Origin of the sequence: Ferrovibrio sp. (assembly GCF_036381655.1) — a bacterium.
Classification (GTDB): Bacteria; Pseudomonadota; Alphaproteobacteria; order Ferrovibrionales; family Ferrovibrionaceae; genus Ferrovibrio.
Map to the genome: position 1 here is coordinate 1 of NZ_DASVCJ010000069.1, position 57,185 is coordinate 57,185.

Sequence of the window (57,185 nt, forward strand, 5' to 3'; positions counted from 1 at the left end):
TTGTTTAAAGCGCGGCTGTGGCAGCAAATCTACAACCACAAAATTGACGATTATGCGGCCGAATCCATCGCTTACATTTATCGCGATAGCAGAATGATAAAAACGTGGTCAAACGAGATTGTGCAAGATCGCGGCGCCGAAATTTCGGCGAGCAAGTTCGACTCACTTGTTATTCGCGTCATGATCGCACAGGCAAAAGCGAAAGGTTGGACCCGCATCGAGATCGCGGGCGGCGACGCGACAATCGCGAAATATTTCGAGGATGCAGGTTTCGAAATCGCGAAGGTCGAAGAAGCGGCTAAGCCCGCGTCAAGCGAGACTCCGCCGCTGCTTGAGTTTGCGATGACGCCTGCTGAACAGATGCGACGGCGGCAGGAGCGCGAGCGTGAAAAACGAAAATTCGAGGCGGAAGAACGGCGCCGGCAGGCGATGATGCCAAAGCCCAGGAGGTTTTAATATGAACAAGGAAGAACTCGCAGCGCAGGCTGCGGCGCAGCTTAAGAAAGCCAAAGAGAGGCTGCTGGAAATAGAAAGAAAGTACGATTTTCTGGGCTTCATAGACGGCGAAAAAGAGATTGAAAAGGAGAGCAGGCGCAGGCGAGCGCGTGAGCATGTTGAAAATTATGAATTGTGGCGAAAAAGAAAGGCAAACGAGCGCTAAAAAGTAGCGCCTCGGCCGGCGGCGCTTGCGTGATTTGAGCGCCTCGCCGCCGCCCGGGGCTTTGGTATTGAACTTTTGAGAGCAGCGAATAAATGAATAAGGCCCCAGCGCGGCAAACGCTGGGGCCTCTTAAATCTCGCGGGGTTTCCGGCCGGCCGCGAGCGATGTCAAAAATATAGCTTGACACCGTGGAAAGGCAAGGCCGGAAGAGAAGGTTTCCGGCCCTAATGTCTCTACAAATTCTCGACAACCTCGCAAGCTTGAACCGGCTGCCACGCCGCATGCTTGTGCATGACCCCGCGACCGCGTCGGGAGCGTGGCGCACGTCGATAAAACGGGCGCGCGAGTTGGATGTTGAGCGCGTCGCGTTTAATACTGGCACGTTTATTAACTGCCTGACTATCGATCTCGACGGCGAGGCCGCAGAAGAGCACCGCTGGGAAGACCTTGGGCTTCCGCCGACAATCTCAGTTCAGAACCTTGCCGGGAGCCGATCCCGCCGGCCCGGGCGCCATGATTCTTATTTTTTGGAAACGCCAGTCTTTAGCGGCGCGGCCGCGACCAAGCCCCTGAAGTATGCGCGCCTTGTGCGGCGCGCATTGACAGCGGCCCTCGGGGGCGATCCCCATTATTCGAATTTATTGACGAAAAGCCCTTGGCACTCGCGCCACAAACTGACGACGCCGCATAATTGGACGGGCGGCGCACAAGGCTTTCTATACACTTTGGATTATATTGCCAGCGCGATTGATCTCGACTATTGGGCCGACCGCTTCAAACATGATGACGCACGGCGCGGCGTCATGCCTCGACTCGATGATTCGGCGCGCAATGTTTCGCTCTTTGACGCAGCCCGGCATTTCGCATACTCGATGCCCCAGTTTAATTCAGCAGCGCTCACGGCTTTCATCGACGAACAGAATATGCTGTTCATCGAGCCATTAAAGATTAGCGAAACGCGCAGTATCGCGCGAAGCATCGAAAAATGGATGAAGCACACTTACGCAGCGCGCGGCGAGCGCAATATAGAAAAGCAGGCAGAGCGCGGCAAAATCAGCGGCGGAATTCGCCGCGCCGATGCCCGGGGCCCAGAATACCTCGCTCGCCACCAGGCGGGCGAAAGCTGGCAGCAGATCGCCGATAGCGTCGGCAAGACCCGCGAAGCGGTTAAACAGGCCGCCCGCCGCGCCGCCGGATGGGCATCCTGACCTGGCAGTGGGGGGGGGTACGGGAACCATCAGATAGTAGAGCAGCCGTATTAGTTAGTAGAGCAGCTGTATTCCGCAAACGGCGATTTTTTTGAAATCGAAAGGGCACTTTTCAACCCTCAGGGGCACCGCCCCGGGGCTGCCGCCCCGGACCCCGCCGACAGGGGCTTGGGGGCGGCGCAAATGGCAGCAGACACCGCCAGCGCGCAACGAATGCCCCGCGCGAAGGCCGAAAATTTGCCCGCCCAGGGCCTCCGGGCGGCCCGACCATACAGAATGGCGGCCAGCAGATGAAAGCTTCCTGCGGCTTTAAAAACCGCCTTTAAAATTGTTTCGCGCCTCGGGAACTGGTACACAAATGGCCGGCCGGCAGTACACGCCGGCTCAAAGCGTCCGGAAAATATTCATACTTTTCAACCGTTTGTTGCATCGCGAGTGATGCCCCTTGGTTTCCCGGCGGGCTCACCACTTCACTTCCCTATTCCGACCGCCTGCCAGCAGGCGGGCGACGCAGCGCCGCACGCCATCCTGCCAGGGCGGCAGGACCAGGTTGTAAACCTGCCAGATTTTCGCGGTGTCGAGCACCGAATTGGTTGGGCGTTTTGCCGGCGTCGGATAGTCCGCCGTCGTGATCGCCTGTACCGGCACGCTGCGAACGCCGCATTGCGCGGCCACCGTCATGATTTCCCTGGCAAAGCCGCACCAAGTGGCGCTGCCGGCGCCGGCCAGATGGAAGATGTCGGTCAGCGCCGCATTGGCAGGCTCCGCCACCAGGCGGGTGGTCATCGCGAGAATGGCGGAGGCGAGGTCGGGGGCGTAGGTCGGCGAGCCATGCTGGTCATCGACAACGCGCAAGCCATCGCGCTCGCGGGCCAAACGCAGCATGGTCTTGACGAAGTTGTTGCCGAAGGGGCTATGCACCCAGGCGGTCCGCAGCACGACGGCCCGCGCGCCGCTGGCCAGCACGGCCTGCTCGCCCTCCCATTTCGAACGACCGTATACCCCCTGCGGATTACAGTCGTCGCCCTCGCGCCAGGCGCCGGGCTTGCATCCATCGAAAACATAGTCGGTGGAAACGTGAATCAGCGGCAGGTGCTGGCGGTAGCAGGCTTCCGCAACAGCGGCCGCGCCGTCCCGGTTTACGCGGAAAGCCATATCCGGTTCGCTCTCCGCCCTGTCGACGGCTGTATAGGCGGCCGCGTTGACGACAATGTCAGCCTTTACCGACGCCAGGGCAGCCTTGACCGTGTCCGGACTGGACAGATCGAGTTGCGGACGCCCGAGCAACATCACCTCGCTCGGCGCGGCCTCCAGCAGGGAATGCGCCAACTGGCCAGTTGCACTGCCGATGACGGCGATGCGCGGCATCGCCGTTCAGACCTCGTCGCGCTTGCCGCCATTGCCAACGACAAGCGGCGGCAGCGGGAAATACGGCGGTAGGACCCGAGCCTCGCTGAGCAGGGGCGCCCGTTGGTCTCTCGGCGCAATGACCGGCTCTCCCCTTACCTGCCAGTCGATGCCGATCGCCGGATCGTCCCAGCGGATGACGTGCTCGCAATTCGGATCGTAAGGCGCCGTGCACTGATAGAGAAAATCGGCGCTGTCGCTCAGCACGGCAAAGCCATGCGCGAAGCCCGGCGGAATCCAAAGCTGGCGATGGTTGTCGCCGGACAGGATCGTTCCGGTCCACTTGCCGAATGTGGGCGAGCCTTTGCGGATATCGACCGCGACATCGAAGACCTCGCCGGCCAAGGCGGTGACCAATTTGCCCTGACCGTGCGGTTCCTGATAATGCAATCCCCGGATGACATTCCTGCGCGAGCGGGAAAAATTGGCCTGCACGGAGGGAACACCCAGGCCGTGATTGAGATAGCGCGGCGCGTTCCACAGCTCCTTGATGAAGCCGCGATCGTCAGAGAAATGGCGCATCTCGATGATGAAGACATCCGGCAGATCGGTCGCGAAAATGCGCATAGTCAGCTCCGCTCCCCGTATTCTTTCAGGATACGATGGAGATACTGGCCGTAGCCGTTCTTGGTGCCATAGGCATCGGCAATCCTGCGCACCTGATCGACCCCGATAAAGCCGGACCGCCAGGCGATTTCCTCGGGTGCCGCGATCTTCAGGCCCTGGCGCTTCTCGACCGTGGCGATGAAATTGCAGGCATCCAGCAGGCTGTCCGGGGTGCCGGTATCCAGCCAGGCAAAGCCGCGGCCGAACAATTCGACCTTCAACTGGCCCCGTTGCAGATAGACATTGTTGAGGTCCGTGATTTCCAGCTCGCCGCGCTTGGATGGCTTTAGCGTTGCTGCGATGTCGCAGACATCCCGGTCGTAAAAATAGAGCCCCGTCACCGCCCAGTTGCTCGGCGCCGGATTCGGCTTTTCGATGATGGCGCGTACGGATTTGTCGGGGTTGAGATCGAGCACGCCGTAACGTTCCGGATCGGCCACCCAATAGCCGAATACCACCGCGCCTTTCTCGCTGGCAGCGGCACGGCGCAAGACATCCCCGAATCCCTCGCCGTAGAAGATGTTATCGCCCAGCACGAGAGCACAGGCCTCGCCATCGATGAATTGACGACCGATGATGAAGGCTTCGGCAATACCCCTGGGTTCGAGCTGGACGGCGTAGGTGATCGCCAGGCCCCACTGACCACCATCGCCCAGCAGATTGCGGAAAGCGACCTGATCGCGCGGCGTGGTGATCACCATGATCTCGCGGATGCCGGCCAGCATCAGCGTGGCTAGCGGATAATAGATCATCGGCTTGTCGTAGATGGGCAGGAGCTGCTTGCTGGTGACTGCCGTCGCCGGGTGCAGCCGGGTGCCGGCTCCGCCGGCCAGAATGATGCCTTTCATGCGATCCTCGCCTTCATCTATCGCACCGTTCTCGATTACCGGCCAAGATCGTTAACGAATCATAACGACCTCGCCGCCTACCGCCAGTTCCGGGGGAGCCGGAAAGCCACCTGGGCGACCCCGTAAGCCAAGGCTCCGCAGATCGCGGCCAGGGCAAAGACACGGCCGTGCCGCAACAGAGGCCCTGGCGTCACGGCAATGGCTCGATATCGCCCAGGGCCTGATCGCGGTGGAAAGCCCCGGCAAAAGACCCCAGCCGCCCCTCGGCGATCGCCTGCCGCATGCCCCGCATCAGATCCTGGTAATACGTCAGGTTATGGGCGGTCATCAGCATGGCCCCAAGGATCTCGTCCGACCGCACCAGATGATGCAGGTAGGCCCGGCTGTAGTTGCGGCAAGCCGGACAACGGCAATGCTCGTCCAGCGGCCGCGGATCCTCGGCATGGCGGGCATTGCGGATATTGACGCTGCCGCGGCGCGTGAAGGCCTGGCCGGTACGGCCCGACCGTGTCGGCAGGACGCAGTCGAACATGTCGATGCCGCGCTGCACGGCCCCGACGAGATCGGATGGTTTGCCCACCCCCATCAGATAACGCGGCCGATCCTGCGGCAGGTGCGGCACAGTCACATCGAGGGTAGCGAACATCTCTTCCTGCGTTTCGCCCACGGCCAGGCCGCCCACGGCATAGCCATCGAAACCGATCCCGACCAGCCCGTTGGCCGACTGCTCACGCAGTCCCGCATTGGTGCCGCCTTGGACGATGCCGAACAGGCCGTAGCCGGCACGCGGCTTAAAGGCCTGCTTGCTGCGTTCAGCCCAGCGCAAGCTCAGCCGCATGGCCTGATCCATGCGCAGTTCGCTGGCCGGCAGCTTGATGCATTCATCGAGCTGCATGGTGATGGTCGCATCCAGCAGATGCTGGATTTCGATCGACCGTTCCGGCGTCAATTCATAGCGCGCACCGTCGATATGCGACTGGAATGCAACCCCCTGCTCGGTCACCTTGTTGAGCTGCGCCAGCGACATTACCTGAAAGCCGCCCGAATCGGTCAGGATCGGCCCTGGCCAATTCATGAAGGCGTGCAGGCCGCCCAGTTTGGCGATCCGTTCCGCCGTCGGCCGCAGCATCAGGTGATAAGTATTCCCCAGGATGATCTGCGCTCCGGTTTCCGCAACCCATTCCGGCGCCATGGCCTTGACTGTGGCGGCAGTGCCGACCGGCATGAAAGTCGGCGTATCGATCACACCATGGGCGGTTTCCAGCCGCCCGAGGCGGGCAGCGCCATCCTGCTTGTGAAGGGTATAGCGAAGCGTCATGTCTCGACCAATCAGCGGAGCAACAGGCTTGTATCGCCGTAGGAATAGAACCGGAAGCCTTTCTCCACGGCATGGCGGTAAATGGCCCGTTGCGCTTCCACCCCGACGAAGGCGGCCACCAGCATCACCAGGGTCGATTTCGGCAAATGGAAATTCGTGATCAGGCCATCGGCAACATGAAAGTTGAAGCCGGGGGTGATGAAGATATCCGTCTCTCCCCGGAAGGGCTGCACTTCGCCAGTCCGGGCCGCTGTTTCCAGGAGGCGCAACGACGTCGTGCCGACCGCGATGATCCTCCCCCCGGCTGCCTTGGCGGCCCGGATTGCCTCCACGGTCGCCGGCGATACCTCGCCCCATTCGGCGTGCATCCGATGCTCTTCGATTCTGTCGGCCTTGACCGGCACGAAGGTGCCCGCCCCGACATGCAAGGTCACCCGCGCCAGCCCCACGCCGATCCCTTTTAGACGGCGGACCAGCTCCGGCGTGAAATGCAGGCCCGCCGTGGGCGCCGCGACAGCGCCAAGCTTCTCGGCGAAGACGGTCTGATAATCGAGTCGATCCCGCTCATCGGCGGCACGGCGTGCCGTGATATAGGGAGGCAACGGCATGGCCCCGACCTTTTCCAGAGCCGCCAACAGTTCGGCATCATCGCGATCGAAGGCCAGAACCAAGCGCTCGCCGGCACGATCGATCATCTCGGCATCTATATCGCCATCGAAGCGGATATGATCGCCAATTTTCAGGCGCCGGGCCGGCTTCGCCATGGCGGTCCAGCGCCGTCGCCCTTCGGACTTCAGCAGCAAGGCTTCGATGCGAACCTCCGCCGGTCCGCGCCGCCGGCAGCCATAGAGTTTGGCGGGAATGACTTTGGTGTCGTTGAAAATCAGCAGATCGTTAGGCTGCAGCAACAGCGGCAGGTCGCGCACGACCCATTCCTTTGGATCGATACCCTTCGGCGTGTAATGCAGCAGCCGTGCCGCCTCCCGCGGTACCGCTGGTCGATCGGCAATCAGGGCCGGCGGGAGGTCGAAGTCAAAATCGGCAACCAGCATGGCTTCCCCCTCCCGGGGGGCAGCAACGTCACGCCGCGTCGGCAGCGACGCGCATGGAGACGATCTGGTCGGGATTGCTGACCGCGCCATTGCGGGCCTGGTCGCCACGCTTGATGGCATCGACATGCTCCATGCCATCGACCACCTCGCCCCAGACGGTGTATTGGCCGTCAAGGAAGCGCGCATCCCCGAAGCAGATGAAGAACTGGCTATCGGCGCTGTCCGGATGCTGTGCCCGCGCCATCGAGCAGGTACCGCGCACATGCGGCGCATCGGAGAATTCCGCCTTCAATCTCTGGCCCGAACCGCCGGTGCCGTCACCACGCGGATCGCCGGTCTGCGCCATGAAGCCGTCGATTACGCGATGGAAGACGATGCCGTCATAAAAGCCTTCGCGCACCAGCTTCTTGATCCGCTTGACATGGTCGGGAGCCAGGTCCGGTCGCAGCGCGATGGTGACGCGGCCATCCTTCAAATCAAGATAGAGGGTGTTTTCCAGATCGGCCGCCATAGTCACCTCCACATCACTTGATATCTGCAGCAACGCGCATACGGATGATCTTGTCCGGATCATCGACGGCGCCGCTGCCCGGAGCCCCCTTCTTGATCAGGTCGACATATTCCATGCCGCTCACCACCTGGCCCCAGACGGTGTATTTTCCATCCAAGAACGGCGCATCGGCGAAGCAGATAAAGAACTGGCTATCGGCGCTGTTCGGATCGTTGGTGCGCGCCATCGAGACCGTGCCGCGCTTATGCGGCTCACGGCTGAATTCGGCCTTCAGCTTCTGCCCCGAACCGCCTGTGCCGGTGCCGGTCGGATCGCCGGTCTGCGCCATGAAGCCGCGAATTACACGGTGGAAGACGATGCCATCGTAGAAGCCCTGGCGCACCAGCTCCTTGATCCGCCTGACATGATTGGGGGCGAGATCGGGCCGCATGACTATCACCACAGGCCCGTCTTTCAACTCCAGAACCAGGGTATTTTCCGGATCCTTGATCTGCGATTTGAGTTCCGCCAGGGACGGCGACGCCGCAAAAGCACCGGTCGGCCAGCCGAAGCACGATGCAATACCCAGCACAAGGGCAAAAGCCACAAAATATCGGCGGAGCATTCTCGACAGAATCCTATGGTTGGTTACTGAAATCCAGCTGGCCGGGCGATGCCTCAGCCGCCCGCCTTGATACCGGCGGCGCGGCTGCGCAGACGCTCGGCCACCCGTGGGGAAACGAAGGGGCTGATGTCCCCCCCCAGGATGGCGATCTCCTTGACCAGCCGGGAGGCGATGAACTGATGGTTATCGGAAGCCATCAGAAACACCGTTTCAATCTCAGGATTCAGCCGGGCATTCATGCCCACCATCTGGAATTCGTATTCGAAGTCGGACACCGCGCGCAGGCCGCGGATGATCATCGAAGCGCCGACTTCCATGGCGAAATGCATCAGCAGGTTCGAAAACGGCTTGACCTCGAACTGCGTCGCACCAGGCATCAGGGGGCCAATCTCTTCGCGCACCATCTCGACGCGCTCCTCCATCGAGAAGAGCGGTCCCTTTCCGGCATTCACGGCAACGCCGACCACCAGTTTGTCGACCAGCTTACCGGCCCGCTTGATGATGTCGTAATGGCCCTTGGTTACAGGATCGAAAGTGCCGGGATACAGACCGATCCGCTGCTTGGTCATCACTCCTCCCCAGAGTCCTCCGCGTCATCCGCGGCTTGGCCGTTGTCTTGAGCGGGGCCACTTTCCGGCAAATGCGCCACGGAAGCAACCTTCTCGCCATCACTCAGCTTGAAGATGATGACGCCCTGGGTATTGCGACCTGCGATGCGAATATCGTCCACCGGGCAACGGATCACCTGGCCGCCATCGGTCACCAGCATGATCTGATCGTCATGCTCGACCGGCGAGGCCGAGACCACCTTGCCGTTCTTGGTCGTGGTTTCGATATTGATGATGCCCGAGCCGCCGCGGCTGGTGATGCGATATCCGTAAGCCGAACTGCGCTTGCCGAAGCCCTTCTCGGTAACAGTCAGGATGAACTGCTCGGCCGCCTGTAGCGCGGTGAAACGGTCCGGCGATATATCGGACGGAAGCTCGACGCCGGTTTCGCCGGCGCGGATGCGCTCCTGCGCCGCCTCGTAACGGAAATAAGCCTCACGCTCCTCCGGGCTGACCTCGATATGACGCAGCACCGACATCGAGATCACACGATCGCCCTGGGCCAGCTTCATGCCGCGCACGCCTGTCGAGGACCGGCTCTGGAAAGTACGTACGTCAGTGACCGGAAAGCGGACGCATTTGCCGTCATAGGAGGCCAGCAGAATGTCATCCTGATCCGAGCAGGGCATCACGGAAACCAGGCTGTCATCAGCATCCTCGCCCTCGAACTTCATGGCGATCTTGCCGTTGACATTGATGTTGGCGAAGTCCGACAGCGCATTGCGGCGCACGTAGCCCTTGGCCGTGGCGAACATGACCTGCAGCTCGCCCCATTTGGTCTCATCCTCAGGCAATGGCAGCACCGTGGTGATCTTCTCGCCTTCCGACAACGGCAGCAGATTGACGAAAGCCTTGCCCCGCGATTGCGGCGTACCCTCCGGCAAACGGTAAACCTTCAGCCGGTAGACGCGGCCGATATTGGAGAAGAACAGCACCGGCTGATGCGTGTTGGCGACGAATACCCCGGTGACGAAATCCTCGTCCTTGGTGCTCATTCCGGTGCGGCCTTTGCCGCCCCGCTTCTGCAGCCGATAGGTCGACAGCGGAGTCCGCTTGACGTAGCCGGAGAAGGACACGGTCACCACCATGTCTTCACGCTGGATCAGCGCCTCGTCGTCCTGCTCGAATTCCAGATCGACGATCTCGGTCCGGCGCGGAGTGGCGAACCGTTCGCGCACGGCGACCAGCTCGCTGCGCAGGATACCCAGCAGCTTCTCGCGGCTGCCGAGGATCGACAGATACTCGTTGATCTGATCGGCCAACTGCTTCATCTCGTCGCCGATCTCGTCACGGCCAAGTGCCGTCAAGCGATGCAGACGCAAATCGAGGATGGCGCGGGCCTGCGTCTCGGAGAGTTTGTACTTGCCGTCCACCACCCGATGGCTGGGATCGTCGATCAGCGTGATCATGTCGGCGACATCCTCGGCCGGCCAATCACGCTCCATCAACTGCTCGCGCGCCGTCTGCGGGTTGGGGGCGGCGCGGATCAAGGCAATAATCTCATCGATATTGGCGACCGCGATGGCGAGACCAACCAGTACATGGGCACGGTCGCGTGCCTTGCCCAGCAGGTAACGCGTCCGGCGCGCGATCACCTCTTCGCGGAAATTCACGAAAGCGGCGATCAGCTGCTGGATGTTGAGCAGCTCCGGCTTGCCGCCATTGAGCGCCAGCATGTTGACGCCGAACGAGGTCTGCAACGGCGTGTAGCGGTAAAGCTGGTTCAGCACCACCTCCGCCATTGCGTCGCGCTTGATCTCGACCACAACGCGCACGCCGTCTCGGTCGGATTCATCGCGCAGATCGGAAATGCCTTCGATCCGCTTCGAGCGAACGGCTTCCGCCATTTTCTCGATCATCGCCGCCTTGTTCACCTGGTACGGAATTTCGGTGATGATGATCGCTTCGCGTTCCTTACGGATCTCTTCGATATGGACGCGGCCACGCATGACTACCGAGCCACGGCCCGTCCACATCGCGGCCTTGGCGCCGGTGCGGCCGAGGATCATGCCGCCGGTCGGAAAATCCGGGGCCGGCAACAGCTCCAGCAACTCCTCCAGCGTGACATTGGGATTGTCGATATAGGCGCAGCAGGCGTCGATCACCTCACCGAGATTATGTGGCGGGATATTCGTCGCCATGCCGACGGCGATGCCGTTCGCGCCATTGACCAGAAGGTTCGGGAACTGCGCCGGCAGGACGATCGGTTCCTGCGTGCTGTCGTCATAGTTGGATTGGAAATCGACCGTATCCTTGTCGATATCCTCCAGCATGGTCTCTGCCGCCTTGTCGAGGCGGATCTCGGTGTAACGCATGGCCGCCGGCGGATCGCCGTCCATCGAGCCGAAATTGCCCTGGCCGTCCAGCAGCGGCAGGCGCATCGAGAAAGGCTGCGCCATGCGTACCATGGCGTCGTAAATCGCCTGATCGCCATGCGGGTGATATTTACCCATCACATCGCCGACCACGCGCGCCGATTTACGATAGGGCTTGTCGGAGCCGTAGCCGTTTTCATGCATCGAGTAGAGGATACGGCGATGTACCGGCTTGAGGCCGTCGCGTGCATCGGGCAGAGCACGCGATACGATTACGCTCATGGCGTAACCGAGGTAGGAACGCTGCATCTCCTCTTCGATGGAGACCGGCTGAATGTCGTGCGGAAGCGTCGGCTGATCGGTCACGAAACGGGTGTCCAGGATGGCTTGTTACGGGCAAAATCGGGCGCCTGAGCGGCCCCCCTGAGGACCCTGGAATCAGGCCCCGAAAACTACCATGTCGCGGGTTGCTGCGGCAACGCCGGGCGCCCAGCCAAAAGAAGCAAAGTCAGGGGTCAAAAATACCGGATTTCAGCCAATTCCACTGGTCTTCCCCACTGGCCACCACCAGTGGACTGCCCCAGGGCCTGTCGGCCGCCCGATAGAGCTTTCCGTCGAGCCTGCGCGCCACCCCGCCGGCCTCGGAAATCAGCAGGCAGCCGGCGGCATGGTCCCAAGGCATGGCGCGGTTGTAGACGGCATAATGAATGTGGCCTTCGGCAATGGCCATGTATTCCTGGCCGGCACAGCGCAAGATCAGCACGCCGGAGGTATTGTCGATCCGATGGGCGATACGGGCGGCGAACTCGCGATCCCCGTAGCGGATATTCGGCGCACCCGACAGGTGCGCCAGCGAAGGCGGCTTCGGAGTGACGAGCTTCCGCATGTTGCCATCCGCTTCGCGCAGCCAAGCTCCCTCGCCTTTTTTCGCCATATAGGTCATGCGCCGCACGGGATCGTGGATCCACGCGGCAACAGCATCGCCATCGTGAACCAAAGCCACCATCACGGCGAAAAGCGCATTGCCGACCGCGAAATTGGCCGTGCCGTCGATAGGATCAATCACCCATGCATGGCCGGAGCGCTGCAGCGCCTCCAGGATTCCGGCGTCGCTGCTTACGGCCTCCTCGCCCACCACCGCCGAGCCGGGCAACAAGGCATGCAGCCGCGGGGCCAGATAGGCTTCCGACTCCTTGTCGGCGACGGTGACCAGGTCGTGCGGCCCCGTCTTGATATCGATATCGCCGATATTCAACTGGCGGAACCGCGGCAGGATTGTCGTCTCGGCCGCACCTTCGATCAGCAGCCGAACTGCATCCATGTCGATCCGGGGAAAGGTCACGCGTGCTTCCTGTCCTGACGTTTCAGCCATTTCCCGGCTTCGGCCTGCGACATAGCCACCGAGAGCCTGAGATGCCCATTTTCTTCGTGCATATCGATGACCTCGCCATGACGATGCAGCCAGGCAAGGGCGGCGCCATCGCCGGCGTCCAGCGTGACATCCAGTTCAACCCGGTCGCGGCCAAGCATGGCCTCGATCCGTTGCAGCAAAACAGGGCACCCGGAGCCGTCCAGCGCAGAAATGACAACGGCACTGTCATGCCGTGACGCCTGGTTCTGCAAAGTGGTTAACTCGGAAACAGGGAGGAGATCGGCCTTGTTCCAGGCCTCCAGAACCCGATGGCCGCTCTCGTCATCGATGCCCAGCGAGGCCAATACGTCGTAAACATCCTTGGCCTGAGCGTCGCGATCGGGGTGCGACATATCGCGTACATGCAGGATGAGATCGGCCGCGATCACCTCTTCCAGGGTGGCGCGGAAGGCCGCGACGAGGTGGGTTGGCAACTCGGAGATGAAGCCGACCGTATCGCTGAGGATGATCCGCCGCCCGGACGGCAGCCGGACCACACGCATGGTCGGATCAAGCGTTGCGAATAATAGATCCTTGGCGAAAACTTCCGACGCCGTCAGCCGGTTGAACAATGTCGATTTGCCGGCATTGGTGTAGCCAACCAGAGCCACCACCGGATACGGCACCTTCTGGCGCGCCCGGCGGTGCAGCGAACGGGTATTCACCACATGCTCCAACTCAGCCTTGATCCGCGCGATACGCTCGCCGATCAGGCGGCGGTCGATTTCCAACTGGCTTTCGCCGGGACCGCCGAGAAAGCCGAAGCCGCCGCGCTGCCGTTCCAAGTGGGTCCACGACCGCACCAGGCGTGATCGCTGATAGGTCAGGTGGGCAAGCTCGACCTGCAGCCGGCCCTCTTTGGTTCGGGCCCGGTCGCCGAAGATTTCGAGGATCAGGCCGGTGCGATCGATCACCTTGGCCTTCAGGGCCCGTTCGAGGTTGCGCTGCTGTACCGGCGTGACCGCGGCATCGACGATGACGACATCGACCGGATGCTCGGCAATGAAATGCGCCAGCTCTTCCACCTTGCCAGACCCGATCAGGGTCGATGGCCGCCAGGCCGAAACCCAGATCAATTCCGCGTGTACAACCTCCAGATCAATGGCCTTGGCAAGCCCGGTGGCTTCCTCAAGACGAGCCTCCGGGCGCCGCCGCTGGTCGGCGGGGGCCGCCTTGAGGGTCGATTTGATGACCGGATGCAAGACGAGCGCCCGTCTGGTGCGCTCGTCTTCCCTGATTTCGGATTCAGACATTACAGAAAAACAATCGATGCCTCCGCGCTTGGCGCGGCATCAGGCCGGATTATCCCTGCTCGCCTTGCGCGCCGGACTGACCCTGGGCCGCGGCCGGATCGAACAGCTGGATCGGGCCGGAGGGCATCACCGTCGAAATCGCATGCTTGTAGACGAGCTGCATGTGACCATCCCGACGCAACAGCACGGAGAAGTTATCGAACCAGCTGATGATGCCTTGCAACTTGACGCCGTTCACCAGAAACACGGTGACCGGGGTCTTGGTTTTGCGGATGTGATTGAGGAAGACGTCCTGGACGTTTTGAGGCTTTTCTGCGGCCATGTTTCTTGGACCTTTCTTATCTTATCTTGTTGTTTTCTTTTGTTTTTTCGGACTAAGCCGAAGCTGCCGGGGCGGCGGCCGCTGCCCCTCGCAACGCCATTAAATCATTAAAGCGCGAAAGTGGCAAAACAATGGCGCCCGCATTGGCCCTTAGGCCGACCGCCTCGCCTTCAGGGGCGAAGGAACGGCGCCTGCCAGTCGGGATGGCCGGTGGCATGCGTCGCTGCATGGGCTTCATAAGCCGCACGCAACGCGGTGGCAACCGTGCCAGGGCCACCATTGCCGACCGGCTGCCCGTCCAGCATGACGATCGGCATGGCAAAGGAGGTGGTCGAGGTCACGAAGACTTCCTTGGCCGCTTTCGCCTCCTGCACGGAAAACGGGCGCTCCTCCACCCGCAGCCCTTCCCGGCGCGCCAGTTCCAGGATCGCGCTGCGCGTGATGCCGCCCAGAATCGACCGGCTGAGCGCCCGGGTGACGAGGACATTGTCCTTGGTCACGATCCAGGCATTCGACGAGCTGCCTTCCGTGATGTTGCCGTCGCGGTCGACCAGCAATGCCTCATAGGCGCCGGCTTCCTTGGCCGCCTGCTTGGCCAAAGCGGCAGGTAGCAAGCCCACCGACTTAATGTCACAGCGTCCCCAACGGATGTCCGGTTGCGTCACGGCGGCAACGCCCTTGCGTGCATTGGCAGCGGCTTTGAGCAGATCCACATTCCGTGCGATTGCGACCACAGTCGGCCGGGCATTCTCAGGAAAGGCGAATTCCCGCTTCGCCGCGCCGCGGGTGACCTGCAGATAGAGGCTGCCGTTCACAACGCGATTTCGACGGATCGTCTCGGCCATTACGGCCAGCAATGCGCCCCGGCTCATTGGCGAGGCAATACGCAACTCGTTCAAGCTGCGGTCAAGCCGATCCAGGTGCCCGATAGCGTCCACCAAACGGCCACTGGCGACGGCGATGACCTCATAAACGCCGTCGGCAAATTGAAACCCGCGGTCCTCAACATGCACCGCCGCCTTTGCGTAAGGCATGTAGCGGCCATTGACATAGGCGATGCGCGACATCCCGATCCTTCCATTCTTGCGCGGCGGCTTTAGAAGAACTCTAGCCGAACCGCAAACAGCTTCTCGACTTTCTTGACCGCGTCCTTGCGGACGAAAAGGATGATGCGATCGCGCGCCTCGATCTCGCTGTCGCCACGCGCGATCATCACCTGATCGCCGCGGATAATCGCACCGATCATCAATCCGTCCGGCAAGTCGAGCTCGCGCAGCGGCTGCCCGACCAAGGCGCTTGTCTCTACCGCTTCCGCTTCCATCACCTCAGCGGCGCCATCGCGAAGGCTATAAACGCCGCGAATGCGGCCCCGACGGACATGCTGAAGGATGGATGAAATGGTTGTGGAACGAGGATTCACAACGACATCGACGCCCAGCGAACCGATCAGGTTTTCGTAAGCAGGATTGTTGACCAGAGTAACAGCACGTTGGCAGCCGGCGCGCTTGGCCAGCAAGGAGGTGAGGATGTTGACCTCGTCGTCATTGGTCAGCGCAATGATCGCCTCGGAGGCGCCAACCTTGGCCTCATTGAGGATTTCGATATCCAGCGAATCGCCATTGAGGACGACGCCGTTCCTGATCTGGCCGGCGATATATTCCGCCCGCTCCTTGTTGGCTTCGATCATCTTGAGGAGCACCGAAGGCTGCGCAGCTTCGATTTCGCGCGCCAGGAACAGTCCGATATTGCCGCCACCGCACAGGACGATGCGGCGAGCCTCCTTCTCCTCATGGCCGAACAGCCGCATGCCGCGCTGCACGTGATCGGCCATGGCGATGAAGTAAATTTCGTCATTGACTTCCAGATGATCGTCAGCATCGGGCACCATCATCCGACCGTCGCGGCTGATGCCGCAGACGTTGACGGCGAGATCGGGAAACAGCTCGGTCAATTGGCGCAGCGGCGTATTCAGTACCGGGCATTCCTCGGTCAACCGCACGCCGATCAGCCGCAGACGGTCTTCGGCGAAGGGAATCATCTCGAATGCCCCGGGCGTCATGATGCGGCGATGAATCGCGCGCGCCACCTCGATTTCCGGCGAAATGATGTAGTCAATGGAAATGTGATTCTCGTTAAATAAGTCGGACCATTCCGGCCTGAGATAACTCTGTGCGCGGACACGAGCGATCTTGGTCGGAACATTGAACAGCGCGCGCGCCACCTCGCATGCGATCATGTTGACTTCATCAGCGAAAGTGACGGCGATCAACATGTCGGAATCGGCGGCACCCGCCTGCTCCAGCACATCGGGATGCGAGGCATGGCCGACAATGCCGCGCAAATCATAGCTCTCGGCCGCCTTGTGGGCGCGTTCGGGCGAGATGTCGATCATGGTGACTTCGTTGCCCTCGGCCGCCAATTGCCGCGCAATCGTCGTGCCGACAAGGCCGGCGCCGCAGACGATGACTTTCATGGCAAACTCCCAGACACCTCAGGCCGCGCCATTGCGGTCCAGGTTGACGACGCCCAAAGCCTTCAATTTGCGATGCAGCGCTGAACGCTCCATGCCGATGAAACTTGCGGTGCGGGACACATTGCCGCCGAACCGTGTAATCTGCGCCAAAAGGTATTCACGCTCGAACATCTCGCGCGCCTCGCGCAGCGGCAGCGCCATTACCTCAGTCGTGGTTTCCGGACGCAAGGCCACGGGCGGCGTCGCGCCCAAATCCGCGGGCAGCATATCAGCGTGAATTGCGCCCTTCTGGTCGGACGGCATCATGATCAGCAGCCGGGCGATCGCGTTGCGCAGTTCGCGCACATTGCCCGGCCACTCGGCCGATTGCAAAGCAAGCAAGGCGTCTTCGGCAAGCTCGCGTTCGGGAACGCCCTGCCGCTGCGCTTCCGTCTTGGCAAAATGCTTCGCCAGCAAGGGAATATCCTCACGCCGGTCGCGCAGGGCTGGGACTTTGAGCGGCACGACATTGAGCCGATGGAACAGATCCTGCCGGAACAGGCCCTGCCCCACCCGCGCCGCGAGGTCATGCGTCGTTCCGGACACGATGCGGACATCCACCTGAACCTTGGTGCGGCCGCCGATCCGCTCGAAGCTCTGTTCGGTCAGGACGCGCAGCAGCTTCGCCTGGGTCTCCGGCGGCATCTCGGCAATCTCGTCCAGAAACAACGTGCCGCCATGCGCCTCCTCGAGCACGCCGATCTTGTGATGACGCTGCCCGTTCACCGCTTCCTCGATACCGAACAGCTCCTGCTCCAGCCGCTCGGGCGTCATGGCCGCAACGTTGAGCGTCACGCAAGGCCCACCGGCCCGGCGCGAACGCTGATGCAGCAAACGGGCGACCAACTCCTTGCCGGCACCCGCCGGTCCGGCAATCAGGACACGGCTATTGGTGGGCGCCACCCGCTCGATGGTCTGCCGCAGCGCCGTCATGGCCGGCGACTGCCCGATCAAATCCGCACCGCTGTCAGAGCGCTGACGCAGGTCCTGATTCTCGCGTTTCAGCCTGGCCTGTTCCAGCGCTCGCTCGACAACCAGCAGCAGACGGTCGCTCTTGAACGGCTTCTCGATGTAATCGTAAGCGCCACGCTTGATGGCTGCGACTGCCGTTTCGATATTGCCGTGGCCGGAAATCATGATGACCGGCACATTGGCATGATCACGGATGATGCGATCGAGAATTTGCAGGCCGTCCAGATGGCTGCCCTGCAGCCAGATATCGAGAATCACCGCATTCGGACGACGCGATTCGATTTCCCGCAACGCCGCCTCGGAATCGGCTGCCAGGCGCGTTTCATAGCCTTCGTCCTGCAGGATGCCGGCAACCAGGTTGCGAATATCGGCCTCATCGTCGACGATGAGAATGTCACGCGCCATGACTGCCTGAACCCAGCTTCCGCAAAATTATGTTCTGGTTAGAGAATTCCGCCTTGCCTTCCTGTACGGCTTCGCGGCCGCTTTCCGCGGCCGCTCCCGGCGCTGAGGGAAGGCGAATGCGGGCCAACGTACCATTTTTCAGCGCCGGATCAAACGCCGCGGCGTCGGTCAGGGTGATGGTTCCGCCATGCTCTTCGATAATTTTTTTCACGATGGCCAGGCCCAGGCCCGTCCCCTTGGTGCGCGTCGTAACGTACGGCTCGAAAAGCCGGTCCCGATTCTCCAGCGGAAGCCCCCGGCCGTTATCGAGAACGAGGACTTCACCCCCGTTTTCGACCTCCCGAACCTCCACCGTGACTTGTCCCTGCGGCAACGGCTCAGAATCCGGCTTGGCCCGCCCATCGATCGCGTCGATGGCATTCTGCAGGATATTGGTCAGAACCTGAGCGATCTGGCGAGCATCGCAATTCAAATGCAGCGGCGCAGACGGCAGTTTGCTTTCAAACCGAACATCCTGGCGCGCGACCTGCTGCAGGAATACGGCCTGCCGCACAAGCTGCACGAGATCTTCTTCTCGGTAGACTGGCCGCGGCATGCGGGCAAAGGCCGAGAACTCGTCGACCATCCGGCCGATATCGCTGACCTGACGGATTATGGTGTCGGTGCATTGCGCGAATATCTCAGGGTCGGTCTGCACCTCTTTCATATACTTGCGTTTGAGCCGCTCGGCGGAGAGCTGAATCGGCGTCAGCGGGTTGCGTATCTCATGCGCGATGCGGCGTGCGATATCCGCCCAGGCAGCATTGCGCTGCGCCGCAACCAGTTCGGTGACATCGTCGAAAGTCACCACATAGCCAAGCAACTCATTGTCGGCTGCTTCGCGAGCGATACGAACCAGTAATGTGCGATTGCTGCCGCCACGCTGCATCAGTACTTGGCCACGCTCTACCGTGTTCGTGGTACCCTGGCTGACCAAAGTGAACAGGTCTGCCATCTCGGGCGCGACCTCGACGAAAGGCCGCCCGACGATATGATCGAAATCCCGCTGCAGCATGGTCAGCGCCGATGGATTCGGCAGCGTCACGAGACCATGCGGATCGACACCGATCACGCCTGCGCTGACACCGGCGAGCACGGTTTCGGTGAATCGCCGCCGTTCGTCGAGCTGGCGGTTGGCGGTGATCAGCTCGACCTGCTGGGCCGCCAACTGTCCCGTCATGCGGTTGAAGGTCCGGCCCAGAGTTGCGATCTCGTCGCCATCGGCACGCTCGGTAACCCGTACAGTCAGATCGCCACCGCGAATCTTCTCGGCAGCGGCCACCACTTCGCCGATCGGCGTCACCATGCGATTGGCGATCAGCAAACCGAACCAAATGGCGGCGAACAGCAGCAGCAGCGAGATGAGCATGAACAAAACGGCGAAATTAATCTCCAGAGCCGAGCGGGCCTGTTCCAGCCGGTTGTACTGCGCTGCTGCCGAACGCGCATGTTCAACCTCACCAAGAATCTTTGGATCGACGAAGCGGCCGACATAGAGATAGGCATCGAGATAGCCGTCCAGCCGCACCAGCGCCCGGACACGATCATCTGTTTCGGTGGTCACGATGACCACCTGCCCGGCATTGGCTTCCTGAAGCATGCGTGTCGGGATTCGGTCGAACTCCATCAGCAGGCTGAGTTCGTTGCGCGCCAGAATCTCGCCGGTGGAAGTAAAGACAATCGCCTCGCCAAGACTGCGCAACCGTGCCAACTGGCGAACCGCCTGCTGGAAAGCATAAGGATTGCGCGCCAGGCTCGGTGCCTCACGATTGAGATCGGCTGCCATGGCCAGCACATCGGCCTGAATGGTCTTGCGATGCTCCTGAACATAAGCTTCTGCAACCGCCACCGAAGCCTTCACTGCGGCATTCACCCGGTCGCTGAACCAAGTCTGCAGGCCCAGATTAAAGAACAGGACGGCAAAGACGGTCATGAGCACGGTCGGCAGTGCCGTGACGGCGGCAAACAGCATGACCATCCGGGCATGCAGCCGCGAGCCGGCCGCGCCGCGCCGGCGCTGCATCCATAGCATCACCAAACGGCGGGCAACCAGGGAGGTCAGGCTCAGCAGGATGACCAGATCGGTCAGCAGCAGGACCTGGACCTCGCGCGGCGTGAGGTCCTGATTGGCACCGGGGGTCATCGCCAGATAGGTCAAGGTCCCGGCAATCAGCGCCGCTATCGCAAGCGAAATCTCTAGGTGACGGATCAATTTATGACGACGGAACCACTCCGCCGCCCGTTGCAGGATGCGGCCGGTCGGACTTGCCGATGCTGGCATCGTGTCGTCGGTCATGATTCGTATGGAAGCGGCCGGACCATGGATCAATCATAGCCCAGCGGACCGGCCGAAGCACCCGTCGGGCGGGGCTACTTCAGCCCCCGGATCACCTGGATATTGTGGTCCTTAATCTTCTTCCGAAGCGTGTTGCGGTTCAGCCCCAGCATATGGGCGGCCTTGATCTGGTTGCCCCGAGTCGCCGCCAGGCTGAGCGAAATCAGCGGGATTTCCAGCTCGCGCAGCATCCGGTCATACACGCCGGGCGGCGGCAAATCGTCTCCCTGGGCAGCAAAATACTTGGTCAGGTGCCGCTCGATCGCTCCGGTCAGGGTTTCCTCCTCGCTCGGCTCGGCGGCCCGCGGCGCCTGGGGCGGCTCGGCCAACTCGTTCTCGATCACTTCAACGCCGATCACGTCGTCGGCATACAGGGCCGCCAGACGCCGTACTAAATTCTCCAGCTCGCGGACATTGCCCGGCCAGCGGTAGCGGCGCAGGCGTTCCATCGCCTCGGGCGAAACGGTCTTGAGCGGCAACCCCTGCCCGGCCGCCTGGCCGAGAAAATGCCGGACCAGATCGGGAATATCGTCACTGCGTTCGCGCAGCGGCGGCAGGCGGAGCGGAACGACATTCAAGCGATAGAACAAGTCTTCCCGGAACAATCCCTGATTTACCGCCTGGCGCAGGTCGCGGTTGGTGGCGGCGACGATACGCACATCGGTGCGGATCGGCGTGCGGCCGCCTACAGTGGTGTATTCCCCCTGCTGAAGCACGCGCAAAAGGCGGGTCTGCGCCTCGATCGGCATATCGCCGATCTCGTCGAGAAACAGAGTGCCGCCCTCAGCCTGCTCGAAACGACCGGCATAGCGATTGGCAGCGCCGGTGAAAGCGCCCTTCTCGTGGCCGAACAACTCGGACTCGATCAATTCCCGGGGAATCGCCGCCATGTTAATCGCCACAAACGGCCCGTTACGGCGCTTGCCGTAGTCGTGAAGGGCGCGCGCCACCAGTTCCTTGCCGGTGCCCGATTCGCCGTAGATCAGCACTGTCAGGTCCGTTCCCATCAGGCGGGCCATGATGCGGTAGATCTCCTGCATCGCCGGCGAACGGCCGATCAGCGGCAGCTTCTCTTCGTCGCTTCCAGCCTGTGCCGCCTCGGACGGCATTGCCTTCGGTTGGCTTAAGGCGCGTTCGACAACGCGCAGCAGCTCTTTGAGATCGAAAGGCTTCGGCAGGTAGTCATACGCGCCGCGTTCGGCCGCCTTCACGGCAGTCAACAACGTCTTCTGCGCGCTCATGACGATGATCGGCAAATCCGGGCGGATCCGCTTCATCCGCGGCAGAAGGTCGAGGCCATTCTCGTCCGGCATCACCACATCCGTGATGATCAGGTCGCCTTCGCCCTCCGACGCCCAGCGCCACAGGGTTGCTGCATTGCCAGTCGAGCGCACCTGATAGCCAACCCGCCCAAGCGCCTGATCCAGAACCGTCCGGATGGAGCGATCGTCGTCGGCAACGAGAATAGTGCCCTTGTCATTCATCGAGCTCTCCAGAATCTTCCGCCGTCGGCGTATGCACCGGCAGGCGGGCGCTAAACACGGTACGGCGCGGACGGCTGTCGCACTCGATCACGCCGCCATGATCGCCAATGATCTTGGCGACCAGTGCAAGACCCAAGCCGGAGCCGGCAACCTTGGTTGTCACAAAGGGATCAAACAGATACGGACGGATGTCCTCCGGGACACCCGGGCCGTTATCCTGCACGGAAACCTCCAGCGGCAGATGCAGCCGGTCCTTCGAACCGCGCACCGCCAGGCGCACCCCATGGCGATATGCGGTGGTCAGGACGATCTCTCCGCTCGGATCGTCGCCGATTGCTTCTGCCGCATTTTTCACCAGATTGAGGAAGACTTGCACCAACTGATCGCGGTTGCCGAAAACCGGCGGCAAGGACGGATCGTAGCGCTCGGCAAAGCGCAGGTGCTTGGCGAAACCGGCCTGCGCCACCTTGCGCACATGCTCCAGCACCTGATGGATATTGACCGGCCCGCGTTCGATCGGCCGCTTGTCCGAGAACACCTCCATCCGGTCGACCAGTGCACAGATGCGGTCAGTCTCGTCGCAGATCAGGCGGGTCAGTTCCCGATCGGCTTGCGTGGCATTCAATTCGAGCAGTTGCGCGGCGCCGCGGATGCCGCTGAGCGGGTTCTTGACTTCGTGCGCCAGGACGGCGGCCATGCCGGTGACCGAGCGGGCGGCCCCTCGATATGTCAACGCACGATCGATTTTGGCGGCCATGCTGCGTTCATCGAGACGGACAATCGCAAGATGCGGCGATTCCGGCACGGGAGAGATCTGCACATCAACCAATCGCTCGCCGAGCCGCGGCGTACCGAGATCGACGTCGTATTCGGAAACGCTGTAACGCTCGCGGAACACTTGGTTCGCCAATTGCAGGACGGGGCTGCCGAACGGTACGATATCGCGCAAATTCTGCCGGCACAGCACAGACGCGCCTGAGGCAAAGAATTGTTCCGCAGCCGGGTTGGCATAAGAGATTTCGCCATGCCGGCCGATCACCAGGATGGGATTGGGTATGGCGCCCAGCACCTGGGTTGCGTCGATTGACTGCAACTCGGCGCTCCGTTCGACCTGCACCATCAGGCGGCCGCTCTTTCCAGTTGCGGCGCATAGAAATCGCGCACGGCCAGCCGCGCCTCGTCCGGAGTCTCGATCTGCATAATGCGCGTGCGGAATTCAGCCGAGCCAGGCAGGCCCTTCGAGTACCACGCCACATGCTTGCGGGCGATCTTCAGGCCGGTCTGCACGCCGTAATGCGACAGCATGGCATCATAATGCTCCAGTACCGTCCCCTGCTGCTCAGCCAGAGGCGGGTCCGCGATGCGCCGGCCGGTCTTGAGGAATTCGATCACCTGGCGCAGGAACCACGGCCGGCCATAAGCGCCGCGGCCAATCATCACGCCATCCGCGCCGGACTGCTCCAGTGCCTCCTTCGCCTCCTCCAGCGTGGTGATGTCGCCGTTGACTATGACCGGAATGGAAACGGCTTCCTTGACCTTGCGCACGAATTTCCAGTCGGCGCGGCCGTTATACATCTGGCAGCGCGTACGGCCGTGCACCGTCAGCATGCGAATGCCTTCGCCCTCGGCGATCCGCGCCAACTCCGGCGCGTTGCGGTTCGCATCGTCCCAACCGGTCCGCATCTTTAAAGTCACCGGCAGCTTCACTGCCTTGACCGTCGCCGTCAGCAGGCTCTTGGCGTGCTCCAGGTCGCGCATGAGCGCGGAGCCGGCGTAGCCGTTGACGACCTTCTTGACCGGACAGCCCATGTTGATGTCGATGATCGCGGCCCCGCGATCCTCGTTCAGCTTGGCTGCCTCGCCCATTACACGCGGCTCACAGCCGGCCAACTGCACCGCCATCGGGGCTTCTTCCGGCACATTCTCCGCCATCTTCAGCGACTGCCGCGAAGCGCGAACCATAGCCTCGGAGGCGATCATCTCGGACACGACCAGTCCGGCGCCGCTCCGCTTCACCAGGCGACGAAACGGAAGGTCAGTCACCCCCGACATGGGGGCGAGGATGACGGGGTCTTCGATTGAGACGGGGCCGACGTTGATGCTCATTTTTTGCACAGAGTCTGGAATGCACACTTGTTGTTCAGTCTAGGAGGTTTCTTTTTGCGCTGCAATATTGATTTGCATGCCCGCCTCCCGGCCTTTGCCACTGCAGATGGCCTCGGCTAGGGTGCCGCCATGATCACCGCTGCGCTTATTGTTGCGGCCGGACGGGGAAATCGTGCCGGCGGAGAAAAACCAAAGCAATATCAAATGCTTGGTGGATCCCCCCTGCTGCGCCACAGCATCGATTTCTGCCTGGGCTACGAGGGTATAGCGCGGGTCATGGTGGTGATCCATCCCGACGACGAGGCGCATTACCGCAGCGCCATCGCCGGCCTTGAACGCGAGCCGCGGTTGCTGCCGCCTTGCCTGGGGGGTGCCGAACGGCAGGATTCCGTCCGGTCAGGGCTGGAAGCTCTGGCTGCAGATAGCCCCAATATCGTGCTCATCCATGACGCAGCCCGCCCTTTCCTCCGCCATGACCAGATCGACGCGCTGCTGGGGATGCTGAAACAGGTGTCCGGAGCAATCCTTGCCGTTCCGGTGGTCGACACGCTGAAGCGCGCCGAAGCCGGCCGCATCCGGGGCGGAGCCGACCGTCAGGGATTGTGGCGGGCGCAAACGCCGCAAGCGTTCCGTTTCCAGGAGATCCTGGCGGCGCATCGGCAGGCCGCCGGCCTGGCTTTGACGGACGATGCCGCCGTGGCAGAACATGCCGGACTGGACGTGCGCCTTGTCATGGGCAGCGAAGAGAATTTCAAAGTGACTGAAGCAAGTGATTTTGCCCGCGCGGAACGGCAGCTATTGCTGCGTCTGCCAGATATCCGCATCGGCCAGGGTTTCGATGTGCATGCCTTTGCCGACGAGCCGGGCCGCCCACTGATGCTGGCCGGCGTCGCCGTGCCGCATGAGCGCAGCCTGGCTGGCCATTCCGACGCCGATGTCGCCCTGCATGCCTTGACCGATGCAATCCTCGGGGCGCTTGGCGACGGCGATATCGGCCTGCATTTTCCGCCGAGCGATGCGCGCTGGAAGAATGCCGACTCCGCCGCTTTCCTGCGGCACGCGCTCGCCCTCGTAGCCAAGAGGAACGGCATGCTGGCTCATTGCGATGTCACCATAATCTGCGAGGCGCCAAAGATCGGCCCGCATCGCGAGGCCATGCGGGACCGCATCGCGGAGATCGCCGGCATCGGCCGTGACCGGGTCAGCATAAAAGCGACCACGACCGAGAAGCTCGGCTTCACTGGCCGGCGGGAAGGCATTGCTGCAATGGCGACCGCCACCATCCGCCTGCCGGGCTGACGCCGTGCCGGCCGTCCCTTTCCTGCTCTGCACCTGGTTCGGACTCGGCAAGTTGCGGCCGGCACCGGGCAGCTGGGGCTCGCTTGGCGCCCTGCCGTTCGCCTGGACGATTCAGTATTTCGGTGGCCTCTGGTCGCTGGCAGCGGCAACCGCCGCCATTTCCCTTGTCGCTTTATGGGCAATCGGCACTTATCTGCGCGCCCAGCCGGGCGACGATCCCGGCGAGATCGTCATCGATGAGGTCGCTGGGCAATGGCTGACGCTGCTCTTTGTACCGCCGGATTTTGTCCTTTACGCCATCGGATTTATCATCTTCCGTGTGCTTGATATCACCAAACCCTGGCCGGCCTCCTGGGCCGACCGCAGCCTGAATGGCGCGCCCGGCGTACTGGTCGATGACCTTCTGGCCGGCGCCTATGGCGCTGCGATCATGCTGGCGATTCTGCATTACTGGTGAACCAGATGGATATGGACGACACCCTGTTGCGCCTGGCCCAGAACCTGCTGGAAAAGTGCCGCGCCAAAAAGCTGATGCTGGCAACGGCTGAATCCTGCACCGGTGGATTGATCGCCGCGACACTGACCGAGATCGCCGGCTCGTCGGATGTTTTCGAACGCGGATTCGTCACCTATTCCAATGCGGCAAAATCCGCATCGCTCGGCGTACCGGCAGAGATCATCGCCGGCCATGGCGCGGTATCGGAGGAAACGGCCCGCGCCATGGCTGAAGGCTGCCTGCGCAAAAGCCAGGCCGATATCGCCATTGCGGTTACCGGCATTGCAGGCCCAGGCGGCGGCTCCGCCGAGAAGCCGGTCGGCCTCGTGCATATTGCCGTGGCCGGCCATGGCATGACCACCATGCACCAGCGCATGACCTATGGCGCGATCGGACGCAGTGCCGTGCGCGCCGCCACCGTTGAGGATGCCCTCAGCCTTGCCGGCGAAATGGTCGAGGAAATCAGCGCCAGCCGCTAAAGATCGGCAAGGCGCTTTACGTCACTCGATGCCGCGATAATGCCGTCGCGCGAGAATTTCTCGTGATTCTGATCGATCTCGTCGAGCCGATAGAGGTAATTCACCATGATTCCGGCTGACTGCTTCATCCCGTTTCTCGATCGATCTCCCAGCCAGTTCAGCCGTTGCACCGTGGCGCCGTTGCTTAAATGGAAGCGCGCCACCGGATCGCGCGGCCGCCCCCTGTCCTGCGCCGTGAGCAGGTAGCGCGCGCAAAGCCGCATCAGCACCGGCCGGAGCGCTTCGGCCAGAGCCGCATCCTCGGCCCAGGCATGGTCCTTCAGTAGACCGGGCAACATGCCTTTGGAGAAGCGCTTGCCCAAGGCCTCGCGCAATTCGTCTCGCGCCTCGGCGGGCACCAGATCGGGCGTGCCCCGGGCAACGACATCCTCCAGCCATTTGCGGAAACCGGGGATCGGCGACAAAGTCGAGAACTGCTTCAGATGCGGCAACTCGCGGCTGAGATCGTCAACCACCCGCTTGATCAGGAAATTGCCGAACGAAATGCCCCGCAGGCCCACTTGCGTATTCGAGATCGAATAGAAGATGGCTGTATCGGCCTCGCGCGGGTCCAGCACCGGCGAGGATTGATCGAGCAGATCCTGCACATTGCCGGCAATGCCTTTGACCAAGGCCACCTCGACGAAAATCAGCGGCTCGAGCGGCATGCGCGGATGGAAAAAGGCATAACAGCGCCGGTCGGCATCCAGTCGGTTGCGCAGATCGTCCCAGCTTTCGATGGCATGCACCGCCTCGTAGGCGATCAATTTTTCCAGCAGCGCCGCGGGGCTGTTCCAGGTGATGCGCTGCAACTCGAGGAAGCCGACATCGAACCAGGCGACGAATAGATCCTCGAGATCGGCATCGAGGATCGCCAGTTCCTTGTCCTCTTTCTTGAAGCGCAAGGCATCGGCGCGCAAATCGACCAGGAACTTCACACCCTGCGGCAAGCCGGTGAAATGGGTCAGCAGCCGCTGCCGTGGCGGGGTGAGCGCCAGGCGCAGCTTGCGTTCGGCTTCGTGCCGTGCCACCGGATCGCCAGCAGCCTTCACGGCTGTCATCGCCTTGTCCAGCATGGCCGGATCGGCAGCAAAGTCAGTCGCAAGCGTCTTCTGAAAAATACGCTTGCCGTCCTCCGTCAGGCTCAAATACAGCTGACCCAACGCGGCCGCCCGGGCGCGGGCCGAAACTTCGCCGCCACGCGCCTCCAGGCATTCGGTAAACAAGCCGCGTAGCCGGTCGATATCCTTCGGACCGAGTTCCTTGCGGCCCTGCCCGATATCGCGGCCGATCTGCGCCGTGCGGTCGCCGGCAATGCCGCGCCAGTTCCCCATCAGGCCACGCAGGCCGCGCTCGAGCAAAGTTCCGGAAATCGAAAGATTGGTGAAGGCGGGCAAGGCGACCACGGGGAGAACTCCCTTCAGGCTGCTGGATCACATTGCGCGTATCGTAGCACCCGGGGGTAACGATAATCCATTCTCACCGTAAAGCTGGCGCGCCCTCGCCTCGAAGGCGGCAACCATCCGGCGCACGGCTTCGTTGAACAACAGCTCAATCGTCTTTTGCAGGAGGCGCGAGCGGAATTCGAAATCGACATAGAAGTCGATCTCGCAGCCGGTCGGATGCGGCAGGAATTTCCAGTGATTCTTGAGGTATTTAAACGGGCCCTCGGTGTACTCGACGTCGATGCGCATCGCTTCGGGGTCGAGCATGACCTTCGAGGTGAACCGCTCGCGGAACATTTTGAAGCCGATAATCAGGTCGGCGATCATCAATTTGTCACTGCGTTCGCGGATACGGGCGCCGAGGCACCAGGGCAGGAATTTCGGGTAGTGCTCGACACCGGCAACCAGAGCAAAGAGCTGGTCCGGCCGGTACGGCAGCACACGCGTTTCGGCGTGGGTCGGCACGCTATTCCCCAGTGGCGGCGAGCTTGGCTTCGCGGGCAACGCGCAGCTTGATGAAGTCGTCGCCCGCATGATGCGAGGAGCGTGTCAGAGGCGATGACGAGACCATCAGAAAGCCCTTGGCGTGCGCGATCGTCTTATAGGACTCAAACTCGTCCGGTGTGACGAAGCGCTTCACTTCGGCATGCTTGCGGGTCGGCTGCAGATACTGGCCGATGGTGAGGAAATCGACATCCGCCGCACGCAGATCGTCCATCACCTGCATGATCTCGATCTTGTCTTCACCCAAGCCGACCATCAGGCCGGACTTGGTGAACATGGCCGGATCGAGTTCTTTCACCGTGGCCAGCAGCCGCAATGAGGCGAAGTAGCGCGCGCCGGGGCGGATGGTCGGATAGAGCCGCGGCACGGTCTCCAGATTGTGGTTGAAGACATCCGGCTTGGCGGCAACGACCGCTTCGATGGCACCCGGCTTGCGGATGAAATCCGGCGTCAGAATTTCAATCGTCGTCTGCGGCGAGGTTTTGCGGATTTCCTCGATAGTCTTGATGAACTGCGAAGCACCGCCGTCGGGCAGGTCGTCGCGGTCCACCGAAGTGATCACGACGTGATGCAATCCCAACTGGCCGACCGCCTCGGCGACATTGCGCGGCTCGTCCGCATCGAGCGCGCCAGGCTTACCGGTCGCGACATTGCAGAAGGCGCAGGCGCGCGTGCAAATCGCACCCAGAATCATGAAGGTGGCGTGCTTCTGTTTCCAGCATTCACCCAGATTCGGGCAGGCTGCCTCTTCGCAGACCGTATGCAACTTGAGATCGCGCATCAGCCGCCGTGTCTCCGCTGCCTCAGCCGAGGTCGGCGCCTTCACGCGAATCCAGTCCGGCTTGCGCAAAAGCGGCGTATCAGGCTTGTGCGCCTTCTCCGGGTGACGGACAGGCAACGGCTGAATATTAATCGTCACGATCTAATCCTCTGGCTTCACCCCTTGAGGTAGTGTAGCGGACTATAGCAGGAAACCCCTGCCCTCCGCACCGCTGGCCCTATCTGGATGTGACCGGGCCAGAATCCCACTTTTCCCGCGTTAATAGTTCAGCGCCTGACCGTAAGCGTCCAGGACGGATTCATGCATCATTTCGCTCAAAGTAGGATGCGGGAAGACCGAATGCATCAACTCGATTTCGGTCGTTTCTAAGGTCTTGGCGATGCCGAAACCCTGGATCATCTCGGTAACTTCCGCGCCGACCATATGGGCACCAAGCAGTTCGCCGGTCTTGGCATCAAACACCGTCTTTACCAGTCCTTCCGGCTCGCCCAGCGCGATCGCCTTGCCATTGGCGATGAACGGATAACGGCCGACCCTGACCTGATGACCCTTCGCCTTGGCCGCCGCCTCGGTGAGGCCGACGCTGGCCACCTGCGGCGTGCAGTAGGTACAGCCCGGGATATTGCTAACATTGAGCGGATGCACATCCTTGAGGCCGGCGATCTTCTCGACACAGATCACGCCTTCATGGGCCGCTTTATGCGCCAACCAGGGCGGGCCGGTCAGGTCGCCGATGGCATGGACGCCCGGCTCGGCCGTGCGGCTGTACTCGTCGACCACGACATGGGTCTTCTCGACCTTCACCTTGGTGCCTTCCAAGCCGATATTCTCGACATTGCCGACGATGCCAACCGCGAGAATAACACGCTCGACGGTGATCTCGCTTTGCTTGCCGGCTTTGTCCTTCAGCACGGCGGTTACCGTATCGGTGCCTTTCTTCAAGGCGGTCACTGTTGTACCGACATGAATTTTCATGCCCTGCTTCTCGAAGGACTTCGTGGCGAAGACGGAAATCTCTTCGTCTTCTACCGGGAGGACCCGGTCCATTACCTCGACGACGGTCACATCGGAGCCGAGCGTGCGGTAGAAGCTGGCGAACTCGATGCCGATAGCCCCCGAGCCAATCACCAACAGCGATTTGGGGATTGCCGGCGGCACCATCGCCTCACGATAGGTCCAGACCAGCTTGCCATCCGGCTCCAGCCCCGGCAGCGTACGGGCGCGGGCGCCGGTCGCCAGGATGATATGCTTGACCGTCAGATCGGCGACGGGCTTGCCATCCTTGGTGACCTTCACCTTGCCCGGGCCGTTCAGCACGCCATGACCGTCGAAGACGGCGATCTTGTGCTTCTTCATGAGGAATTTGACGCCGTTGGACAACTGAGCGGCGACCTTGCGCGAACGCTCGATGATCTTGGGTCCGTTGATCGTCACTTTGCCTTCGATAGTGAAACCGAAGGCTTCGGCATGTTTGATGTTGCTATAGATCTCGGCCGAACGCAGCAAAGCTTTGGTCGGGATGCATCCCCAGTTCAGGCAGATGCCGCCGAGATTCTCGCGCTCGATGATGGCGGTCTTCATCCCGAGCTGCGAGGCGCGGATCGCCGTAGTATAGCCGCCTGGGCCGCTGCCGATGACGACGACGTCGAAGCTGGTCTCACTCATGGCGCTTCTCCCGTCCACTCACAGCAGCATGGTCAAGGGATCGTCGACATAGCCCTTGAAGGCCTGCAGGAACTCGGCGCCGACCGCGCCGTCGACGACGCGATGATCGACTGACAATGTACATGTCATAAGGGTGGCAGGCACAATTTGGCCATTCTTCACCACCGGGCGCTGTTCGCCCATGCCGACGGCGAGAATGCAGCCTTGCGGCGGGTTGATCACCGCCTCAAACTGCTTCACGCCGAACATGCCGAGATTGGACACCGAGAAGGTGCCGCCCTGGAATTCATCCGGCTTCAGCTTGCCGTCGCGAGCCCGCGCCGCGAGATCCTTCATCTCGCTGGCGATCTGCGTGAGTCTCTTCTGCTCGGCCTGCTTGACGATCGGAGTGATCAGGCCGTTCGGCGTCGCCACGGCGACCGAGATATCGGCATGCTCGTAGAACATCAAGCCGCTCTCGTCATAGCTGGCATTGGCTGCCGGCACCTTTTTCAGGGCCAGCGCCACCGCGCGAATCACGAAGTCGTTGACACTGATCTTCACCTCGGATTTCTCGTTCAGCCGCTTGCGCAGGGCCAACAGCTCGTCGATCTCGGTGTCGATGGTAAGATAGAAATGCGGCACCGTCTGCTTGGATTCGGTAAGCCGACGGGCGATGGTCCGGCGCGTGCCGCTGAGCGGCTCGAGCCGGTAGGACATCTTGAGCAAATCGGCAAGCTGTCGTGCGCCCGGACCGGCGGGCGCTGGAGTTGCCGGCTTTGCCCCGGCGGTGGCGGCAGCACCTTTGGGCGCCTTCTCGATATCGGCCTTGACGATGCGGCCATGCGGTCCGCTGCCCTGCACGTTACGCAGATCTACGCCGGCTTGCGCCGCCATGCGCCGCGCCAGGGGCGAGGCGAATATCCGTCCGCCGTCATGTTTCGGTACGGGTACGGGTGCAGGCGCGGCAGCCTGGGGCGCCGCGGCAGGGGCCGGTACCGGGGTCGATGACGGCGCAGGAGCAGCTGCCGGCTTCGCTTGCGGCGCTTTCTCGGCTTGCGGCGCAGGCTTGGGTGCCGCGCCAGTCTTGATATCGGCCGCCTTGATATCGGCCGCGCTTTCGCCCTCTTCCAGCAGCACGGCGATCGGGGTGTTCACCGCCACGCCCTCGCTGCCCTCGGCAACCAGGATCTTGCCGAGCTTGCCCTCATCGACGGCTTCGAATTCCATCGTCGCCTTGTCGGTCTCGATCTCGGCGATGATGTCGCCCGCCTTGATCTCGTCGCCTTCCTTCTTATGCCACTTCGCCAGCTTGCCTTCCGTCATGGTCGGCGACAGGGCGGGCATCAGAATTTCGATAGTCATGCCGCCCTCCTCTCAGCGATAGCAGACGGCTTTGGCCGCCTGAACGATGTCATCGACGGTAGGCAGGGCCATCTTCTCCAGGTTGGCTGCATAGGGCATCGGCACATCCTTGCCCGATACGCGCGTCACCGGCGCATCGAGATAATCGAAGGCCAGTTCCATGATGGAGGCGGAAATTTCGGCACCGACGCCAGACTGCGGGAAGCCCTCTTCCACGGTCACCAGCCGGTTAGTCTTCTGCACCGATTTGACGATGGTTTCCTTGTCCATCGGACGGATGGTACGCAGATCGATCACCTCGGCCTCAATGCCCTCGGCGGCCAGCTTTTCGGCGGCCGCCAGGGAATGACCGACCGCGATGGAATAGGCCACCAGGGTGACATCCTTGCCCGGCCGGGCGATGCGCGCCTTGCCGATCGGAATGACGTAATCATCCAGCTTCGGTACCTCGAAGCTGCGGCCGTACAGAATCTCGTTCTCGAGGAAGATCACCGGATTGGGATCGCGGATCGCCGCCTTGATCAGTCCCTTGGCGTCAGCAGCGGAATACGGCGCCACCACCTTGAGCCCGGGGATATGCGAATACCAGGCGGCATAATCCTGGCTGTGCTGGGCCGCGACGCGCGCGGCCGCGCCGTTCGGGCCGCGGAACACGATATGGCAGCCCATCTGGCCACCCGACATATACAGCGTCTTGGCCGCCGAATTGACGATCTGGTCGATCGCCTGCATCGAGAAATTGAAGGTCATGAATTCGACGATCGGCTTCAGGCCGCCGAAGGCGGCGCCGACACCAAGACCGGCAAAACCTTGCTCGGTGATCGGCGTGTCGATCACGCGATCGGGGCCGAATTCCTCCAGCATGCCCTGGCTGATCTTATAGGCACCCTGATACTGCGCAACTTCCTCGCCCATCAGGAAGACGGCCGGATCGCGGCGCATCTCTTCCGACATGCCCTCGCGGATCGCCTCGCGCACCGTCATGGTGACGAATTGCGTACCGGCGGGAATTTCCGGGTCTGCGGCAAGCTGCGGCGCAGGCGTCGGCGCTGCAGTCACCGCAGATTCGCCCGGCTTGGTCGCCTCAGCCGGCTTGTTGTCGCTGGCCGGAGCCGCCGAAGCCGGTGCTGGCGCCGGAGCAGGCTGCGCCGCCGGCTTCGCCGGTGCGGCGCCAGGCTTCTCGTCCTCACCGCGCAGCACAGCGATCGGTGCATTGACGGCAACTCCCTCGGTGCCTTCCGGGACGATGATCTTGTCCAGCACGCCTTCGTCGACGGCTTCGAATTCCATCGTCGCCTTGTCGGTCTCGATCTCGGCGATGATGTCGCCCGCCTTGATCTCGTCGCCTTCCTTCTTGAGCCACTTCGCCAGCTTGCCCTCGGTCATCGTCGGCGACAGCGCAGGCATCAAAATCTCGATTGCCATGATTGTAGTCCTCCCTGCCCGCTTATGCTTCGACGTAGACGTCGGTCCACAGTTCCGACGGATCGGGCTCGGGACTTTGCTGGGCGAAATCGGCAGCCTGCTGGATGATGTCCTTTACTTCCTTGTCGATCGCCTTCAACGCATCTTCATCGGCAAGCTTGTTGTTGAGCAGCGTGCTACGCACCTGATCGATCGGATCATGCTCGGCGCGCATCTTGGTCACTTCATCCTTGCTGCGGTATTTTGCCGGGTCGGACATGGAATGGCCGCGGTAACGATAGGTCATCATCTCGAGAATGATCGGCCCCTTGCCGGCGCGGCACCAGGCCACGGCCTCATCGCCCGCCTCCTTCACCGCCAGCACGTTCATGCCATCGACCTGACGGCCGGGAATACCGAAGCTCTCGCCGCGCTTATAGAGCGCCGGTTGCGCGGAAGCGCGCGCCACCGAGGTGCCCATGGCATATTGGTTGTTCTCGATCACGTAGATGACCGGCAGTTTCCAGAGCTCGGCCATGTTGAAACTTTCGTAGACCTGCCCCTGGTTGGCCGAACCGTCGCCGAAGTAGCAGAAGGTCACGTTATCGTTCTTCTTGTATTTCTGGGCGAAGGCCAGGCCGGTGCCGATCGGCACCTGGGCGCCGACGATGCCATGGCCGCCGTAGAAATGCTTCTCGCGGCTGAACATGTGCATCGAGCCGCCCTTGCCCTTGGAATAGCCGCCGATGCGGCCGGTCAGCTCGGCCATCACGCCTTTAGGGTCCATGCCGGTCGCCAGCATGTGGCCGTGATCGCGATAGGAGGTAATGACGGCATCGCCCAGCTTGGCGCAGGCCTGCAGGCCGACCACGACGGCTTCCTGGCCGATATAGAGGTGACAGAAGCCGCCGATCAGCCCCATGCCGTAGAGTTGCCCCGCCTTCTCCTCGAAGCGGCGGATCAGCAGCATGTCGCGGTAATATTGGAGCAGTTGCTCGACCGGCGGCAATTTGCCGCCCTTCTTACCGCCTGCATCTCCGGCTTTGGCTGCTTTTGCCATGCATTCCTCCCGATCAGCTTGACCTTAGGGCACTGTCGAATGACGTGACCGACCGGGGCGGGAAGATGGCGCCTAACTCAAGTTAAAACAAGGGTTTTTCCTAGATTAACTCGATTTGAGTTAATTGACGCAATTCCGTTTCTCGCCAACCCCGGCTCAGCGTCCGAGAATTACCAGATCGCCGTCCTTGACCATACCGAGCACCCGGCGCGACTGCTCTTCGAGCATGTCGGCATCCAGGCCGTCGGCACGCAGAAGCTCGACCCGACGCTCAAGGATTTTGCGCTCGGCAGTCACTTCGGCCAGGGCGGCTTTGGTTTCCTGGATCTGCATGGTCAGCCGGGTATAGGCATTGATGCCGTGCTCTCCCTCCACCGCGTGATAACAGAAATAGGCAATCGCGGCGAAACAGATCACCGGCACGATGGCGGACAACGAATGGCGACGGATCTCGCGTAGAGCACTCATGGACCGAATCGAATCACATCCGAGTCGCCGGGTCAACGCGAATCGTTGCAGAAGCTCCGATTCAGCCCGCAGAGTCAAAGAATTAGATGATTAAGTCAGATCCCAGGCCGGTCACCGGCACTTCACCAGCCGCCGGTCTGCTTCAATCGATTCATCGAAGGCCGTCAGATTGGTGGCGGAAAGGTCGAGCACGAAAAGCATGACCTCATGGTCCGGCTCGGCATTGTCGACCAGGATGATGCGGTCGCGATTGACGCGGTAGCGCCCCTCGCGCGGATCGCCCTCATCCAATGTCGAACGGAACCCGCCCTCCGCGGTGAATTCCAGCACCTCGCCCCTGCCGCAGCCAGCCTGACCTTCGCTCCAGCGGCCAACAAGGCTGGCTGGCGCCACCGCCACGGTTTGCGCCACCGAAGGGACGGCCGGCACGGCTGAGCCGCCCAGCAGCAGCGCAGCCAGGCCGGTTATGAGAGTCCGCGGCCGCACCCCCAGCGCCATCTCAGCGTCGCTTCAGCGCCGCAAGGCCAGGATACTTGGCGGCGAGATCGAGCTCCTGCTCGATGCGGATGAGCTGGTTGTACTTTGCCAGCCGGTCCGAGCGCGCCAGCGAGCCGGTCTTGATCTGGCCGCAATTGGAGGCCACCGCCAGATCGGCGATCGTGCTGTCCTCGGTCTCACCCGAGCGATGCGACATCACCGCGCGATAGCCGTTTTTATGCGCAAGCTCGACCGCTTCCAGCGTCTCCGAGAGCGTCCCGATCTGGTTCACCTTCACCAGAATCGCATTGCCGACGCCCTTTTCGATACCCTGGGCCAGCCGTTTCGGGTTGGTAACGAACAGGTCGTCACCGACGAGCTGCACGCGGCCGCCGATCGCTTCGGTCAGCAACTTCCAGCCATTCCAGTCGTCTTCGGCCATGCCGTCTTCGATGGAGACGATGGGATAATCGCCGACGAGCTTCTGCCAGTATTGCGCCATGCCGGCGGCATCCAGCGTCAACCCCTCGCCTTCCAGGTGATACTTGCCGTCCTTGAAGAATTCCGTGCTGGCGGCATCCAGCGCGATCATCACATCTTCGCCGGCCTTATAGCCTGCCGCCTCGATCGCCTGCATGATGAAGTCGAGCGCGCCGCGGGTGCTCGGCAGGTTCGGGGCAAAGCCGCCTTCGTCGCCGACATTGGTGTTATGGCCGGCATCCTTCAGCTTCTTCTTCAGCGTATGGAAGACTTCGGCGCCCATGCGGATGGCATCGGCGCAGGTCTTGGCCGAGACCGGCATGATCATGAATTCCTGCACGTCGATGGGATTATCGGCATGAGCGCCGCCATTGACGATGTTCATCATCGGCACCGGCAGGACATGCGCTGCCGCCCCGCCGACATAGCGATAGAGCGGCAGGTCGGCCTCCTGCGCCGCCGCCTTGGCCACGGCAAGGCTGACGCCAAGGATCGCATTCGCCCCGAGGCGGGCCTTGTTCGGCGTGCCGTCGAGATCGATCATCGTGCGGTCGATCTTGAGCTGCTCGCTCGCTTCGAAGCCTGAGATGGCGTCGAAAATCTCCGTGTTGACGGCATCCACCGCCTTCCGAACGCCCTTGCCGAGATAGCGGCCCTTGTCGCCGTCACGCAGTTCGACCGCCTCATGGGCGCCGGTCGAAGCCCCCGACGGCACGGCGGCGCGGCCGAAGGCACCGGATTCGAGATGGACGTCGACCTCTACGGTCGGATTGCCGCGTGAATCGAGAATTTCCCGCGCCAGGATGTCGCGAATGCCGCTCATACCGGAAGCCCTTCTGGATGCAGACAAAGGAGGAAAAGACCGGCGAAGGGATAGCCCGGCAGAGCCTTTCCGGCAAGGCCCGGATCGTGGCAAGTCGAGGGCCAGAGTGGAAAATCTGCGCGGATCCGCTCTATTCCCGGTAACCGACCTCTTCGCGCCGCATCCGCTCGGTCTCGGCGAAATAGCGCCGATGCACATCCGCCTCATGCACGCAGCCGAGCAGCCTGGGCCGCTCGCCGCCGGAAACCACAGCGACGGTTTCGAAATCGGTGCGATCGAATATCTCCACCGCCGTACTGAGACGGTCCGTCGGACGCACCGTCAGCGGCTGCGGCCGCATCAGTTCCGCAATCTTGCGATCACCTGCCCCCTCGATGATTGCTGCATTGGTGTCGTTAACGTCGATGACGCCCAGGAAGACGCCATCGTCATCGACGACAAAGGCGACCGTCTTGCGACCGAACAGGAAGAGGCTGGCCAATGTCGCCATGTCCAGCGTCGGCGGCACTTTCATCACGTCGCGGTCAAGGATTTCGCGCACCTGCAGCTCGTAAAGCCGGCCGACATCCTGCGCTCCGCGCAGTTCGATGCCCTTAAGATGGAACCGCCACGTCGCAAACGAGTAGCCGAACCAGCGCCTCGTCACCAAGGCCGCGACCACCACGCCGATGGCGGCCACCATGGTGACGGCATATTCCTGGGTGGTCTCGAAGATCAGCAGAATCATGGTGATGGGTGCGCCGACGATCGAGGCGGCCACCGTTCCCATGCCTATCAGGGCGTAGACCAGCGCGCTGGGGCTGAGCGCCGGGATCAGGCTGCTGAGTACCGTGCCGACTGCCGCGCCATAAAGGCTGCCGAGGAACAGCGAGGCGCTGAACAGGCCGCCGGTGAAGCCGCTGCCGATACTGACGGCGGAAGCGAAGCTTTTCGCCAGCACCAGACCGGCCAACACCATGAGCGGCAAGCCCTGATGCAGCACTTCCTCGATGCCGCCATGACCGCTGCCGAGCACATAAGGGAATTCCGTCGCCACCAGTCCCAGCAGTAGCCCGCCAATGGCTGGCCGCAGCCAGTCCGGCGCCTTGGCCCGGCGGTAAGCTGCGTCGATCATGGTGGCGAGCCGCATCGCCGCCACCCCCAGGGCGGCAGCCCCGACCCCGATCACTGCCGAGAGCACATAGTCGCTGCCGGATACCGTCGGCTGGCTCGCCAGATAGAAGATCGGCTCGTTGCCCAACACCGATTGCGAGACCAGCATGCCAGCAATGGCCGCGATGGCGACCGGCGCCAGGGCGGTCACCACATAATTGCCCAGCACCAGTTCCAACGCATAGAAAACGCCGGCAAGCGGGGCATTGAAGGCCGCGCTGATCGCCGCCGCGGCACCGCAAGCAACCATGATGCGCAATTGGTGCCGGGACAACTGCAGCCGCCGGCCGGTCCAACTGAACAGGGCGGCGCCAAACTGGGTGATCGCCGCCTCGATGCCGACCGAGCCGCCGCTGCCGATCGAAAGCAGCGTCTTGCCGACGATGACGAGGCTGCCGGTCAGCGACATGCGACCGCCATGCAGCGCATTGGCCTCGATAGCGTCGACGATCTCACGATTTGAGAACCGTTTGTACAGATAGCCGGCAACACCGAGCAGCAGGCCGCCGACCACCGGCACCAGCACGATGCGCCAGGGATTCTCGGCTGCAACCTGCATCCACTGCCGCTCGATGGAAAAGCCGAAAGCCACATGATGAATCGTGGATATCAACTGCCGCAGAGCGGTGACCGTACTGCCGACCAGCATCCCGAGTACGACGGCGGGCAGCAGCAGGAACAATTCCTCGCCTCGGATCAGGCGACGCAGGAAGCGGACCCTGGCCTCGATCCAGTTGGCAACAACGACCTGCTTGGCCTTGTACCAGGCCCAACCGCTGCTGATGCGGCCAAGCCGCTCCGGCTCCTTCGGCGCGGCCCGGTCCGGCTCGGCCTTCTCAGCCGCGCGGTCCTCCGCCGTGCCGGGCGAAGCGCCTTTCGCGAAGACCGAACCAAGAGAAAAACGCATGTTCATCAGCAGACGCCAGACCGGGTTACGCTGGGGCACCGCTGGGGCCGACTAAACGGCCCCGACCGGGCGCAGGTTAGGGGCAAACCATACGCTGAATCATGGCAATAGCATTATGCAATTATGTCGTGGAAGCGGCAGGCCCACCGCTCAGGCCGCAAACGGGCCTTGCCACACTGTGATCACGCTGGATTGAAGGCCGGGGCGGGCGCCACTCTGTCTCATGGGCCGGGAAAGCCCGCAGCGACACCCCCTCTCAAAGGGAGGGCTGGATCGAAGGCAGGTTATATCAATGCCCGCTCTTCGCCAGATGGTCGAATTCCAGCAACTGCTCAAGCACGCCTTCCATCTGATCGAATGGCACCATATTGGGGCCATCGGACGGTGCGGAATCCGGGTCCTTGTGCGTCTCCATGAACACAGCGGCGACGCCTATCGCCACCGCGCCCCGGGCCAGCACCTTGACGAAGCGGCGGTCGCCGCCCGAGCTGGCCCCCTTCCCGCCCGGCTGCTGCACCGAATGGGTGGCGTCGAACACCACCGGGCAGCCGGTCTCGGCCATGATCGGCAGCGCACGCATGTCGTTGACCAGGGTGTTGTAGCCGAAGGACACACCGCGCTCGCACAACATCACGTTCGGATTGCCGACATAGTCGAACTTCTCGACCACGTTCTTCATATCCCAGGGCGCCAGGAACTGACCCTTCTTCACGTTCACTGGCTTGCCGGTCTGAGCGGCCGCCACCAGCAGGTCAGTCTGGCGGCAGAGAAAAGCCGGAATCTGCAGCAGATCGACATGTTCGGCGACGATGCGGCATTGCTCCTCGGTATGCACATCGGTGATCACGGGGACGCGAATCTGTTCGCGGATCGCGTCGAACACCGGCAGCGCATTCTCCAGGCCGAAGCCGCGGTTGCTGCGAATCGAGGTACGGTTGGCCTTGTCGAACGAGGTCTTGTAGATGAAGTTGACGCCCAGCTTTTCGGTCAACTCATGCAGCGAACCTGCCATGTCCAGCGCATGCTCGCGGCTTTCCATGGCGCAGGGGCCGGCGATGATGGTCAGCGGCAGATCGTTGCCGATCTCGAATTCGGCGACTTTGACATGGCGGATCGGGTTTTGAGCCTCGCTCATACTGCACTTCTCCTGGTCAGGCGCCCCTGACCTCTTACCCTACAATGTCATGGCCGGACTTGTCCCGGCCATCTACGTCTTATTCCGGCTGGGTTACGAAAACGTGGATGCCCGGGTGGAGCCCCGGGCATGGCGATACATAAGGCAGACTGCGGCCCTTTTTCAGCCCCTAGACCAGCCGCGACTGATCCAGCGCAGCCTTCACGAAACTGGCGAACAGAGGGTGCGGCTCGAAGGGCTTGGACTTCAGCTCAGGGTGATATTGCACGCCGATGAACCAGGGATGATCCGGCAGTTCGACGATCTCTGGCAAGAGGCCGTCCGGTGACATGCCGGAAAACACCAAGCCGCATTTCTCAAGCTGCTCGCGATAGCGGGCATTGACCTCATAGCGGTGGCGGTGGCGCTCGGAGATCGTCGTGCAGCCGTAGATTTCGGCGACCCGGCTTGCCGGCTTGAGCATGGCCTCATAGGCGCCGAGCCGCATAGTGCCGCCGAGATCGCCGGCCGCCGAGCGCTTCTCCAGCTCGTTACCGCGCATCCATTCGGTCATCATGCCGACGAGCGGCTCATCCGTCGGGCCGAATTCGGTGCTGCTGGCCTTCTTGATGCCGGCCTTGCTGCGGGCGTATTCGATCACCGCCATCTGCATGCCGAAACAGATGCCGAAATACGGGATCTGCCGCTCGCGGGCGAAGGTCACCGCCCGGATCTTGCCTTCCGAGCCGCGCTCACCGAAGCCGCCAGGCACCAGGATGGCATTGACGCCGTCCAGCGCGCGCAGGGCTGTCTCGTCCTTCTCGAATATCTCGGCTTCGATCCATTCGATGTTGACACGCGCATTGTTGGCGATGCCGCCATGCACCAGCGCCTCGGCCAGCGACTTGTAAGCGTCCTTCAGGCCCGTGTACTTGCCGACGATTGCGATCTTCACCGCACTCTCCGGCGCCACAACGCGCTGCACGATATTCTTCCAGGCGTCCAGATTCGGCTCGGCGCCAGCCTCAAGATGGAAGGCCCGCAATACCTGCACGTCCAGACCAGCCTCGTGATAGGAGAGCGGCGCCGCATAGATGGTGCTCACGTCCAATGCTGGAATCACCGCCTCTTCCCGGACATTGCAGAACAAGGCCATCTTCTTGCGGTCGCCCAGCGGAATCTCGCGGTCGGCGCGGCAGAGCAGGATATCGGGCTGGATACCGATCGAGCGCAGTTCCTTGACCGAATGCTGGGTCGGCTTGGTCTTCAATTCGCCGGAAGCCGCGATATAAGGCACCAGCGTCACATGGATGTAGATCGCCCGGTCGCGCCCCACCTGCAGGCCGAATTGGCGAATCGCCTCGAGGAACGGCAAGCTTTCGATATCGCCAACCGTGCCGCCGACTTCCACCAGCATGAAATCGACGCCCTCGTTCTCGGCGGCGATGAAATCCTTGATCGCGTCGGTGATATGCGGGATCACCTGGACGGTGCCGCCCAGATAATCGCCGCGGCGTTCCTTGGCGATGACGGTCTGATAGATGCGGCCGGTGGTGATGTTGTCGCTCTTGCGCCCGGGAACGCCGGTGAAGCGCTCGTAGTGGCCCAGATCGAGATCGGTTTCGGCGCCGTCGTCAGTGACGAAAACCTCGCCATGCTGATACGGGCTCATGGTGCCCGGATCTACGTTGATATAGGGGTCGAGCTTGCGCAGCCGCACCGTGTAGCCGCGCGCCTGCAGAAGCGCGCCCAAAGCCGCCGATGCGAGACCTTTTCCAAGAGAGGAGACCACGCCGCCGGTTATGAAGATGTACCGCGTCATGGGCTTCCTGTTTAACTGATTCATCCGACACAAAAAAGGGCTTTGCGCGCCGCGGCGCGCGATTTCACAACACCGAAATTTTTAAGACGTTCCCGTAACTTACTTCGACAGCGGCACGCTCGGCTGCGCCGGCTCGGCGGGCTGCGCCGGCGGCGCGGGTGCCTGACTGCCGGTCGGCAGATCGAGAATCGAGCGCGGCGCGGAGTGGCTGCCCGACAGCAATGCCAATGCGATACTGGTGCCGATGAAGAGGGTGGCCAGGATGGCCGTGGTGCGGGTCAGCAGATTTGCCTGGCCGCGCGCGGTCATGAAGCCCGAACCGCCGCCGATACCGAGGGCACCGCCTTCCGAGCGCTGCATCAGGATCACCCCGATCATCGCCAGCGCGAGCAGGATATGGACCACGAGCAGGAAGGTCATCATCGGTTCAGTCTCCGGCAAAGTCGGGGGGCTTTTACACCCTGGAGCCGGATATGGAAAGCCCCTGATCGGGCATCGAGGCCGGCTCTTCACCGCCCGGTGACGGCGAAAATTACCCAGTTTCTCCAGCGCATCGGTGGCGAGCCCGCCTCGCCTAGTCCGCGGCCGGATCAGCGTAATGATGCATGCCGCCCCATGGATCGCTGACCTCCCAGCTTTCGCCATCGGCGGCCGGTTCGGCATAAACCGGCCCGACCGGCACTTTCCCATGCCCGCCGGGGATGTCGAGGATGTAGGTCGGCTGCAGCAGGCCCGAGTAGTGGCCGCGCAGGCGGCGCATCAGGGCCTGGCCCTGCTCCAGGCTGACGCGGAAATGGCTGGTGCCGCGGGCGAGGTCGCCATGATGCAGGTAATGCGGCTTGATGCGGTTGGCGATCATGGCCTTGAACAGGTCGGCCAGAGCCGCCGGGCTGTCGTTCACCCCTTTGAGCAGAACCGACTGGCCCAGCATGGGGATGCCGGCATCGACCAGCCGGGCGATGGCGGCCCGGGCCTCGGGAACGAATTCCCGGGCGTGATTGGCGTGTAGCAGCAGCCAGACGGTCTTGGTGGAAGCCTTCAGGGCCGCGACAAGCTCGGAGGAAATGCGCTCCGGATCGACAACGGGAACGCGCGAATGTATCCGGATTACAACAACATGCGAAATAGAATTAAGGCGATCGATCACCTGAGCCAGCCGCCGCGGGGAGGCGATCAGCGGATCGCCGCCGGTCAGGATCACCTCCCATATCGCCGGGTGCTCAGCGATATAACCGATAGCGGCATCGAGCTGCGCGGCGTTCAAACCCTTGGCGCCAGGCCCCACCATCTCGCGGCGGAAGCAGAAGCGGCAATAGACCGGGCAGACATTGACCAGCTTGAGCAGCACCCGGTCCGGATAGCGATGCACGATCCCCGGAACGGGGCTATGGGCATCGTCACCGATCGGATCCGGCCTTTCATGCTCATGCGTCACCAGTTCAGCGGCATCCGGCAGGAACTGGCGCGCTATCGGATCCTTCGGGTCGGACGGATCGATCTGCGCCTGCAGATGTGGCGTCACCGACACGGCAAAGGTTTCGGCGACCCGCTTCAAGGCGGCCAGATCACCTTCCTTATCCCGCTGCTCGATGCCCATTCAGAGATCCATAAAACTAATTCTTTGCCTCAACTATAGGCCAGAAGTCATTGATCTTTAAACTGGCCCCACCAACGAGTGCGCCGTCGACATCGGCCACCGCCATGAGCTGGCGGGCGTTGTCCGGCTTGACCGATCCGCCATAAAGGAGGCGGAAGCCGGCGCCGTCATCGAAGCGGGCCATCAGGTCCTGGCGGATCGCCGCATGCACCTCGGCCACCTGCGCCGGCGTCGGCGTCCGGCCGGTGCCGATCGCCCAGACCGGCTCGTAGGCGATGACGGTATTGGCGGCAGCGGCATCGTCGGGCAGTGAAGCGCGCAGCTGGCCATTGATGACCTTGAGCGTCTCGCCGGCATCGCGTTGCGCCAGCGTCTCGCCCACGCAGATGATGGCGATCAGTCCGGCGCGATGGGCGGCCTGAGCCTTGGCCCGGACGACGGCATCCGTCTCCCCGTGGTCGGCCCGGCGCTCCGAATGGCCGACGATCACGTAAGTCGCCCCGGCATCCTTCAGCATCTCGGCGCTGATATCGCCGGTATGGGCACCGCTGCTTCTGGCATGGCAATCCTGGCCGCCGACGCCGATCCGATGGGGATCGGCCGGACTGCCCCCGAGCGCCTTGGCCATGGCGGCCACCAGCGTTGCCGGCGGGCAGAGGCCGAGTTCGGCCTTGGGTTTCTCGCTGGCGGCCCTGTCCGCCATCGCCTTGGCCTCCGCCAGGCTGGCCTTCAGGCCGTTCATTTTCCAGTTGCCGACGATGAGGGGCCGACGCGCCGCCATGTTGACCTCTTTCTGTCCGGGAATGTGCCTGATCTACAATATCCGTCGGGAAAGGCAAAGCCGCCCGTCCCGGCAAAACCCGGCTTTGCTCCCGGTTTTCCTCCGTAAGGGTGCCTTGCCCGCTCCCGGCCCCGCCTTTAGTATGCGCCGCCATTCCGGACGGACGTTGAAAGCCGGCCGGGAGCCGTTGTTTCGCTTAACTTTTTAGGTGTTTCATGCTGCAGCAGATGCGCTCCGGTGCCGCTTCCTGGATTGCCAAGGGATTGATGTTCGTCCTCGTGGCGAGCTTCGGCATCTGGGGCATTGCCGACTATATCCGCAATTTCGGCGGCAACGCGCCTGTGGCCAAGGTCGGAAACACCGAGATCAGCCAACCGGAATTCGCCGAAGCCTGGCGCCGCCAGCTAAGCCAGTTGCAGCGCCGCTTCGGCGGCAATTTCTCCGCCGAGCAGGCCCATCAGCTCGGGCTGGATGCGTCCGTACTGAACCAGCTCGTCGAGGATCGCCTCTATCAGCAGGCCGCGCGGGATATGGGCATTACGATCACCGAAGCCGATGTGCGCAACGCCCTGCTCAACGCGCCGGCCTTCAAGGGCGAGGACGGCCGGTTCAACCGCCTCGCCTACGAGCGCTACCTGCGCGAACAGGGTTACTCCGAGGCCACCCTGGTGGCCCTGCTGCAACAGGACGTTGCCCGTACCCGCCTGCTCGGCAGCCTTTTCGGCAGCCTGACCAGCGCGCCCAAGCTGATGGCCGACACCATTCTCGGCTACCGCCTGGAACGGCGCTTCGCCGATTACGTCGTGGTCGACAGCGCCAAGCTGCCGGCTCCGCCGGCACCGACGGCCGAGAAGATCGAAGAATATTACAAGGCCAACCCGGCGGCCTTTACGGCGCCCGAGCGCCGCAGCCTGTCCTGGTTCGAGATCACCCCGGCCGCGCTGGCCGCCAAAATGGAAGTAAGCGACGCCGAACTGCACGAGGAGTATGAGGCCAACCAGTCGGCCTATGTGACGCCGGAGAAGCGCGCGGTCGAACAGGTGGTGTTCACGACCGAGGCCGAAGCCAAGGCCGCCAAGGAGGCCCTTGATAAGGGCGAGGATTTCATGGCCATGGCCGCCCGGACCAAGAAGCTGAAGCCCGACGACGTCAAGCTCGGCTCCGTCGCCAAGAGCGAGCTGCCGGCTGCGATTGCCACTGCGATCTTCGACCTGCCGCTGAACACGGTGAGCGATCCGATCCGCTCGCCTTTCGGCTGGCATCTCGCCCGCGTAACCAAGGTCGAGCCGGGCAGCACCAAGACTTTCGATCAGGCCAAGGACGAACTGCATCAGCAGGTCGCGCTGCGTAAAGCGATCGACGGCATGACCAAGCTGCGGGCCCAGATCGACGACCAGATTGCCGGCGGCGCCATGCTAAACGAGATTGCGAAGACGCAGAATGCCACGCCGCAATCGGTTGCCAACATTGACGCCCAGGGCAACGGCCCAGACGGCAAGCCGGTCGAAACCCTGCCCAAGCTGCCGGCTTTTCTGACCCAGGCTTTCGATACCTCCATCGAGGCCGAGCCTCAGATCATCGATCTGCCCGAAGGTGGCCTGGCCGTGCTCAAGGTGACAGAGATTCAGCCTTCTGCCGTTCGTCCCCTGGATGAAGTCAAGGATCAGGTCGTCGCGGCCCTGCAGCAGAAGGCGCGTGCCGAGGCGGCAGCGGATCAGGCCAAGCAGATCGCCGAGCGCGTGCGCAACGGCAGCGATCTCGCAAAGGAAGCGGCCACTTTCGGGGGTACGGTGCATGTCAGCGCAGCATTGATGCGCAGCGGCCAGCCGGCGGAACGCGCATTCTCTCCTTCCGTGGTTTCGGCCTTGTTCGATGCCAAGAAGGCCGGCGAGGTCGTCACCGGCCCGGCAGCGGCCGTACCCGGTGTTGCGCCGAACAGCGCCATCGTCGCCCGGCTGAGCCGCATCAAGGCAGCGGATCCCGCCGCCATCGCCGCGCAGGAGGACAAGAGCCGGCAGCAATTGGCCGGCGGCATGGCCCAGGATCTGGTGCAGCGCTATCGTGAGAAGTTGCAGGAAGAGATCGGCGTCAAGGTGAATGCCGAGGCGCGGGCGCGCGCCGCCGGGTTCTGACGGTCGATAGAGAGTTATGAAGATCACTCCTGATTATGCCAGCTTCGCCCAGCGCTACATGGCGGGCGAAGCCCAGGTTCTGTCGACTCAACTCGTCGCCGATCTGGAGACACCGGTTTCCGCTTTCCTCAAACTGGCCGATGGCCGGCCCTGGTCCTGCCTGCTGGAATCGGTGGAAGGTGGTGCCGTCCGCGGCCGTTACTCCATCATCGGCCTCAAACCCGATCTGCTGTGGCGCTGTTTCGGCGACAAGGCCGAAATCAACCATAGCGCCCGTTTCGATCAGACCGCGTTCGAGCCCTGCCAGGAGCCGGCGCTGCAATCCCTGCGCAAGCTGCTGGACGACAATCGGATCGACCTGCCGGCGAACCTGCCGCCGATGGCGGCCGGCATCGTCGGCTTCATGGGCTACGACATGGTCCGCCTGATCGAGCCGAAAGTGCCGGACAACAATCCGGACACGCTGGGCCTGCCAGATGGTCTGTTCATGCGGCCGACCGTGATGGCGATCTTCGACTCCGTGCTCGACATGATCACGGTGGTCACGCCCGTGCGGCCCAAGGCGGGCATGGATGCCCGCGCCGCCTATGCCATGGCCAGCGAACGGCTCGCCGATATCGTGGCCGATCTCGACCGCCCTTTGGGCGCGGTACGCGATCAGATCGCCGATCTCGACGCCCTGCCCGAGCCGGCATCAAATATGTCGCCAGAGGATTACATGGCGATGGTGCGCAAGGCGAAGGACTATATTGCCGCCGGCGACGTGTTCCAGGTGGTCGTCGGGCAGCGCTTTTCCCTGCCCTTCCGCCTGCCGCCCTTTGCGCTCTACCGCGCACTGCGTCGGACAAATCCTTCGCCCTTTATGTTCTACCTCAACCTCGGCGGCCCCTGCATCGTCGGCTCCAGCCCGGAAATCCTGGTGCGCCTGCGCGACAGCGTTGTCACGGTGCGGCCGATCGCCGGCACCCGTAAGCGCGGCGCGACGCCAATGGAAGACGAGGCCTTGGCCAAGGACCTGCTCAGCGACCCGAAGGAACTGGCCGAGCACCTGATGCTGCTGGATCTGGGCCGCAACGACGTTGGCCGCGTGTCGCAGATCGGCACGGTGAAGGTCACCGAACGCAATGTCATCGAGCGCTACAGCCACGTGATGCATATCGTTTCCAACGTGGAGGGCAAAATCCGCCCCGAACTGGACGCACTGGATGCGCTCTTTGCCGGCTTCCCCGCCGGTACGGTATCGGGCGCGCCGAAGGTGCGTGCGATGGAGATCATCGACGAGCTTGAACCGGTGCGGCGCAGTTTCTATGCCGGCGGCGTCGGCTATTTCTCGGCCAATGGTTCGATGGATACCTGCATCACCCTGCGCACGGCACTGGTGAAAGACGGGACCATGTATGTGCAGGCTGGTGCAGGCATCGTTGCCGATAGCGATCCGATGTCCGAGCACATCGAATGCGTCAACAAGGCGAAGGCGCTGATCCGCGCTGCCGAAGAGGCCGAACGCTTCGCCAGCCGCGCCGGGCGGGGGCAATAGGCACGGACTTTACCGGGGGCGGAAATGGCGACATCGTTCAAGACCATCTATGCCCGCGCCGCCAAGCGCAAAGGCGGCGAGGCTCAGTTGAAGAAGCTGCTGCCGCCGAAACCCGATGAAAGGAAGCTCGCCAAGCTGACCGACGATCGCGCATTGGCCGAGATGGCGAAAAGGATCTTCTCGGCCGGCTTCGTTTGGAGCGTGATCGAGAATAAATGGGATAGCTTCGAGGCTGCCTTCCTGAAATTCGAGCCGCGCAAACTACTGCACAAGCCGGATGAGTTCTGGGAAAAACTGGCAAGCGATAAACGGATCGTCCGCAATCCGCAGAAGATTCGCTCCGTGCGCGACAACGCCCAATTCGTCCTGGATATCGCCGCCGAGCATGGCAGCTTCGGCAAGCTGCTGGCGGCGTGGCCATCGACAAACCAGGTCGGCCTGCTTGAACTGCTGGCCAAGCGAGGATCGCGGCTGGGCGGCAATACGGGGCAGTATCTCATCCGCTTCCTCGGCAAGGACAGCTTCATCCTGTCGCGCGATGTGATCTTCTGCCTGCGCGACGCCGGCGTGGAGATTGCGGAAAATCCAACCTCGAAGCGCGAGCGCCAGCGGGTGCAGGATCAGTTCAATATCTGGGCCAAGGAAAGCGGCCTGCCGCTGACCCATATATCGCGCATCTGCGCCATGTCGATCGGGCCGAACTACGATACCGAGACCTTGCAGCACTCAATGGGCGGCGGCGAGGAATGACGTTCACCCCGTCTTGCGCCTGATAACCGCGCACGGATGCGGCGCGACATCCTGTGGCCGAACCGCTTCGCCGCATTCCGAACAGGCCAGCACCGAACGAAAATCATGCCCGCAGGCGAGATGCCGATGCAGCATCGGCGGCCCCGCCCTGCCGGCATAGTATCTGTCTCCCCAGTGCACGAGACTGAGGATGACCGGATAAAGATCGAGGCCTTTTTCGGTAAGGCGGTATTCGAAGCGCTGCGGCCGTTCCTGGTAGAGTTCGCGCCGCAGCACGCCCTCTGCCACCAGTTTGTCCAGCCGTTCGCTCAGGACGCGCCGGGCAATGCCAAGGCTGGCCTGGAATTCCTCGAAGCGGCGCACGCGCAGAAAGCAATCGCGCAGGATCAGCAATGTCCAGCGATCGCCCAGGACCGCCAACGAACGCGACATGGAGCAATTCTGCTCCGATAGATCTCCCCAGCGCATCGCACCTCCGATGTCACAGAAAAAATCCTGCCATTGACTGAGTTCACTTTCAAGACTTATAAGCCTTAAGGTAAGATTTACCGAGCTGGGAGGCCTTCATGGGGGTGTCCGGGAAAAGCGGCACAGTCGCGGTAGTCGGGGCTGGCGATTATATCGGCGCCGCCATTGCCAAACGCTTTGCCGCTGGCGGCTATACCGTATTTGCGGGCCGCCGCAATGGCGACAGACTGGCGCCCCTGCAGGCGGAGATCGAGGCCGCGGGCGGCCGCTGCGTCGCTGCGAGGGTGGATGCGCGCAAGGAAGAGGATGTCACGGCCTTTCTGCAGGCCGCCGATGAGGCCGGGCCGCTTGAGGTCTGCGTCTTCAATGTCGGTGCCAACGTCAATTTCCCGATCCTCGATACGACCGAGCGGGTCTTTCGCAAGGTCTGGGAGATGGGCTGCTACGCCGGGTTCCTCACTGGCCGGGAAGCCGCGCGCCGGATGCTGCCGCATGGACGCGGCTCGATCTTCTTCACCGGCGCAACCGCATCTATGCGCGGCGGCATCGGCTATGCCGCTTTCGCCAGCGCCAAGGCGGGGCTGCGGGCGGTGGCCCAGTCAATGGCGCGGGAACTGGGCCCCAAGAACATCCATGTCGCGCATCTGGTGATCGATGCCGGCGTCGATACGGCTTTTGTGCGCGAGCGCATCAAGGCGCGCGGCGGCGATGCCGAAGCGCTGCCGCCCGATACATTGATGAACCCGGCCTCGATCGCGGAAACCTATTGGCAGTTGCACCAGCAATCCCGAGATGCCTGGACCTTCGAACTCGACCTGCGTCCCTATGGCGAAAAATGGTGATGCGGTGAAAAACGTGGAATTCCATTTCGACTTCGGCAGCCCGAATGTCTATCTCGCCCACCGCGTCATCCCCGCCATCGAGCAGCGGACCGGTGCAACTTTCCACTACGTGCCTGTGCTGCTCGGCGGTATCTTCAAGCTGACCAACAACCGGCAGTTGCCGTCCCGAACATCCCGAACAAGCTGCGGTACATGCAGATCGAAACGGAGCGCTTCATTCGCCGGCACGGCATCACCGAGTTTAGCTTCAATCCCCATTTTCCCGTCAATACCTTGCTGCTGATGCGTGGCGCGGTTGCCGCGCAAATGGAAGGCCTTCTGGATTCCTACGTTGCCGCCGTCATGCATCACATGTGGGAAGAGCCGAAGAAAATGGATGATCCGGCCATTGTCGCGGCAGCCCTGACGCAGTCCGGCCTCGATGCCCGCCGCCTGCTCGAACTGGCGCAGAGCCCGGACGTGAAGCAGCGTCTTGTAGACAACACCGCTCGCTCCGTCGAACGCGGCAGTTTCGGCGCCCCCACGTTCTTCGTCGGCGCGGAGATCTATTTCGGCAAGGATCAGCTTGGCGAAGTCGAGGTGGAAATTCGCTGTACGACGTAGGCGGACCATTCTTGGTTAGTGAATGGTAAAGCCCGATCGAAATATTGTTAAATAATGTACGAGCTTGGCAATCCCGCAACCTCTAGGGTGCGCCGATGCAACACGATCTCGTTCCTAACGCCATCGCCTGGGAGCAACGCGGCATTCTCGCCCAGGATCGAGGCCATCACGCGGAAGCGGCATCCCATTTCCGACAGGCCCTCGCCCTCTCCGACCGTGCGCTGTCGTGGCTCGGCCTGGCGCTCAGCCAGATCGAACTGAAACACGATGACGACGCCGTCTGCAGCCTGCGCCGTGCACGAAGCCTCGCGCCGCAATCGGGCGTCGTCGGCCATCTGCTGGCGGCACTGACCGGTCAGGCGCCCCTGCGGGCGCCCGACAGCTTCGTCAAATGGCTGTTCAACAGCCGGGCCGGCAGCTTCGATACCCATCTCACCCGGCTGGGATATCGCGGGCCGCAGATGCTGCATGACCTGATTGCGCTCCACTGGACACCGGAAGCCATGCTCGACATCCTCGATCTCGGCTGCGGTACCGGGTTGAGCGGCATCCCGTTCCGGCCCTATGCGGCCCGCCTCGACGGCGTCGACCTGACGCCGAACATGCTCGTACAGGCCAGCCGGCGCGGCATCTACGACAATCTGGAATGCAACGAGCTGCACGCGGATTTACGGAATCGCCCAGCCAACGGCTACGATGCCGTTCTCGCTGCGGACACCTTGATTTACGTTGGCGATCTGCAAGATCTGTTCGCGCTGGTTGCGCGCGCCCTGAAACCGGGCGGCAGTTTCCTGTTCACCGTCGAAACCGGAACCGAGGGCAGCGCCTATACGCTGACCTCTGCCGGACGCTACAGTCATGCCGATGATTATCTGCGCGATTGCGCCGCCGATCTCTTTGAGGTCGGCAATAATGCTGACGGCATGATCCGCGTCGAAAATGGCAGCTTTGCCGAGGGGCGCGCCTATCGTTTCGTGAAACGCGGGCTCAGCGCTCCATCTGTTCGCGGCGAAGCAGTACCGTACTGACGGGCACGAGGCTGAAGCCGCGCTCCTTCGCAGTTGCCGTCCACTTCTCCAACGCCGCCAGAGTCGACGGATGCGGATGACCGATGGCGATCACGTCGCCGCGCGCCCGGGCGATGCGCTCCATCGCGGACAATTCATAGGCGATACCGGGCGAGCGCGGGTCGTCGAGAAACAGGTCGCGCTCGACCGTATCCAGCCCCGCCTTGCGTGCCTCCTCGGCGGCGACCGACCCCGGACCTGAGAGGCTGTCGAGCCAGAAGACCTGACGGTTGCGCAACGCCGCCATCACCTCGGTCATGCGTTCATGATCACGGGTGAATCGGCTGCCCATGTGGTTGTTGACGCCGACATAGCCTTCGAAGCGGTCGAGTCCCCAATTGAGCCGGCGCTTGATTTCGGAAGCGTCGAGTTTCACCAGCAATGCATTCGGCCCGGGATCGTTGTGCTTCAGATCCAGCGGCTCCATGGGCAGGTGCAGCATCAATTCATGGCCGGCCGACCTTGCAGCGCGGGTCTGCGCCGCCAGATCGTTGGCATAGGTCATAAAGGACAACGTGATTGGCCCGGGCAGCGCGAGGGCCCGCGCGGTCGCCTTGTGATTCAGGCCGGCATCGTCGATCAGGATGGCCACGAATGGCGGCTTGGAACCGGCCGGCGGCGGCACGGCACGCGCGCGCCAGGCTTGCGGGCCTGCATCGGACGGCGCCAGAGATTTCGGCGGCACCGGCGCTGCGGCAACCTGCACTGGCGGGGCATCGGGATGACCGGTCGCCGTCTCGGTAGGCTGCGCCGGCGCGGGCTCTGCCGCGGGCGGCGGCGGAGCAGCATCTTCCGGCTTCTGCGCTGCCTGCTCCTGTTCGACGGGGATGGGATTCGGGGGCGGCGGCGGTGGCGCCAGGGCAGGACGCTGGTCCGAAGCTGGAGCGAGAGGCCATGCTTTCGCTTGCCCGCCAGTCCCGAACGGCGCCGCGTCATGCGGCTTCACGGTTGTTTCCGGCTGAGGCGCCAGGGGCGTAACCGTTGCAACGGCGGCCACAGGCGTCGGCGTGGCGCTGCCGACTGCGATACCCATCGCTATCCCGCCGGCCAGCAATGCCGCCGCCGCCGCCATCAGCGGCCAGTTTGCCGCGATGACGCCGCGACGCGGCAATTTTGGCGATGGCGCTGCCGCCTGCGTGGAAACCGGCGCTGCGGGCGTCACCTGCGTCTGGGTGGCGCCATAGGCATTGGCGGCAGTCTGCGCCGTGGCCGCGCGCTGTGCCGTATTGCGCGGCCTGAGTTTCAATGTAGGCGTGTTGTCAGGATCGCTCATCTGGACCCGGTTAAACGATCGGGCGAGCGGCAGCAAGCCGCGCCTTTCAAGGTCTTGGCGGGACTATGCTTTCGCCATGGTTAGGGAAGCGTAAAAAAGGGGCAGAGCCGACGAGTCGCCGATATGCTAATTTTTCAGTCATGCACCATGATCGGATCAAAATCGAGACTGGCGATATCACCAGGCTGCAGGTCGATGCCATCGTCAACGCGGCGAATGAAAGCCTGCTGGGCGGCGGCGGTGTCGACGGCGCGATCCATCGTGCCGCCGGACCGGACCTTTTGGCCGAGTGCCGCATGCTCGGCGGCTGCCCGACGGGTCAAGCCAAGATCACACGCGGCTACCGCCTGCCGGCCCGCCATGTGATCCATACGGTCGGCCCCATTTGGCGCGGCGGCAGCCGGAACGAGCCAGATCTGCTGGCAAGCTGCTACCGCAGCAGCCTGACGCTGGCCAAACAGCATCGGCTTGCCAGTATTGCCTTCCCCGCCATCTCCACCGGGGTTTACGGCTATCCTTTGCAGGCCGCGACGGAGATCGCGGTCCGCGAGGTGCAAGGCTGGCTGGCCAAGGCCGATCTGCCCGAACTGGTGATATTCGCCTGCTTCTCTGAGGAAGCGGCGGCTGCCTATGCGGCGGCGCTCAAATCCTGTTCCTGAGACAGCTTGAAGAAGCCGATCGAGGCCGCAAGCTCGCGGGCCTGGTCGGCCAAGGCCTGCGCCGAGGCCGTTGTCTCCTCCACCAGCGCGCCATTGCGCTGCGTCATCTGATCCATCTGCACCACGGCATCATTGATCTCATCCAGTCCGCCGGCCTGCTGCTGGCTGCCGATCGATATCTCCTCAATGATGCTGGCGACGCGTTTGACCGCCTCAACAATCTCGTTGAAGCTTTCCCCGGTTTGGTTCACCAGCTTGGCGCCATCGCGCACCTGGGTATTCGAGGTCTGGATCAAGGCCTTGATGTCGCGTGAAGCTTCCGCCGAGCGCTGGGCGAGCGCCCTCACCTCCTGGGCCACGACGGCAAAACCCTTGCCCGCCTCGCCCGCACGGGCCGCCTCGACGCTGGCATTCAGCGCCAGCAGATTGGTCTGGAACGCAATCTCGTCGATCAGCGATACGATATCGACGATCTTGCGCGCGCCTTCTTCGATCTGCGCCATCGCCTGCATCGTGTTGCCGACGACCGTGCTGCCGCGCGTTGCGGCATCGCTTGCGGCCTCGGCCAGCTTGCTGGCCTGGCGGGCGGCATCGGCGGTGTGCCGCACGGTTGCCGTGATTTCTTCCATCGAGGCCGCCGTCCGCTGCAGGCTGGCAGTCTGATCCTCGGTGCGCTGGGCCAGATCGTGGCTGCCGCCGGATATCTCCGCCGAAGCGTCGCGCACCGTGGCCGCAGCAGTACTCAGCCGGCCGACAATGTCGGCAAGCTGTTCGGCCAGGCTGTTGGCATTGCTTGCCAGGTCCTCGAAAAGCCCGCGATAGCCGCCATCGATGCGATGCGTCAGATCGCCGCTTGCCAGCGCCTTCAGCATGGCTCCGAGATCGCCAAGCGCCTTCTCGACGGTGGCCAGCAGTTCGTTGACCCCGATGCCAAGCGCATGCATAACGCCCTGCAGCTTGTCGGCTTCGATCCGGCGGGACAGATCTCCGGCGATCGCCGCACTGACGATCTGGCCGATTGCCTCTTCCAGGAGCTGCTCCTGCGCCTTGCGCTCGCGTTCGAAGGTCTCACGGCTTTGCTCGACCACCTTCTGCAGGCGTTCGTTCTCCTGGCCGCTGGTCTTGAAAACCTCGATCGCCTTCGCCATGGCACCGATTTCGTCGTTGCGGGAGGCTTCGGTCAATTCCACCGACCAGTCGCGGTCCGCCAATCGCCGCGTTGCCGCCGTCAGGCGAAGGATCGGAGCGGTGATCTGGGGACCGACGAACCAGATGGCGATCACCGCCGCGATGCCGAGGCAAAGGACGGTAATGCCGATCATCGCAAGCTGTGCCGTCGTGGCCTGGCCGGCCGCCGTATTGGCTGCATGATCCGCCGCCGAGCGGGCGCTGCCGACCAGAGCATCGACCTTACCCGAGAGCTCCGCGGCGGCGGCACGGGTCTGATCCAGCGCCATCGTTGCCGTCCCCATCACCCGCAATTCACTGCGGCGCACGGCAAAAAGGCTTTCCGGACCGACACCACGGCCAAGCAGCGTTTTCGTCGCCGCATTCAGTTCGTCGATCTTGAACTGCTTGCTGGCGGTGTCGAGCGCTTCGATCGTGGCGCTGTTCAGCTTGGCGAACTGCTCGACCAGCTTGTCGAGCGCCGGATAATTGGCGGCCTGGGCGGCCACGGACATAACGCCAACCGCCTGGTTCACAGCGTTGTTCGCCGCGATCAGGGCATTGGCGGCCTCGGAAACCTCCTCCTTGGCATCGGGCCGGCGCAGCTCGGTGACGGCCCGGTCGAGCGCCGGCTGCATCTGCGCCTGGAAGGCCGAAAAATCGCTGCCGATCTGGTTGAGAATCTCATTGTGCTGTTCGACATAGCCGAGCCGGGACCCGACCAGCCGATCGACCAGCTTGATGCGCGCCTCGATCAGGCTTACGGCCTTCTCGATCTCGTCGATCAGACCAGCCTGCTCGGGATCGGCACTGGACTTGACCAATGCCAGCGTCTGGCTGAGGCGCTCCTGCTTTTTACTGAGTTCGTCGACCGCCTTCTTGCGGGTGGCCTCATCGTCGGCGGCGGCCAAAATGGGAGCCCCTGCAGTCACTTCCGCACTCAACGAGGCAAGATTGAGGGCCGACACGACGGCCGGCAGATTCGTCGTGGTGATACCCGTGTAACTGTTCTGGACTCGGGTGAAAAAGAAGCCGCCGACCAGATTTGAAACCAAGGTCAGTGCGGCCAAGGCGCCAATCGCCAGGTACAGTTTCTGCCGGATACCCATTCTTTCCTCCCACCCAGGCCTTTTTGGCCAATTACAACCCGGTTCTGGACCGTGAAATTCATATTTCACTTGTCAGGGAGGTTTCGTAAAGCCTCCGGCCGGGGGGATTGCTGTCCCCCTAAAAGGCCATTCTGGGGACCCGTTCCCCAAGAATTAGTAGGTCCCTTTCGTTCCGCGCCACGACATATTCACCCTCCCTGTGGAAAAAAGACTTGACCCGAATGCAGAACCTCACTAGAACATCCAGCGGGTTTCGTGTTCGTTCCGATACTGCTGGCAGGTGTCCAGCCCGCCCGTAAGCCCGGCGCGGCAGTCCAATGCAGCCATCGGCCCTGATCGAGGAGGTCAACCCATGCTGACACGCAAGCAGCACGATCTGCTGATGTTTATTCACGAGAAGCTGGAAACGTCCGGCGTCTCGCCCTCCTTCGAGGAGATGAAGGAGGCCATGAAACTGAAATCGAAGTCCGGCATCCATCGCCTGGTTACCGGGCTGGAGGAACGAGGCTTCATCCGTCGCCTGCCCCATCGGGCACGCGCCCTGGAAGTGCTGCGCCTGCCGGATTCGGCCGTGCCGATCCGTGGCGGCGCCGGCGCGAGCGGCAATGTGCGGCCGGCTACGCCGCGCAACCGGCTGATGCCGCGCGTCGCGGAAGGCGATCATCCGATGCAGGGTACGCCGGTAACGGTCAGCCCTTATAACGCCCGCGATATCGTCACCCTGCCGCTTTATGGCCGCATCGCCGCCGGCACGCCGATCGAAGCGTTGCGCGACATGAGCACGCAGATCGATGTTCCCATCGGGCTGCTCGGCAATGGCGAGCATTACGCCCTGGAAGTCGCCGGCGATTCGATGGTTGATGCGGGCATCATGGATGGCGATACGGTGATCATCCAGCGCAGCGAGAATGCCGAAAACGGCACCATCGTCGTCGCGCTGGTCGACGACCAGGAAGTCACACTGAAGCGGCTGCGCCGTAAAGGCAATTCGGTGGCGCTCGAAGCCGCCAATCCGGCTTATGAGACGCGCATCTTCGGCCCCGATCGGGTCAAGGTGCAAGGCCGGCTGGTCGGCCTGCTGCGCCGCTACTGAGCGCGTCGGCTTTAGAATACAAGCTCAAGGATCCGAGGCGGGGCGTGGCGACGCGCCCTGCCTTTCTTTTTCCCGTCCCTGCGGTCCGGCAGACCGATGCTCCTGCACGCCGTGACCGCGCGGCAGCACCCAGGGCCGATGTCCGCGGGTTTCCGCGACCGTCAAAACACGGATTCCTTTCTCGCGGTCCAGCCATAATGCGCGCGCCCCGCTCCGCCACAAATCGAAGCGGTCGATCACCACATCGGCCACATGACAATCCTCGGTGATGGCATGCGGCTGCTGTGGCATGGCAACCAGAAAACCGTCATGACGCCAGGCGCAACCGGCCGGATCGCAGCGCAGGCTGCCATCGGCGCCGGTGCGTCCTT

The 57,185-nt window shown here is 62.5% G+C and carries 54 protein-coding genes (1 of these 54 running past the window's edge); 15 read left to right on the forward strand and 39 right to left on the reverse strand.

Features of this window, described 5'->3' with window-relative positions; genetic code table 11:
• The 3 genes from VF194_RS15765 to VF194_RS15775 form a co-directional block, all read left to right on the forward strand.
• A partial coding sequence (locus VF194_RS15765; RefSeq protein ID WP_330892144.1) for a hypothetical protein occupies positions 1–456 on the forward strand: 456 nt, incomplete at its 5' end.
• Position 457: 1 nt separating this feature from the next.
• Positions 458–661: a hypothetical protein gene (locus VF194_RS15770; protein ID WP_330892145.1), complete on the forward strand. Its 204-nt coding sequence runs from the start codon at positions 458–460 to the stop codon at positions 659–661.
• Positions 662–888: 227 nt separating this feature from the next.
• The gene (locus VF194_RS15775; RefSeq protein ID WP_330892146.1) at positions 889–1,869 is read left to right on the forward strand and encodes a replication initiation protein; all 981 of its coding nucleotides are present in this window, start codon (positions 889–891) and stop codon (positions 1,867–1,869) included.
• A 462-nt stretch (positions 1,870–2,331) separates the two neighbouring features.
• Here VF194_RS15775 and rfbD read toward each other — a convergent pair whose 3' ends face one another.
• From rfbD to trkA, 14 genes are all read right to left on the reverse strand, one after another.
• Complete coding sequence (gene rfbD, locus VF194_RS15780) at positions 2,332–3,237, reverse strand: dTDP-4-dehydrorhamnose reductase (RefSeq protein ID WP_330892147.1); 906 nt, start codon at positions 3,235–3,237, stop codon at positions 2,332–2,334.
• A gap of 6 nt (positions 3,238–3,243) precedes the next feature.
• Entirely contained in the window at positions 3,244–3,843 is a 600-nt protein-coding gene (gene rfbC, locus VF194_RS15785; RefSeq protein WP_330892148.1) for a dTDP-4-dehydrorhamnose 3,5-epimerase, read from the reverse strand.
• A gap of 2 nt (positions 3,844–3,845) precedes the next feature.
• Positions 3,846–4,730: a glucose-1-phosphate thymidylyltransferase RfbA gene (rfbA, locus tag VF194_RS15790; RefSeq protein WP_330892149.1), complete on the reverse strand. Its 885-nt coding sequence runs from the start codon at positions 4,728–4,730 to the stop codon at positions 3,846–3,848.
• A 190-nt stretch (positions 4,731–4,920) separates the two neighbouring features.
• Positions 4,921–6,048 carry a tRNA guanosine(34) transglycosylase Tgt gene (gene tgt, locus VF194_RS15795; RefSeq protein WP_330892150.1) on the reverse strand — a complete coding sequence of 376 codons (1,128 nt, stop codon included), beginning with the start codon at positions 6,046–6,048 and terminating at the stop codon, positions 4,921–4,923.
• Between the two features lie 11 nt (positions 6,049–6,059).
• Entirely contained in the window at positions 6,060–7,100 is a 1,041-nt protein-coding gene (queA, locus tag VF194_RS15800; RefSeq protein ID WP_330892151.1) for a tRNA preQ1(34) S-adenosylmethionine ribosyltransferase-isomerase QueA, read from the reverse strand.
• Positions 7,101–7,128: 28 nt separating this feature from the next.
• A complete protein-coding gene (locus VF194_RS15805) occupies positions 7,129–7,611 on the reverse strand; it encodes a peptidylprolyl isomerase (protein ID WP_330892152.1) in 483 nt (160 codons plus the stop codon).
• Between the two features lie 13 nt (positions 7,612–7,624).
• Positions 7,625–8,041: a peptidylprolyl isomerase gene (locus VF194_RS15810; protein ID WP_414656116.1), complete on the reverse strand. Its 417-nt coding sequence runs from the start codon at positions 8,039–8,041 to the stop codon at positions 7,625–7,627.
• A gap of 227 nt (positions 8,042–8,268) precedes the next feature.
• The gene (gene coaD / locus VF194_RS15815) at positions 8,269–8,784 is read right to left on the reverse strand and encodes a pantetheine-phosphate adenylyltransferase (RefSeq protein WP_330892154.1); all 516 of its coding nucleotides are present in this window, start codon (positions 8,782–8,784) and stop codon (positions 8,269–8,271) included.
• A complete protein-coding gene (gene gyrA / locus VF194_RS15820; protein ID WP_330892155.1) occupies positions 8,784–11,504 on the reverse strand; it encodes a DNA gyrase subunit A in 2,721 nt (906 codons plus the stop codon). The genes coaD and gyrA overlap by 1 nt, the downstream gene beginning before the upstream one ends.
• A 142-nt stretch (positions 11,505–11,646) precedes the next feature.
• Positions 11,647–12,480: an inositol monophosphatase family protein gene (locus tag VF194_RS15825; RefSeq protein WP_330892156.1), complete on the reverse strand. Its 834-nt coding sequence runs from the start codon at positions 12,478–12,480 to the stop codon at positions 11,647–11,649.
• On the reverse strand, positions 12,477–13,802 hold the full coding sequence (hflX, locus tag VF194_RS15830) for a GTPase HflX (protein WP_330892157.1): 1,326 nt from the start codon (positions 13,800–13,802) through the stop codon (positions 12,477–12,479). Before hflX ends, VF194_RS15825 begins: the two co-directional genes overlap by 4 nt.
• A gap of 49 nt (positions 13,803–13,851) precedes the next feature.
• Positions 13,852–14,124 carry an RNA chaperone Hfq gene (gene hfq / locus VF194_RS15835; protein WP_330892158.1) on the reverse strand — a complete coding sequence of 91 codons (273 nt, stop codon included), beginning with the start codon at positions 14,122–14,124 and terminating at the stop codon, positions 13,852–13,854.
• Positions 14,125–14,294: 170 nt separating this feature from the next.
• Entirely contained in the window at positions 14,295–15,191 is an 897-nt protein-coding gene (locus tag VF194_RS15840; protein WP_330892159.1) for a D-amino-acid transaminase, read from the reverse strand.
• Between the two features lie 29 nt (positions 15,192–15,220).
• Entirely contained in the window at positions 15,221–16,543 is a 1,323-nt protein-coding gene (gene trkA / locus VF194_RS15845) for a Trk system potassium transporter TrkA (protein ID WP_330892228.1), read from the reverse strand.
• On the opposite strand from trkA, the gene VF194_RS15850 reads away from it, so the two are divergent.
• A complete protein-coding gene (locus VF194_RS15850; protein ID WP_330892232.1) occupies positions 16,445–16,681 on the forward strand; it encodes a hypothetical protein in 237 nt (78 codons plus the stop codon). The two genes, trkA and VF194_RS15850, sit on opposite strands and share 99 nt — an antisense overlap.
• On the opposite strand, the gene VF194_RS15855 is transcribed toward VF194_RS15850, so the two are convergent.
• The 5 genes from VF194_RS15855 to dusB form a co-directional block, all read right to left on the reverse strand.
• Positions 16,616–18,013 carry a sigma-54 dependent transcriptional regulator gene (locus tag VF194_RS15855; protein WP_330892160.1) on the reverse strand — a complete coding sequence of 466 codons (1,398 nt, stop codon included), beginning with the start codon at positions 18,011–18,013 and terminating at the stop codon, positions 16,616–16,618. The genes VF194_RS15850 and VF194_RS15855 overlap by 66 nt on opposite strands.
• A complete protein-coding gene (locus VF194_RS15860) occupies positions 18,003–20,348 on the reverse strand; it encodes a PAS domain-containing sensor histidine kinase (protein ID WP_330892161.1) in 2,346 nt (781 codons plus the stop codon). Before VF194_RS15860 ends, VF194_RS15855 begins: the two co-directional genes overlap by 11 nt.
• A 74-nt stretch (positions 20,349–20,422) precedes the next feature.
• Complete coding sequence (ntrC, locus tag VF194_RS15865; RefSeq protein WP_330892162.1) at positions 20,423–21,871, reverse strand: nitrogen regulation protein NR(I); 1,449 nt, start codon at positions 21,869–21,871, stop codon at positions 20,423–20,425.
• Positions 21,864–22,991 carry a two-component system sensor histidine kinase NtrB gene (locus tag VF194_RS15870; RefSeq protein ID WP_330892163.1) on the reverse strand — a complete coding sequence of 376 codons (1,128 nt, stop codon included), beginning with the start codon at positions 22,989–22,991 and terminating at the stop codon, positions 21,864–21,866. Before VF194_RS15870 ends, ntrC begins: the two co-directional genes overlap by 8 nt.
• Complete coding sequence (gene dusB, locus VF194_RS15875) at positions 22,991–23,977, reverse strand: tRNA dihydrouridine synthase DusB (protein WP_330892164.1); 987 nt, start codon at positions 23,975–23,977, stop codon at positions 22,991–22,993. Before dusB ends, VF194_RS15870 begins: the two co-directional genes overlap by 1 nt.
• A 129-nt stretch (positions 23,978–24,106) precedes the next feature.
• On the opposite strand from dusB, the gene VF194_RS15880 reads away from it, so the two are divergent.
• The 3 genes from VF194_RS15880 to VF194_RS15890 are packed head-to-tail and all read left to right on the forward strand — an operon-like array spanning position 24,107 to position 26,251.
• A complete protein-coding gene (locus VF194_RS15880; RefSeq protein WP_330892165.1) occupies positions 24,107–25,276 on the forward strand; it encodes a bifunctional 2-C-methyl-D-erythritol 4-phosphate cytidylyltransferase/2-C-methyl-D-erythritol 2,4-cyclodiphosphate synthase in 1,170 nt (389 codons plus the stop codon).
• Between the two features lie 4 nt (positions 25,277–25,280).
• Entirely contained in the window at positions 25,281–25,733 is a 453-nt protein-coding gene (locus VF194_RS15885; RefSeq protein WP_330892166.1) for a phosphatidylglycerophosphatase A, read from the forward strand.
• Between the two features lie 5 nt (positions 25,734–25,738).
• Positions 25,739–26,251, forward strand: coding sequence for a CinA family protein (locus tag VF194_RS15890; RefSeq protein WP_330892229.1), 513 nt, complete (start codon positions 25,739–25,741; stop codon positions 26,249–26,251).
• On the opposite strand, the gene VF194_RS15895 is transcribed toward VF194_RS15890, so the two are convergent.
• The 16 genes from VF194_RS15895 to tpiA form a co-directional block, all read right to left on the reverse strand.
• Positions 26,248–27,696, reverse strand: coding sequence for a malonyl-CoA decarboxylase (locus VF194_RS15895; protein WP_330892167.1), 1,449 nt, complete (start codon positions 27,694–27,696; stop codon positions 26,248–26,250). The genes VF194_RS15890 and VF194_RS15895 overlap by 4 nt on opposite strands.
• Positions 27,697–27,723: 27 nt before the next feature.
• The gene (locus tag VF194_RS15900) at positions 27,724–28,200 is read right to left on the reverse strand and encodes a type II toxin-antitoxin system RatA family toxin (RefSeq protein ID WP_330892168.1); all 477 of its coding nucleotides are present in this window, start codon (positions 28,198–28,200) and stop codon (positions 27,724–27,726) included.
• Position 28,201: 1 nt separating this feature from the next.
• Positions 28,202–29,158 (reverse strand): lipoyl synthase, encoded by a 957-nt coding sequence (lipA, locus tag VF194_RS15905; RefSeq protein WP_330892169.1) that lies wholly within the window; start codon positions 29,156–29,158, stop codon positions 28,202–28,204.
• Positions 29,159–29,278: 120 nt separating this feature from the next.
• Positions 29,279–30,685, reverse strand: a complete 1,407-nt coding sequence (gene lpdA / locus VF194_RS15910; protein ID WP_330892170.1) for a dihydrolipoyl dehydrogenase — start codon at positions 30,683–30,685, stop codon at positions 29,279–29,281.
• Positions 30,686–30,703: 18 nt separating this feature from the next.
• Positions 30,704–32,029: a pyruvate dehydrogenase complex dihydrolipoamide acetyltransferase gene (locus tag VF194_RS15915; protein WP_330892171.1), complete on the reverse strand. Its 1,326-nt coding sequence runs from the start codon at positions 32,027–32,029 to the stop codon at positions 30,704–30,706.
• Between the two features lie 12 nt (positions 32,030–32,041).
• The gene (locus tag VF194_RS15920) at positions 32,042–33,454 is read right to left on the reverse strand and encodes a pyruvate dehydrogenase complex E1 component subunit beta (RefSeq protein ID WP_330892172.1); all 1,413 of its coding nucleotides are present in this window, start codon (positions 33,452–33,454) and stop codon (positions 32,042–32,044) included.
• A gap of 22 nt (positions 33,455–33,476) precedes the next feature.
• Positions 33,477–34,493 carry a pyruvate dehydrogenase (acetyl-transferring) E1 component subunit alpha gene (pdhA, locus tag VF194_RS15925; RefSeq protein WP_330892173.1) on the reverse strand — a complete coding sequence of 339 codons (1,017 nt, stop codon included), beginning with the start codon at positions 34,491–34,493 and terminating at the stop codon, positions 33,477–33,479.
• 156 nt (positions 34,494–34,649) lie between these two features.
• Positions 34,650–34,961, reverse strand: coding sequence for a septum formation initiator family protein (locus VF194_RS15930; protein ID WP_330892174.1), 312 nt, complete (start codon positions 34,959–34,961; stop codon positions 34,650–34,652).
• A gap of 111 nt (positions 34,962–35,072) precedes the next feature.
• Complete coding sequence (locus VF194_RS15935) at positions 35,073–35,459, reverse strand: hypothetical protein (protein ID WP_330892175.1); 387 nt, start codon at positions 35,457–35,459, stop codon at positions 35,073–35,075.
• 1 nt (position 35,460) lies between these two features.
• A complete protein-coding gene (eno, locus tag VF194_RS15940; protein ID WP_330892176.1) occupies positions 35,461–36,741 on the reverse strand; it encodes a phosphopyruvate hydratase in 1,281 nt (426 codons plus the stop codon).
• Between the two features lie 130 nt (positions 36,742–36,871).
• The gene (locus VF194_RS15945) at positions 36,872–38,806 is read right to left on the reverse strand and encodes a chloride channel protein (protein WP_330892177.1); all 1,935 of its coding nucleotides are present in this window, start codon (positions 38,804–38,806) and stop codon (positions 36,872–36,874) included.
• A gap of 283 nt (positions 38,807–39,089) precedes the next feature.
• Complete coding sequence (gene kdsA / locus VF194_RS15950; protein WP_330892178.1) at positions 39,090–39,935, reverse strand: 3-deoxy-8-phosphooctulonate synthase; 846 nt, start codon at positions 39,933–39,935, stop codon at positions 39,090–39,092.
• A 169-nt stretch (positions 39,936–40,104) separates the two neighbouring features.
• Positions 40,105–41,736, reverse strand: a complete 1,632-nt coding sequence (locus VF194_RS15955; RefSeq protein WP_330892179.1) for a CTP synthase — start codon at positions 41,734–41,736, stop codon at positions 40,105–40,107.
• Positions 41,737–41,835: 99 nt separating this feature from the next.
• Positions 41,836–42,159 (reverse strand): preprotein translocase subunit SecG, encoded by a 324-nt coding sequence (gene secG / locus VF194_RS15960; protein ID WP_330892180.1) that lies wholly within the window; start codon positions 42,157–42,159, stop codon positions 41,836–41,838.
• A gap of 151 nt (positions 42,160–42,310) precedes the next feature.
• Complete coding sequence (locus VF194_RS15965) at positions 42,311–43,333, reverse strand: lysine-2,3-aminomutase-like protein (protein ID WP_330892181.1); 1,023 nt, start codon at positions 43,331–43,333, stop codon at positions 42,311–42,313.
• Positions 43,334–43,349: 16 nt separating this feature from the next.
• A complete protein-coding gene (tpiA, locus tag VF194_RS15970) occupies positions 43,350–44,114 on the reverse strand; it encodes a triose-phosphate isomerase (RefSeq protein WP_330892182.1) in 765 nt (254 codons plus the stop codon).
• A 215-nt stretch (positions 44,115–44,329) separates the two neighbouring features.
• On the opposite strand from tpiA, the gene VF194_RS15975 reads away from it, so the two are divergent.
• The 3 genes from VF194_RS15975 to VF194_RS15985 are packed head-to-tail and all read left to right on the forward strand — an operon-like array spanning position 44,330 to position 48,533.
• Positions 44,330–46,246, forward strand: coding sequence for a peptidylprolyl isomerase (locus VF194_RS15975; protein WP_330892183.1), 1,917 nt, complete (start codon positions 44,330–44,332; stop codon positions 46,244–46,246).
• Between the two features lie 16 nt (positions 46,247–46,262).
• A complete protein-coding gene (trpE, locus tag VF194_RS15980; protein ID WP_330892184.1) occupies positions 46,263–47,783 on the forward strand; it encodes an anthranilate synthase component I in 1,521 nt (506 codons plus the stop codon).
• Positions 47,784–47,807: 24 nt separating this feature from the next.
• A complete protein-coding gene (locus VF194_RS15985; protein WP_330892185.1) occupies positions 47,808–48,533 on the forward strand; it encodes a DNA-3-methyladenine glycosylase I in 726 nt (241 codons plus the stop codon).
• Between the two features lie 3 nt (positions 48,534–48,536).
• Here VF194_RS15985 and VF194_RS15990 read toward each other — a convergent pair whose 3' ends face one another.
• Complete coding sequence (locus tag VF194_RS15990; RefSeq protein WP_330892186.1) at positions 48,537–48,965, reverse strand: helix-turn-helix domain-containing protein; 429 nt, start codon at positions 48,963–48,965, stop codon at positions 48,537–48,539.
• Between the two features lie 134 nt (positions 48,966–49,099).
• Between VF194_RS15990 and VF194_RS15995 the strand changes: the two genes are divergently transcribed.
• From VF194_RS15995 to VF194_RS16005, 3 genes are all read left to right on the forward strand, one after another.
• The gene (locus VF194_RS15995; RefSeq protein ID WP_330892187.1) at positions 49,100–49,843 is read left to right on the forward strand and encodes an SDR family oxidoreductase; all 744 of its coding nucleotides are present in this window, start codon (positions 49,100–49,102) and stop codon (positions 49,841–49,843) included.
• 18 nt (positions 49,844–49,861) lie between these two features.
• Complete coding sequence (locus VF194_RS16000; RefSeq protein ID WP_330892230.1) at positions 49,862–50,446, forward strand: 2-hydroxychromene-2-carboxylate isomerase; 585 nt, start codon at positions 49,862–49,864, stop codon at positions 50,444–50,446.
• Positions 50,447–50,541: 95 nt separating this feature from the next.
• Positions 50,542–51,474, forward strand: coding sequence for a class I SAM-dependent DNA methyltransferase (locus tag VF194_RS16005; protein ID WP_330892188.1), 933 nt, complete (start codon positions 50,542–50,544; stop codon positions 51,472–51,474).
• Here the strand turns inward: VF194_RS16005 and VF194_RS16010 are convergent.
• Positions 51,434–52,786: a divergent polysaccharide deacetylase family protein gene (locus VF194_RS16010; RefSeq protein WP_330892189.1), complete on the reverse strand. Its 1,353-nt coding sequence runs from the start codon at positions 52,784–52,786 to the stop codon at positions 51,434–51,436. The two genes, VF194_RS16005 and VF194_RS16010, sit on opposite strands and share 41 nt — an antisense overlap.
• A gap of 140 nt (positions 52,787–52,926) precedes the next feature.
• Between VF194_RS16010 and VF194_RS16015 the strand changes: the two genes are divergently transcribed.
• Positions 52,927–53,445 carry an O-acetyl-ADP-ribose deacetylase gene (locus VF194_RS16015; RefSeq protein ID WP_330892190.1) on the forward strand — a complete coding sequence of 173 codons (519 nt, stop codon included), beginning with the start codon at positions 52,927–52,929 and terminating at the stop codon, positions 53,443–53,445.
• Here VF194_RS16015 and VF194_RS16020 read toward each other — a convergent pair.
• Positions 53,415–55,721, reverse strand: a complete 2,307-nt coding sequence (locus VF194_RS16020; protein WP_330892191.1) for a methyl-accepting chemotaxis protein — start codon at positions 55,719–55,721, stop codon at positions 53,415–53,417. The two genes, VF194_RS16015 and VF194_RS16020, sit on opposite strands and share 31 nt — an antisense overlap.
• Positions 55,722–56,073: 352 nt before the next feature.
• Here VF194_RS16020 and lexA point away from each other — a divergent pair, with 352 nt between their 5' ends.
• Positions 56,074–56,814, forward strand: a complete 741-nt coding sequence (lexA, locus tag VF194_RS16025) for a transcriptional repressor LexA (RefSeq protein ID WP_330892192.1) — start codon at positions 56,074–56,076, stop codon at positions 56,812–56,814.
• Between the two features lie 24 nt (positions 56,815–56,838).
• On the opposite strand, the gene VF194_RS16030 is transcribed toward lexA, so the two are convergent.
• Positions 56,839–57,185 carry the 3' portion of a hypothetical protein gene (locus VF194_RS16030; protein WP_330892193.1) on the reverse strand. 184 nt of this gene lie beyond the right edge of the window, so the window shows 347 of its 531 coding nt (coding positions 185–531); its start codon lies beyond the right edge, outside the window; it ends in the stop codon at positions 56,839–56,841.

What these genes read in the sequence shown, in the direction of transcription:
- VF194_RS15770 (WP_330892145.1), top strand. Translation starts at nt 458, where the DNA reads ATGAACAAGGAAGAACTCGCAGCGCAGGCTGCGGCGCAGCTTAAGAAA.
- VF194_RS15775 (WP_330892146.1), top strand. Translation starts at nt 889, where the DNA reads ATGTCTCTACAAATTCTCGACAACCTCGCAAGCTTGAACCGGCTGCCA.
- rfbD (WP_330892147.1), bottom strand. Translation starts at nt 3,237, where the DNA reads ATGCCGCGCATCGCCGTCATCGGCAGTGCAACTGGCCAGTTGGCGCAT.
- rfbC (WP_330892148.1), bottom strand. Translation starts at nt 3,843, where the DNA reads ATGCGCATTTTCGCGACCGATCTGCCGGATGTCTTCATCATCGAGATG.
- rfbA (WP_330892149.1), bottom strand. Translation starts at nt 4,730, where the DNA reads ATGAAAGGCATCATTCTGGCCGGCGGAGCCGGCACCCGGCTGCACCCG.
- tgt (WP_330892150.1), bottom strand. Translation starts at nt 6,048, where the DNA reads ATGACGCTTCGCTATACCCTTCACAAGCAGGATGGCGCTGCCCGCCTC.
- queA (WP_330892151.1), bottom strand. Translation starts at nt 7,100, where the DNA reads ATGCTGGTTGCCGATTTTGACTTCGACCTCCCGCCGGCCCTGATTGCC.
- VF194_RS15805 (WP_330892152.1), bottom strand. Translation starts at nt 7,611, where the DNA reads ATGGCGGCCGATCTGGAAAACACCCTCTATCTTGATTTGAAGGATGGC.
- VF194_RS15810 (WP_414656116.1), bottom strand. Translation starts at nt 8,041, where the DNA reads ATGCGGCCCGATCTCGCCCCCAATCATGTCAGGCGGATCAAGGAGCTG.
- coaD (WP_330892154.1), bottom strand. Translation starts at nt 8,784, where the DNA reads ATGACCAAGCAGCGGATCGGTCTGTATCCCGGCACTTTCGATCCTGTA.
- hflX (WP_330892157.1), bottom strand. Translation starts at nt 13,802, where the DNA reads ATGTCTGAATCCGAAATCAGGGAAGACGAGCGCACCAGACGGGCGCTC.
- hfq (WP_330892158.1), bottom strand. Translation starts at nt 14,124, where the DNA reads ATGGCCGCAGAAAAGCCTCAAAACGTCCAGGACGTCTTCCTCAATCAC.
- VF194_RS15840 (WP_330892159.1), bottom strand. Translation starts at nt 15,191, where the DNA reads ATGTCGCGCATCGCCTATGTCAATGGCCGCTACATGCCTTACGCAAAG.
- VF194_RS15850 (WP_330892232.1), top strand. Translation starts at nt 16,445, where the DNA reads ATGGCCGACAATGCCGCGCAAATCATAGCTCTCGGCCGCCTTGTGGGC.
- VF194_RS15855 (WP_330892160.1), bottom strand. Translation starts at nt 18,013, where the DNA reads ATGGCGCGTGACATTCTCATCGTCGACGATGAGGCCGATATTCGCAAC.
- VF194_RS15860 (WP_330892161.1), bottom strand. Translation starts at nt 20,348, where the DNA reads ATGACCGACGACACGATGCCAGCATCGGCAAGTCCGACCGGCCGCATC.
- ntrC (WP_330892162.1), bottom strand. Translation starts at nt 21,871, where the DNA reads ATGAATGACAAGGGCACTATTCTCGTTGCCGACGACGATCGCTCCATC.
- VF194_RS15870 (WP_330892163.1), bottom strand. Translation starts at nt 22,991, where the DNA reads ATGGTGCAGGTCGAACGGAGCGCCGAGTTGCAGTCAATCGACGCAACC.
- dusB (WP_330892164.1), bottom strand. Translation starts at nt 23,977, where the DNA reads ATGAGCATCAACGTCGGCCCCGTCTCAATCGAAGACCCCGTCATCCTC.
- VF194_RS15880 (WP_330892165.1), top strand. Translation starts at nt 24,107, where the DNA reads ATGATCACCGCTGCGCTTATTGTTGCGGCCGGACGGGGAAATCGTGCC.
- VF194_RS15890 (WP_330892229.1), top strand. Translation starts at nt 25,739, where the DNA reads ATGGATATGGACGACACCCTGTTGCGCCTGGCCCAGAACCTGCTGGAA.
- lpdA (WP_330892170.1), bottom strand. Translation starts at nt 30,685, where the DNA reads ATGAGTGAGACCAGCTTCGACGTCGTCGTCATCGGCAGCGGCCCAGGC.
- VF194_RS15915 (WP_330892171.1), bottom strand. Translation starts at nt 32,029, where the DNA reads ATGACTATCGAAATTCTGATGCCCGCCCTGTCGCCGACCATGACGGAA.
- VF194_RS15920 (WP_330892172.1), bottom strand. Translation starts at nt 33,454, where the DNA reads ATGGCAATCGAGATTTTGATGCCTGCGCTGTCGCCGACGATGACCGAG.
- pdhA (WP_330892173.1), bottom strand. Translation starts at nt 34,493, where the DNA reads ATGGCAAAAGCAGCCAAAGCCGGAGATGCAGGCGGTAAGAAGGGCGGC.
- VF194_RS15930 (WP_330892174.1), bottom strand. Translation starts at nt 34,961, where the DNA reads ATGAGTGCTCTACGCGAGATCCGTCGCCATTCGTTGTCCGCCATCGTG.
- VF194_RS15935 (WP_330892175.1), bottom strand. Translation starts at nt 35,459, where the DNA reads ATGGCGCTGGGGGTGCGGCCGCGGACTCTCATAACCGGCCTGGCTGCG.
- eno (WP_330892176.1), bottom strand. Translation starts at nt 36,741, where the DNA reads ATGAGCGGCATTCGCGACATCCTGGCGCGGGAAATTCTCGATTCACGC.
- VF194_RS15945 (WP_330892177.1), bottom strand. Translation starts at nt 38,806, where the DNA reads ATGAACATGCGTTTTTCTCTTGGTTCGGTCTTCGCGAAAGGCGCTTCG.
- kdsA (WP_330892178.1), bottom strand. Translation starts at nt 39,935, where the DNA reads ATGAGCGAGGCTCAAAACCCGATCCGCCATGTCAAAGTCGCCGAATTC.
- VF194_RS15955 (WP_330892179.1), bottom strand. Translation starts at nt 41,736, where the DNA reads ATGACGCGGTACATCTTCATAACCGGCGGCGTGGTCTCCTCTCTTGGA.
- secG (WP_330892180.1), bottom strand. Translation starts at nt 42,159, where the DNA reads ATGATGACCTTCCTGCTCGTGGTCCATATCCTGCTCGCGCTGGCGATG.
- VF194_RS15965 (WP_330892181.1), bottom strand. Translation starts at nt 43,333, where the DNA reads ATGGGCATCGAGCAGCGGGATAAGGAAGGTGATCTGGCCGCCTTGAAG.
- tpiA (WP_330892182.1), bottom strand. Translation starts at nt 44,114, where the DNA reads ATGGCGGCGCGTCGGCCCCTCATCGTCGGCAACTGGAAAATGAACGGC.
- VF194_RS15975 (WP_330892183.1), top strand. Translation starts at nt 44,330, where the DNA reads ATGCTGCAGCAGATGCGCTCCGGTGCCGCTTCCTGGATTGCCAAGGGA.
- trpE (WP_330892184.1), top strand. Translation starts at nt 46,263, where the DNA reads ATGAAGATCACTCCTGATTATGCCAGCTTCGCCCAGCGCTACATGGCG.
- VF194_RS15985 (WP_330892185.1), top strand. Translation starts at nt 47,808, where the DNA reads ATGGCGACATCGTTCAAGACCATCTATGCCCGCGCCGCCAAGCGCAAA.
- VF194_RS15990 (WP_330892186.1), bottom strand. Translation starts at nt 48,965, where the DNA reads ATGTCGCGTTCGTTGGCGGTCCTGGGCGATCGCTGGACATTGCTGATC.
- VF194_RS15995 (WP_330892187.1), top strand. Translation starts at nt 49,100, where the DNA reads ATGGGGGTGTCCGGGAAAAGCGGCACAGTCGCGGTAGTCGGGGCTGGC.
- VF194_RS16005 (WP_330892188.1), top strand. Translation starts at nt 50,542, where the DNA reads ATGCAACACGATCTCGTTCCTAACGCCATCGCCTGGGAGCAACGCGGC.
- VF194_RS16010 (WP_330892189.1), bottom strand. Translation starts at nt 52,786, where the DNA reads ATGAGCGATCCTGACAACACGCCTACATTGAAACTCAGGCCGCGCAAT.
- VF194_RS16015 (WP_330892190.1), top strand. Translation starts at nt 52,927, where the DNA reads ATGCACCATGATCGGATCAAAATCGAGACTGGCGATATCACCAGGCTG.
- VF194_RS16020 (WP_330892191.1), bottom strand. Translation starts at nt 55,721, where the DNA reads ATGGGTATCCGGCAGAAACTGTACCTGGCGATTGGCGCCTTGGCCGCA.
- lexA (WP_330892192.1), top strand. Translation starts at nt 56,074, where the DNA reads ATGCTGACACGCAAGCAGCACGATCTGCTGATGTTTATTCACGAGAAG.